Below are 57,671 nucleotides of genomic sequence, written 5' to 3' on the forward strand. Positions count from 1 at the left end.
CGTGTCAAGCCTTATTTTTCAAGGCCTTTCACTTTGTCATCCCGACAGGTTTGTATGTTTGTCGTGACAACGGATGCGCATTATAGGGACCCTTCTGATTTAGGCAAGACTTTTTTGTGATTTTTTATTTAAGCGCTTACAATTTAGCCAAAAAGGTTATTTTTGCCTATTTTTTATCACATTTGGTAGGTCTGACAAGCTATTAACTACTAAATCTGCAGCTTGTTCTGCTTCTTCTGTGACTGGTTTTCCTGTACGAACAAGAACCTTAGTACCAACTTTTGCTGCATTGGCGGCTAACATATCTTCTATTTTGTCTCCTACCATATAAGAAGAAGACATATCGATATGTAATTCTTGCTGTGCATCCAGCAACATACCTGGCTGTGGTTTGCGGCAGTTACAGCTCTTCTTATGTTCTTCACTCTCTGCTTCTGGATGATGGGGACAATAATAGATACCATCAAGATCAACACCTCTATCCGCCAATGACCAATCCATCCATTCAGTTAACTGCATAAACTGATCTTCAGTGAAAATCTTACGCGCAATGCCTGACTGATTTGTAACCAAAACCAGAGCATAGCCCATTTCTTTCAGTTCAAGCATGGCTTCAATCGCGCCATCAATAAATTGAAAATTATCTATCTCATGCACATAACCATGATCGATGTTAATCGTGCCGTCACGATCTAAAAATACAGCGGGAATACCTTGAGTCACCTGATAGCTCCAAGAATGTACCAAGCGGACAGTATCGCATGATTTATTACTGAATGAGAATGCAGCATTTAATTTATTCGTAGTTGACTTAGACGTCTAGACGCCTTAACATCCACTTTAATTCATGGCTTGTTGAAATGTTCTCAAGTCGTTCATCTCTACATCTAATAAGAAAAAAATGATAAGACTGACTCAGATAAATAAGATATTTCAACAAGGAACGCGTTCTATAAAAGCGCTTTCAGATATCAACCTGCATGTCCCACAGGGACAAATATATGGCGTCATTGGCTCTTCCGGTGCAGGCAAAAGCACCCTAATCCGCTGTGTGAATATGCTTGAGCGCCCGACTTCTGGTCAGGTATTAGTGGCTGGGCAAGATCTCACTTCTCTTTCAGAACGTGAACTTACTCATGCACGTCGTCATATTGGCATGATTTTCCAGCACTTTAATTTGCTGTCATCCAGAACAGTATTTGACAATGTTGCGTTACCTCTGGAACTTAACAACACGTCAAAAGCCGATATAAAGGTTAAAGTTAACGAATTGCTAGATTTAGTCGGCCTCACAGACAAACATGATGCTTATCCTGCCAATTTATCTGGTGGACAAAAGCAGCGTGTTGCTATTGCACGGGCACTGGCAAACTCTCCCAAAGTGCTTCTGTGTGACGAAGCCACCAGCGCTCTGGATCCAGCAACAACTCGTTCTATACTAGAATTATTAAAAGACATTAATCGTCGACTGGGATTAACTATTCTTCTAATTACCCATGAAATGGACGTTGTTAAACGTATTTGTGATCAAGTTGCCGTCATCAGTGGTGGTCAATTGATTGAACAAGATATTGTGAGCGCAATATTCTCACATCCCAAGACGCCGATTGCCCAAGAATTTATCAAGTCTACGTTGCATTTGGATATTCCTGAAGATTACTTAAAGAAGTTACAACCGGAATCCGCGCCTGATCGCAGTCCATTATTGAAATTGGAATTCACAGGTAAATCAGTTGATGCACCTTTAATTTCGATGGCTGTTCGCCACTTTAATATTGATATTGGCATATTAAGTTCTCAAATCGACTACGCCGGTGGTGTTAAATTCGGGGTTATGCTGGCTGAATTAGACGGGGAAAGCGATAGCATCAAATCAACAATTGAATTTTTAGAAAAGCATCATGTGAAAGTAGAGGTTCTCGGTTATGTCTGAAGGAATGATTTTATTATTAGCTAAAGGAGTCTGGGAAACTCTCGTAATGACTTTTGTTTCCGGTTTCTTTGGTTTTGTTATTGGCTTGCCGGCGGGTGTGCTTTTATATGTTACCCGTCCTGGGCAGATTATTGAAAATGGTGCTCTTTATCGCATACTTTCTGCATTGGTAAATATTACGCGTTCAATACCTTTCATTATTCTATTGGTATGGATGATTCCATTTACCCGTCTGATTGTAGGAACATCAATCGGATTGCAGGCAGCGATTGTTCCGCTGACCGTAGGGGCTGCACCGTTTATTGCCCGCATGGTGGAAAATGCATTATTGGAAATTCCGACTGGCTTAATTGAAGCAGCGCGTGCAATGGGCGCAACACCGTTTCAGATTGTTAAAAAGATCCTATTGCCGGAAGCATTACCAAGTTTGATTAATTCCGCCACCATAACCTTAATCACATTAGTTGGTTATTCTGCAATGGGCGGGGCTGTTGGCGCCGGGGGCTTGGGGCAGATTGGCTATCAGTATGGATATATCGGCTATGACGCGACAGTGATGAATACCGTATTAGCATTGTTGGTTGTTTTAGTATTCTTGATTCAATTAGGCGGTGATCATTTAGTGAAAGCGCTTAATCGTAAATAAGATTATTTCAACAAGGTTTTGGTAAGGACAGGGCTTGTACCTAAGAGCCTCATTATAGCGGTACACAGTAACTTGATAAGACAGGTTATAAATCAGTATTCAATAGGGGTGAAAATATGTCAGTAAAATTGAAATCCATTGCGGCAATCAGTGCATTATTAGGTACATTAATTCTTGCCGGTTGTGGGCAGGAACAACGTGACCCGAACCATATCAGGATTGGAGTTATTGCAGGACCTGAACTTAAAGTTGCTGAAGTGGCTAAACAAGTGGCTAAAGATAAATATGGCCTTGATGTTGAACTGACTACATTCAATGATTACGTTCTGCCAAATGAGTCATTGAGTAAGGGCGATATTGATGTGAATGTCTTCCAGCATAAGCCTTTTTTAGATCAGCAAGTGAAAGATCGTAATTACAAATTGGCAATTGTTGGTAACTCTTTCATTTTCCCAATGGCGGCCTATTCCAAAAAAATTAAGTCACTGGATGAATTGCAAGATGGTTCTCAAATTGCTATCCCCAACGATCCGACTAATCAGGGCCGCGCTCTACTGTTATTACAAAAACAAGGTCTTATCACTCTGAAAGAGGGTGTTGGTCTGCTGCCAACTATTTTGGACATTACCAGCAATCCTAAGCACTTAGATCTCGTACAGTTGGAAGCGCCACAACTGCCACGTTCATTGGATGACCAAAAGATTGCTTTTGCGATTATCAATAATACCTATGCAGGGCAGATTGGGTTAACACCAGAGCAAGATGGACTCTTTGTTGAAGATAAAAACTCACCTTACGTAAATATTATTGTCAGTCGTGAAAACAATAAAAATGCGGAAAATGTGCAGAAATTCGTGAAAGCGTACCAATCTCCAGAAGTAGAAAAAGAAGCTGATAAGGTCTTCAAGGGTGGAGCAATAAAAGGCTGGTAATCTTTCCTATTCAGTCAATCAAGATTAAAATCATTGGGTGGATATTTTTATATCCACCCATTTTCTTTCACTCAATCCCCACTTACTGACGCTATCAATATGAGGATTCAACTCAATGCGTATGTTAGCTATCTGTTTCATGGCGTTCTTTATTGCAGGGTGTAATTCACTGCCAACTCAGTCCGATAAATCTGATATGCGTGATTCGAAGTTGAAACACCAGTCAGTCAAGAAAAACAAGGCTCCCTCTTACGTCCGCCTATATACCAAACCGGATGAGCTTTTAGGTTTATCATTTAAAGAATTAGGTATTGTAGCCGGAGAATCCTGCCGCAATACACTGCAAGACTCTCCTGCCAGTATTGCAACCGCACGGCAAAAAATGTTAGCAAAAGCCTCTTATCTAAATGCAAACGCAGTTTTACTTCATCAATGTGCAATTTTAGCTGGTCAAGGTTGCTATCAAACTGCTATTTGTGAAGGGTCAGCATTACTGACAACCCATAAATAATTATGACTGGATCTTTATTATAAAAAACGCTCATGGCAGATTTTCATTTTACGCAAATAGGAACCATTCATTCTCCTTATAAAGAGAAATTTGCCATTCCCCGTCAACCGGGTTTGGTCGAAGATGGTACAGGGCAGCTAGAGTTACTTGCTCCCTACAATCAGGTTGATGCAGTACGCGGGCTGGAGCAGTTCAGTCATCTATGGATTATTTTTGTGTTTCATCAAACCATGGAGGGTGGCTGGAATCCATTGGTACGGCCTCCCCGTTTAGGCGGAAATGCGAAAATGGGCGTGTTTGCTACCCGTTCAACTTTCCGTCCCAATCCAATTGGCATGTCACTGGTAGAATTGAAAGGCATTCAATGCGAGAACAACCGTGTCATCCTAGAGCTTGGTAGTTTGGATTTGGTGGATGGTACACCTGTTATCGATATCAAACCTTACTTGCCTTTCGCTGAATCACGTCCCGAAGCCAAAGCGGGTTTTGCCCAAACAGCGCCAAATACAGACATGGTCGTCAATTTCTCACCAGAAGCAGAATGCCAACTTCTATCCCACCAAGCCAATTACCCTTATCTGAGACGATTTATCAGCCAAGTATTGGCTCAGGACCCGCGTCCTGCCTACCGTAAAAAAGCGCAGGAAAACCGAATATATGCAGCTCACATCTTAGATTTCAACGTTCGCTGGCTAGTTTTTGATGCCATAACAGAAGTGGTTTCTATCGAACGCCGCTAAAACTCCTTTTGACATCGCAAGCTCGCTGGTAGACTAGCGGTTTGTCTTTATTTTCTGGGTTGGGTGGTAATATCTTACTGCCCAAAAGCAATTTGCTATCCAATGGAAACTTACTATGCGTACTAGTCAATATCTGCTCTCTACTTTAAAAGAGACGCCTGCTGATGCAGAAGTAGTCAGTCATAAACTGATGCTTCGCGCCGGAATGATCCGTAAACTCGCTTCAGGTCTATACAACTGGATGCCGACAGGTGTCCGCGTGTTGAGAAAAGTTGAAAACATTGTTCGTGAAGAGATGAATAATGCAGGAGCGATTGAGGTTTCCATGCCGGTAGTTCAGCCAGCAGATTTGTGGCAGGAAAGTGGCCGTTGGGAACAATATGGTGCAGAATTACTACGTTTTGAAGATCGTGGTGCCCGTCCTTTTGTTTTGGGACCAACTCATGAAGAAGTCATCACTGACTTGATTCGTAACGAAGTAACTTCTTATAAACAGCTTCCGTTAAATCTGTTCCAGATCCAGACCAAATTCCGTGATGAAGTGCGTCCACGCTTTGGTGTCATGCGTTCACGTGAATTCATCATGAAAGATGCTTACTCTTTTCATACCAATCAAGAGTCTCTGCAAGAGACTTATGACAAGATGTACGATGCCTACAGCAAAATCTTTACCCGCATCGGGCTGGATTTCCGCGCAGTGATGGCAGATACCGGCTCCATCGGGGGTAGTGCCTCCCATGAGTTTCAGGTTCTGGCAGACAGTGGGGAAGATGATATCGTCTTCTCTACAGAATCCAGCTACGCAGCCAATATTGAATTAGCTGAAGCTGTCATGCCATCTCAGGAACGTGCGGCTCCGTCTGAAGAGATGCATCTGGTCGATACACCAAATGCTAAAACCATTGCTGAACTGGTCGAACAATTCAATCTACCCATTGAAAAAACCGTCAAAACTCTGATCGTTCATGCCGCAAAAGAAAGTGGACATCAATTAGTTGCTTTGCTGGTACGTGGTGACCATGAACTGAATGAAATAAAAGCAGAAAAATTGCCTTTGGTCGCCAGCCCCCTGAGTTTCGCTAGCGAAGAAGAAATTCGTGCCATCGTGAAAGCGGGTCCAGGCTCTTTAGGTCCGGTCAATCTGCCTATGCCTGTCATTATTGACCGCAGCGTATCCGTCATGAGTGATTTCGGTGCAGGTGCTAATATTGATGATAAACACCACTTTGGTATTAACTGGGAACGTGACTTACCACTACCAGACATCGCTGATATCCGTAATGTCGTTGAAGGTGATACCAGCCCTGATGGCAAAGGAACACTGTTAATCAAGCGTGGTATTGAAGTTGGTCATATCTTCCAATTAGGCACTAAGTATTCTGATGCCCTGAAAGCAACTGTACAAAACGAAGATGGACACAATCAAGTTGTCGCCATGGGATGTTACGGTATTGGTGTGACCCGTATCGTTGCAGCGGCCATTGAGCAGAATCACGATGATCGTGGAGTCATCTTGCCAGATGCGATTGCCCCATTCCAAGTGGCAATTCTGCCAATGAACATGCACAAATCTTACCGAGTGAAAGAAGTCGCTGAAAAATTATATGCGGACTTACGTGCCAACGGTATTGATGTCATTTTCGATGATCGTAAAGAGCGCCCTGGTGTCATGTTTGCTGACATGGAACTGATCGGTGTACCACATACTCTGGTTATCGGTGATCGCAACTTGGATAATGATGAGATCGAATACAAATATCGCCGCACAGGTGACAAGCAAATGCTGAAATTGGACAATATTGTTGATTACCTGAAAGGTCATATTCAACAAGCTTGATTTTGCTTAAAAGTACCTGCTTCAACTGAAAAACCTGCGTATTAATTGCGCAGGTTTTTCATATATGGCTTATATTCCGCTGTTATTCGTTATTTCTTGGTATAACAGGAAGAGGTTTTATCAAAACGAATTTTACCTGTTTGGATCACTGCATTATCAAACAACCCATCTTCCATTGAAGGGCGAAGCGTGTAGTAACCTTCTACTTCCACATAAACAGGAGTTCCACCTTCTACTCCCATAGCGCTGTAACCACGTTCTAAATCGATATTTTCAGAAGCATCATAACGTCTTCCGGTATCACATTCTGTAAAAAGCGCTGAATCAGCAAAATAGCTGTATTCTCCAGCCAGTTTTTTCGGTGCTACTTTCTCTAATTCATAATTGAAGCTTGATTGAATTGGCTCACCGTTAATATCCAGCATGTCCAAATTTTCACCTTTGATCAGGTAATAAGATTTTTTACCGTCTTGATTACTCAAGATAATCTTTTTGCCGTTTATCGCCCAGTGACCCGTTTCAAAGAAAGTATTTTCCTCACTTTTGGCTTTCAAATAAGTTTGCCCCAATATATAAGTCCCATCTTTAGCAAGCTGTAAGGTAGTCTCGATACCTGAGCAATCTGCACAAGGGATAATGCCACTAAACACTTTCTCGGTTGATTGAGACTGTCCCTGAGGTACAGAGTCATTCTGTGTGGCTGGAATGTTCTGACACCCAGCTACGGTGAAAACACCAGCAGCCAGCAATGCAAGTAATATTTTTTTATTCATCATTTAACCCAACAAATTCAAAAAGATAATCAATTAGTTTTAAGTTTCAGTCACAAAGCAACAACTTGAAAGGTAAAACGTATAACCCATTTTTTATAACGTCCTATAAAACATGAGCTTTACGTGACAAGATTAACGTTACTTCCCCATATTCCCAAATATACGGAGAGAAAAATCAAATAGTATGACTTAATTGAGTTGCGTAATGATAAGATACAAATTTAACCTGCTTCTTGTTTCAATAAAATTTGTTTCAATAAAATTCTTACAGATTCACCCAGTAATCACGGAAAGCTTACTGTGCTATAGTCGTAAGTAGCGTTTTGCGTTTGATTCTGGTCAATCACGGGCGGCACGATAACCGCCACTAACATAGTGGTGAGCAAATATGTCTATAGATAATGAAGAATATCAACCAATTAACTGTGATGATTACGATAACCTTGAGCTAGCTTGCCAACGCCAGCTACATTTGCATCTCCAATTACGAGGTGGTGAAATATTTGAAGGCAAAGCTAATAAGCTGATTTTAAGAAAAAAAATTGAATATCTTCTCATCGATTCAAATGAAGGAACCCGTGAATTCAGATTGGATTACATTATCAGTTTCAACAATCCAGAAATTGGAACGATTGTTATTGAGCATTCTTCATCATAACCGCGAATAACAATTGCCCCCTCCTCTAAAGTCCTTATATAAAATAAGGGCTTTTTTAAAAAGCAATTTTCTTCCACTGAACTGAAATCCTCTCGTCATCAGACAAACTCTGACCTTCTTTAGTGATGAAAACACCCAGTGCTGCAATCAGTTTTTCATTGTAATAGAGCAAAGGAGTTCTCTCTCTGAGCCAAGGTGCAACGCCTAATTCTTGCCACAATTTTTTACTGTGTCGAGAATGTTGCCGTCCTACAATACTAATTGTACCCTGAACACCAAAACGAATTGTTACTTGCTCATTACTGTTTGGCATTCTCACTTTAATACTATTTTTTTTAATACTATTTTTTTTAATACCATTTTCTTTGATATTATTTGCTTTAACATCATTTTCTTGCGAAAGGCGCAGTGTTCCCAACCCATCTGGCAACATCAATTCCTGGTGTATATCCCATTCAAGAATAGTCCCCGTCAAACTCTGGTATTGAGGTATCAACCAAAGTTGTTGCCGATAACGACGAATATCATATTGTCCTAATCTAAAGCGAGGTTCTGCGTCTTGCCTGGCAAGTGCCACTTCTGACCAAATTCGTTGGAGCTGCTCTCGTGCTGGCATTTTTACACCACACTGATTGAGCCATCGTCGCAACAACGCATTTCGTTTTGCTTCAGAACTGTTTTCCAAAGGAGGAATAAATATCGAACCCTCCAATGTAATCAATGCATTCAAAGATTCTTTCAGCAATTCATCCAGTAATTGTTCTTGCTCCCCACACAAGCTGGCACTACGGGAAACAGCTTGCGGAAAGTGAGGCCAACGCTGATTGAGTAACGGCATGATATTCAGGCGCAGGAAATTACGGTCATAACGATCATCTTGATTGCTATCGTCCTCTACCCATTGCAACCTTTGCGCCTGAGCATACTCTTCCAATTCTGCACGACTTATATTTAGCAAAGGGCGAATCAATGTCGTTCCCGCAAATGGCATTCTGGAAGGCATGGAAGATAACCCAGCCGGGCCACTTCCTCGTTTCAAGGCTAATAAAAACGTTTCTGCTTGATCATCAAGATGTTGCGCCGTTATTAAAACTTCGTCCTGCTGTAGCTCCTGTTGGAACGCGTGATAACGGGCATTTCGGGCCGCAGCTTCAATTCCATTCTGGCGAGTATCAAGCGTGACTTTTTCAATCCGAAAATCAACCTGCCAGTCAGCACAAATCTGGCGACAATGCTCAACCCATAAATCCGCCTTTGAGTTTAAACCATGATGAATATGGATTGCCCTTAACGCTATTCGCTTACTACTCAATGGGTGAGATTGAGTCCGCAAACTAACAAGCAAATGCAACAATACGGTGGAATCCAATCCACCGCTAAATCCAACTAAAATCTTTTTATGCTGACCAATTTGTTCTGCCAACGTCGTGAGCAGAAGATCATGAATACTTGCCATTATGGAACCAAACCCTTCTTCATTTTTGCCAGATCAATCCTCAATCAGATCATCCATCAATTTATTTTGTTCGGACGATTTTTTCTTAGCACTGATGCAAAGTAATCCAGAAATGATAACCAACGCCAGTCCGATCGCATAGGCAGGGACAAACGCATCATCAAAAAACAGGATAATCCACATCATCGACAAGACTGGTGATAAAAATAAGATGGAGGCAATTTTATGAGAATCAGGACTGTTCATCGCCTTGAACCAAATGATATAAGAAACCCCATTCAGTATGATGCCGTTAAGCAATGTTGGTATTAATGAATCACCGACAGGTAAATTAATGCTGCTGAAAGCAAACATAAATACCGCAGATACTAATGTAGAACACATGAATACCCATAACGTACTAATATAGGGATCAATAGCGAATTGTCTTGATAATACCGACATTAATGCAAAGCAAAACGCTCCGCTAAATACCAGCAACAAAGCCTGAGGATGTTCCACCGCAATCTCTGTGATATTTCCTTTCGTAAACGTAATCACAACAGCCATAAAACCCATTGCAATACCCATCATCTGCCTGATCGACAGTTTTTCTTTAAACAGGAAAAATGATAACCCAATAATCATTAACGGCCAGCTATATTGAATTACCAACACAGCAACACCATTCTCAATGGAGTAACCATAATAAAGCAGCAAATAGAAGAAACAATCTAAAGCACCTAAAATCAATACTTTAGGCATAATGGAAAGAGGAATGAGTAAAAGTTTCTTCCAATTTCGCCCCATCATGAGAGCGACAACAAATACCGCCAAAACAGACAAAATATTTGACCAGAATAAATATTGGAAATGATCCATCTCTTCCTGACCAAAACGCGATATAGAAGGAATAAAACTCCAGATAAACACACAAGAAAATGCATAAATAATATATTGGTATTTTGTCATAGAAAAACTCAACTTATTATTTTAAAGCCCAGCCCACGAGGCACCTATTTCCATCTATACCTTTCGTCTTCCAAGTTGCCTCTTTGTTGGCTGCGCTCACTTGCCGCGCGACGCATCTTGAAATCCATTGGGTATAATGTCATCAAAAATAATAATACGAGAATCATTCTATATCGTGATGATTTCCCCTTATAAACAGCAAAACAGGTGGAAAGACTAGGGATTTATCACTCCTCAGTACTTTCCACCTGCTATTAGCGATATTAAAAATAAAGAGATATTAAAAATAACGCCGTATTATGTAGAAGCCATTATCAATAATGGCTCCCAGAATTTGCGTGCTAATCTTAGCAGTAACCGTATTGCATCAAGCGCTCATAACGACGGTTAACTAATTCTTCACTGTCCAGTTCGGTCAACTCAGCAAGATCAGCCAACAATTGAGTCTTCAATGTTTCAGCTATTATTTCATAGTTACGGTGCGCGCCACCCAATGGTTCTGAAATAACCATATCAATCAGGTTTAATTCTTTCAGGCGTGGTGCTGTGTTCCCCATCGCTTCAGCCGCCAATGGCGCTTTTTCAGCACTTTTCCACAAAATGGATGCACAGCCTTCAGGAGAGATAGTAGAAAAAGTACTGTATTGCAGCATGTTTACTTTATCACCAACACACAGTGCCAATGCACCACCAGAGCCACCCTCACCAATAACTGTACAGACAATAGGTACGGAAAGACGAGACATTTCACGCAGGTTACGGGCAATGGCCTCTGACTGACCACGCTCTTCTGCACCTACCCCAGGATACGCGCCAGGAGTATCAATGAAAGTAATGATTGGCAATTTGAAGCGCTCTGCCATTTCCATCAATCTCAATGACTTGCGATAACCTTCAGGCGATGGCATACCAAAATTACGGCGGATCTTTTCTTTCGTTTCGCGCCCTTTCTGGTGACCAATCACCATGACCGGACGACCATCAATACGCGCCAAACCACCGACTATTGCCTTATCATCAGCATAGGCACGATCACCCGCCAACTCTTCAAAGTCAGTAAATATGTGCTTAATATAATCCAGTGTATAAGGGCGCAGTGGATGGCGTGATAGCTGGGAAATTTGCCATGCCCCTAAATCAGCGAAAATCTTGCGAGTCAGCTCTAGGCTTTTTTCCCGCAGACGCTGGACTTCTTCATCCAGATTGATATCTAGCTTTTCATCTTGACGGCTAACTGCGGTGAGCGAATCAATTTTCGCTTCCAACTCGGCAATCGGCTGTTCAAAATCCAGAAAATTCAGACTCATAACGTTCCTATTCTAGTCAAATTCTAATTCTACCTGCTCATTACCCAGCAGAGTTCGCAGATCTGTCAAAAGGGTGTCCGTTGGCGTTACCCGCCATGTTGCACCGAATCGTAAACGGGCGCGGGCATCTACCCGCTGGTAATAAAGATGAACCGGTATCGTACCTGAACGGTGTGGCTCCAATGCACCACGGAGGCGGTTCAATAATTGTTCATCAATTTGCCTGTCTGATAACGAGATAGCAAGCCCACGTGCAAATTTTTCACGGGCCTCACTGATATCCATTAATTCACGAACTGTCATTTTAAGCCCACCATTGAAGTCATCAAAGCTGACTTGTCCGGTAGCAATCAAAATCTTGTCCTGTTCCAATAAATGCTGATATCTTTCCAGCGCATCAGAAAACAGCATGATCTCCAGTCGTCCTGAGCGATCATCCAATGTACTGATACCAATCCGGTTTCCCCGTTTAGTTGTCAATATTTTGGATGCTAACACTAAACCTACTACAGTTGTTACTTGACCACGAGGTGTTGGATTCACATCTTTTAGACGCAACCCATTCGTATATCGTTCAATCTCTTTCAAATAACTTGTGATCGGGTGCCCAGTTAAATACAAACCCAGTGTTTCCCGCTCACCATCCAAGACGACCTGATCTGGCCATTTCGGCGTACTGGCATATGAACGCTCAACCTGTTCTGGCTCTTCCGCCAACACGCCAAACATATCTGTTTGACCTGTGGCTTCAGCTTTAGCGTGTTGATCCGCTGCTTTCAGCGCACCTTCCAGAGAAGACATCAGTGCCGCACGGTGTGGACCCAGCCGATCAAAAGCACCGGACATAATCAGTTTTTCCATCACACGGCGATTTATTTTTTTGATATCAACGCGGGCGCACAGGTCAAATAGTTCCTTAAAATGCCCTCCTTTCTGCCGGGCTTCGATAATCGCTTCGATCGGCCCTTCACCAACACCTTTAATCGCACCAATGCCGTAAACAATTTCTCCGTCATCATTGACGTGGAAATGATACAAGCCACTATTAATATCAGGAGGTAACACTTTAAGCCCCATGCGCCAGCACTCATCCACCAGCCCAACGACTTTTTCAGTATTATCCATATCAGCCGTCATCACGGCCGCCATAAATTCTGCCGGATAGTGAGCTTTCAGCCATAAAGTCTGATAAGAAACCAATGCATAAGCTGCGGAGTGAGATTTGTTGAAGCCATAACCTGCGAATTTTTCCACCAAATCGAAGATTTTCATGGAAAGTTCGCCATTAACGCCCTGTTTTATCGCTCCCTCTTCAAATACTGACCGCTGTTTAGCCATCTCCTCTGGCTTTTTCTTGCCCATTGCACGACGGAGCATATCTGCACCACCAAGCGTATAACCCGCCAAAACCTGAGCAATCTGCATCACCTGTTCCTGATACAGAATGATACCGTAAGTCGGTTCCAATACGGGTTTTAAGGATTCGTGCTGCCATTCAACATCAGGGTAGGAGAGCTCTTCCCGTCCATGTTTACGGTCGATAAAGTTATCTACCATGCCTGATTGCAACGGCCCTGGGCGGAATAATGCCACCAATGCGATCATGTCTTCAAAGCAGTCAGGACGCAGGCGTTTGATCAAATCCTTCATCCCGCGGGATTCAAGCTGGAACACTGCCGTAGTTTCAGAGCGTTGCAGCATATCGAAGCTTTTCTGATCATCCAGCGGAATAGCCGCGATATCAATCGGCTCCAACTCTTTCTTGGTACGGCGTGCATTCACCATCTCAAGTGCCCAGTTGATGATGGTGAGGGTTCTCAGGCCAAGGAAGTCAAACTTAACCAGCCCCGCATATTCCACATCGTTCTTGTCAAACTGGGTAACCGGGTTTTGCCCTTCTGGATCACAGTAAATCGGTGCAAAATCAGTAATCTTGGTTGGTGCAATAACCACACCACCGGCATGTTTACCTGCGTTACGGGTGACACCTTCCAGTTTGCGCGCCATGTCTATCAGCGCTTTAACCTCTTCATCCACTTCGTAAATTTCAGGTAGCTGTGGCTCAGCCGCAAAAGCTTTTTCCAGCGTCATGCCGGGATCAGGAGGCACCAGTTTTGATATTCGATCAACAAATCCATATGGATGCCCAAGCACACGCCCGACATCGCGGATAACCGCTTTCGCCGCCATCGTACCAAAAGTGATAATCTGCGATACTGCATCTCGTCCGTACATATCTGCAACGTGATCAATAACCTGATCGCGTTTTTCCATACAGAAATCGACGTCAAAGTCAGGCATGGAAACACGTTCAGGGTTAAGGAAACGTTCAAACAGCAGATCGAATTCCAACGGATCAAGATCGGTGATTTTTAACGCATAAGCCACAAGAGAGCCTGCACCAGAGCCACGCCCCGGGCCGACGGGAACACCATTGTCTTTCGACCACTGGATAAATTCCATCACGATCAGGAAGTAGCCAGGGAATCCCATCTGGTTAATAACTCTCAGCTCAATATCAAGACGCTCATCATATTCTGGGCGTTTTTGCGCCCTGCTCTCCGGATCGGGATAGAGAAACTCCAGACGTTCTTCTAATCCTTGCTTGGATTTTTCAATGAGGAAATCTTCGGTGCTCATTTCCCCCGTCGGAAATTGCGGCAGAAAATATTCACCAAGGCGGATCGTGATGTTACAGCGTTTAGCAATTTCTACGCTATTTTGTAATGCTTCAGGAATGTCTGAGAAAAGCTCGCACATCTCCTGTTCACTGCGTAGATATTGCTGAGGGCTGTAATTTTTAGGGCGTTTCGGATCTGCCAGCGTATAACCATCATGAATAGCAACCCGGATTTCATGGGCATCGAAATCTTCGCTTTCCAGAAAACAGACATCATTGGTTGCCACGACGGGGAGATTATTTTCGGCTGCCAGTGCCACAGCCGCATGAAGGTAGCTTTCTTCATCCTGACGCCCAGTACGGATCAGCTCAAGATAATAGCTATCAGGGAAATGCTCCTGATAAAAATCAAGGCATTGATCCACCATCACACGGTTGCCACGCAGCAGGAATTTACCCACATCGCCCATACGCCCGCCCGACAATAAGATCAGCCCAGCTTTGTATTTTACCAGCCATTCCCGTTTGATGGTCGGTCCTATCGCACCATAACCTTTTTGGTAAGCCTCTGAGATCAGCAGGGTCAGGTTCTGGTAACCTTCATTATTACGGGCAAGGATCGTCAGATGGGCATATTCGTCCCCCAACAAATCACTTTCCACATAAAAATCAGCACCAATAATTGGCTTAATACCGGCTTCGTGGGCATTGCCATAGAACTTCACCAATCCACACAAATTGGTGAAATCTGTAATCGCAAAAGCTGGCATTCCCAATTTGGCAATTTTTTTCACCAATGAGCCAGTCTTAGCCAAACCATCAATCATTGAATAATCACTGTGAACACGTAAGTGCACAAAACGTGGTTCTGTCATAGTCTGTCCAGATACTTATCCCAGATTTTTATCCAAGACCTAACGCCCGTTTAACTGGCGCAAAGCTTTTACGATGATGCTCCGTAGCACCTAAAGAAGCCAGTTTTTCTAGATGTAGGGCTGTAGGATAACCTTTATGTTTCGCAAAACCATAGTCAGGAAACTGTTTATCCAATTCTGCCATTTCTCTGTCACGCGTTACTTTGGCAAGAATGGAGGCGGCGCTTATTTCTGCAACCAGATTATCGCCCTTTACGACAGCTTGTGCTGGCATTGCTAACGCTGGGCAACGATTGCCATCAATCAGAACATAGTCAGGTATGAGTGACAAACCCTCTACTGCTCTTTGCATAGCAAGCATTGTGGCATGGAGGATGTTGAGCTGATCAATTTCTTCCCGCTCTGCACGACCGAGACTCCAACACAAGGCTTTTTCTTTTATTTCCAAATACAGCGCTTCACGACGTTTTTCCGTGAGTTTTTTCGAATCCATTAAACCCGCGATGGGTTTAGCTGGATCAAGAATAACCGCCGCAGTGACTACAGCCCCTACTAATGGGCCGCGCCCAACTTCATCAACACCGGCAATCAAATTCGCCTGAGGATAAACAAAATCCATTATCTTCTCGCTAATTCCAGAACGGCTTGTGCAGCCTGTTCATCGGCATCACAGCGAATGCTTTCGTGCAAATGCAAAAACGTTTGTTTCAACGCTTCCATATCAGCGCCACCGAGCAAAAGAGGCAACAATGCCTCTGACAACGCTTGTGGTTTGCATTCATCCTGTAGTAATTCTTTGACTAATTCTTTGCCTGCCAGCAGGTTAGGCAAGGAAACATACGGTGTTTTCACCAAGCGTTTTGCCAGCCAGAATGTAAAAGGTTTCATTCTATAGCCCACTACCATTGGGCATTTAGCCAGCATGCACTCCAGCGCTGCCGTACCGGATGCAAGTAACGTAGCATCACTGGCAATCATAGCTTCACGAGCCTTGCCATCCAATAAATGGATCTGCAAATCCGGTGCTATTTCATCTTTAATGCGCTGAAACTGTTCACGCCGTTTGGCATTAACCAAAGGAACCAAGACTTGCAGGTCGGGAAATTTCTCCCGTAATAGTTGTGCGGTTTTTAAGAAATCAGCACTCAACATCTCTACTTCAGCATGACGACTTCCGGGCAATATCGCCAGACAGTGAGCAGTCAATGGAATATCCAAAATTTTTCTGGCGGCTGCTTTATCCGTTTGCAAAGGCATCGCATCTGCCATCGTGTGCCCAATAAACTGGCATGGAACGTTAAACCGATCGTAAAAAGATTTTTCAAAGGGTAAAAATGCTAATACCAAATCCGTTGCCCGACCAATTTTAAACACACGTTTCTGACGCCATGCCCACACTGACGGGCTAACGTAATGGATCGTTCTAATGCCCTGCTGTTTAAGCCGGCCTTCTAACGTAATGTTGAAGTCAGGAGCATCGATTCCAATAAACACATCAGGCTTCAACGCGGTAAAACGCGCTGTTAAGTCTTTGCGTATTTTTAGCAAACGAGGCAAACGACCCAGAACTTCGACGATTCCCATTACTGCCAGCTCTTCCATCTCATACCAGGCTTCACAACCCTCTGCCTGCATAAGGGGGCCAGCAACACCCACAAAGCGGGCGTGCGGAATTTTTGCTTTCAATGCACGAATCAACCCAGCCCCAAGGATGTCACCGGATGTTTCTCCGGCGACCAAGCCAATTGTCAGCGGGCGCTGATTATCAATAATAGAAGAAAAGGTAGTCAAAGGAGTATCCTTCATCTACTTAACGAATGATGCCACGGCTGGATTTTGCGGAATTTTCCAGAAAATCACTGAATACTTTCACATGCGGATTGTTTTCTGCTTGAAGGCCAATATCTTCTTTGGCTTCTTCCAATGTTTTTCCACTGCGATAAAGCGTTTTATAGGAATTACGAATTGCATGCAGTGATTCTTTATCAAACCCACGGCGCTTCAGACCTTCAATATTCAATCCGAATGGTGTTGCATGGTTTCCCTGTGCGATGACGTAAGGAGGAATATCCTGAGCAACGCCAGAACAACCACCGACCATAACATGGGAACCAATCTGACAAAATTGATGCACCGCCGTCATTCCACCAATAATGACGTAATCACCCAAAATAACATGCCCACCCAATGTACCATTGTTCGCAATGATACAACGATCACCAATGATGCAGTCATGAGCGATATGTGAGTTAATCATCAGCAAGTTGTCACTGCCAACTTTAGTCACACCACCCCCCTGAACAGTGCCTCTATGGATAGAAACACTTTCACGAATGCGATTACGGTCACCAATTTCAACGCAAGTTGGTTCACCCTGATATTTGAGATCCTGATTCACCTCACCAATGGAGGCAAATTGATAAATCTGGTTATCACGACCTATCTTGGTGATCCCATTAATTACAATATGGGATTTCAACTCAGTCCCTTCACCAATCTCAACCTGAGCACCGATATAACAAAATGGGCCAATACGAACATTAGCACCAATGACAGCGCCCTCTTCAACAATGGAAGAGGGATGGATAACAGCGGTCTGATCAATCATGGGTTAAGCCTCTCGACGGCGAGCACACATCATTTCAGCTTCGCAAGCCACTTCTCCATCGACTTTCGCTACGCCCCTGAAACGCGCAACACCGCGACGTTCTTTAATAAATTCTACTTCCATTATCATTTGATCACCTGGCAGAACCGGACGCTTGAAGCGAGCGCCATCAATTGCTGCAAAGTAATACAATTCACCTGGCTCCAGCGATCCGACACTTTTGAATGCCAGAATACCAGTAGCTTGGGCCATTGCCTCAAGGATCAGAACACCAGGGAAAATTGGTTTACCAGGGAAATGCCCCTGAAAGAATGGTTCATTAAATGATACATTCTTGACTGCGCGCAGAAATTTACCTTCCTCAAAATCTAAAACACGATCTACCAGTAAAAATGGGTAGCGGTGAGGCAGTAAATTTAAAATCTCTTCAATTCGCAGAGTATGATTATCACTCATCTAAATACTCTTCCTGTCATATAAGAATCATAATATTAACGACACGGCCTGCGTTAACTCCAAATGAAGAGTTATCAGGCAGGCCGCAAAAATCAAAAGCACAACCAAAAATGCTAATTAAAAACGTTTAATCAAAGATGGCTATCCAAGGTGCTAGTATGATTACTCGTTTTCACCTTCCAGTTGGCGTTCAACTGACTTCAATCGCTTATTCATTTCGTTGATGCTCATGACTAAAGCGGCAGTCTTACGCCAGACTTTGTTCGGTTGTAACGGGATACCCGACGAATACATGCCAGGTTCTGTAATTGGACGTATCACCATGCCCATACCAGTTACAGTCACTTTATCACAGATTTCCATGTGCCCTTTAATGACACTGGCTCCACCAATCATACAGTAACGACCAATTTTCAAACTACCCGCCATAACGACACCACCAGCTATTGCTGTGTTGTCTCCGATCGTCACGTTGTGGGCAATCTGGCATTGGTTGTCTATGATAACACCATTACCGATAACTGTGTTATCCAACGCACCCCGATCGATTGTTGTGCAAGCACCGATTTCAACGCGATCTCCGATGATCACTGTGCCTAACTGTGGGATTTTAATCCAATCTCCACGTTCATTGGCATAACCAAAACCATCAGAACCTATAACAGTTCCTGATTGGATCAGGCATGATTTACCAATTTCAACATTATGGTATACCGATACATTGGCCCACAGGCGAGTTCCTGCGCCAATCCGCGCGTTTTTTCCAATAAAGCAACCCGCGCCAACAATGGCATGGTCACCAAGTACAACGCCGGACTCGATGACCGCATTAGCACCAATTGCCACATTTTTGCCCAGAACCACCTCAGAGGAGATAACCGCTGATGGGTGGATATCCTGTGCAGGTTTTGGTGTCGTATCCATAATTTGTGCCATGCGTGCATAGGCAAGGTAAGGATCATCGACAACCAACGCGGCAACCTTGCAGTGAAGAAGGTCTGCTTCACGCAGCACAACAGCCGCAGCCTGACATGCAGAAAGCTTGTCAGTATAACGACTGTCGGATAAAAATGTAATTTGCTCGTTATTTGCTGAATTCATTGGCGCAACACCGGTGATGACGATATCGCCATCACCCTGCAATTGCGCATTCAACTGCTGAGCGAGATCAGCCAATCGAATTGAAACCATCGACTTATTTAACCTGTTTCAGTACTTCTGCGGTGATATTTTTACCAGACGCAGAATACACAGCGGCACTTGCATCCAGAACAAGGTCGTAACCTTCTTTGCCTGCAACCAATTTAACTGCATCCTGAATACGGCTCATAAGTTTATTGCGTTCTTCCATATGGCGACGACGATTATCGTTTTCAAAACTCTGCCCTTTCTGAATAAATTCATCACGTTTCGCCATCACTTCTTTTTCCAGTTTTTCACGCTCACTGGCTTTCATTGTTGAGCCATCACGCTGTAATTTCTGGATTTTGGTTTGCAGATCAGATTCCATACGCTGTAATTCGGTTGCGCGGCCTTTAAACTCGCTGTCCAACTGTTTTGCCACAGCTTCACGAGCAGGTAATTGTTGGAAAACTTCAGCAACGTTCACTAAAGCAATTTTATCTGCCGCCTGAGCACCTACAGAAAATGCTAATGCCATACCCAAACTTGCTGCACACAATATTTTTTTCACTATAAACTCCTTTGACCTACGCTATTTTACAAATTGGAAAACTTAGAGCCTATCCCACTGAGCTATGTAGCTTGCCCTTTTCAATTTGGAATTCACTCACAATATTGCCTGATCTAATAGTAGAGCGATTTTTACCAAAAATGATTAATAATTACCAAACTCCGCCAATATTGAATTGGAACTGCTCCGATCTATCACCTTCGTATTCCTTAATTGGCTTCGCATACGAGAAGCTCAATGGCCCTAATGGTGATATCCATTGCAAAGCAATACCGGCCGAAACACGGATATTATTTGGCTTACTGTAGTCTGGCATAGCGTGAGTCTTCGCCCAATTAGTATCCCAATTGGTATCCCATACAGTTCCTGCGTCCACAAATAGAGAAGTCCGCAGGGAATTGGAATATTTAGCATCCAGGAATGGTGTAGGGGTAATCAGTTCGAAACTGGCAACTGCCGTCGCGTTACCTCCCACAGCATCACGGGATGGGCTATTGTTTGCAGGTACAGGGTTGCCTTTATCATCTTTCTCTAAATAAATAGCTTTCGGGCCAATATTATTCGAACGGAAGCCACGAACACTGCTAGTACCGCCGGCATAGAAGTTTTCATAGAATGGCATTTCTTTGCCACCAAAACCGCCGCCATACCCTAGACGTGTTCGTCCCATCAGCACCCATGAATGAGCATCATTCAATGGATAATAGCCTGCTGAGTTCCAAGTGACTTTATAGAACTGATTATCTGAGCCAGGGATTGTCACTTTCGCATCCAGAGAGGATTTCAGACCCGATGTTGGGAAGAAACCCCGGTTAAGATCGTTGTAAATCCATCCCACCGTTATCGCGAAGTCATTGGAATCAAATCTTGCCTTATCATCAAAATTTTCTTTTCTGCCCATCTTGTTCAAATAACGCCACATCGCAGCCTGTGGTCGCATGTTAGACAGGGAGTTATGTATATAACCCAGTCTCAATGATAAGCCGTTATTTTCATTTAATGGAAACCCGAGCGTTCCCTCAGTACCGTATGCTTTATTAGTATAATTCGAAAGATCAGCATCATTGGCGCGGAAGTCATTATAGAACACACGTCCACCCAAACTTACACCATCAACAGTGAAGTAAGGGTTAGTTATGGATAAGTCAGCCGATGTTGAATAGTCATTTTTACTGGCGTTGATACCTACAGAGTTTCCGGTTCCCAGCCAGTTAGCCTGCTGGACACCAACTTGGAAACTCATGCCACTTTCTGTACCGAAACCAACACCAAAGTTCATAGAACCCGTATTACGCTCTTTGACTTTGTAAACTACATCAACCTGATCCGGGCTGCTTGGCAAACGTTCAGTCTCTACATCAACAGAGTCAAAATATCCCAATCGATTTAGACGTTCTTTGCCCTGTTCAACCAAATCACTCCCCAGCCATGCGCCTTCCATCTGACGCATTTCACGACGCAGTACCGAATCTTTACTAACATCATTGCCTGAAAAGCGGATTTTACGCACGTAGAAACGATTGCCGGCATCGATATTTACATGCAGCTTAACCGTTTTATCCGCATCATTGATTTCAGGTTGTGTCATCACACGGGGGTAAGCATAACCATGGCGGCCAAGCAGGTTTTTGATGGCTTTTTCCATCTTGGTCACTTCTGCACCGTTATACAGTGAACCCGGCTTAATTTTAGTCAATTCGCCGATTTGAGACTGGTAACCAGCCAAATTACCATTCAAATCAACACCTGCGATTTTGTATTGATCGCCTTCGGTGATATTGACAGTAATATAAATATCTTTCTTCTCTGGCGTCAGGTTAACTTGAGTCGAGTTGATGTTGAAACGAGCATAGCCTCGATCAAGATAGAAACTGCGCAGGGTTTCAAGGTCGCCTGCTAATTTTTGTTTCTGATATTTCTGATCAGCCATCATGTTCCACCAAGGAACATCGTCCCTAAGTTGGAAATGGTTAAGCAGCTCATTAGTTGAAAAGGCTTTATTGCCAACAATATTAATTTGTTGGATCTTGGCAGAAACCCCTTCAGAGAAAATGAGTTTCAAATCAACACGGTTGCGGGGCAGTGGCGTGACTACAGCTTTTACTGTCGCGCTGTATTTACCAACACTGTAATAGAAATCTTCCAGCCCTTTCTCAATATTGGACAGCATGGTGCGATCAAGGGCTTCACCAACACGAACACGCGAAGCCTCAAGATTTTGCTTGAGCATATCATCTTTCACCGATTTGTTACCGGAGAAAGTAATACTGGCGATAGTTGGCCGTTCTTTTACTTGAACAACAAGTGAATTGCCATCACGTAAGACACGAACATCTTCAAAGTTTCCAGTTGAGAACAATGAGTGAATCATGCGGCTAATATCTTCATCACTAACCGTATCACCTACTCGAACTGGCATGTTCAGTAATGCTGCACCAACGGTGACACGTTGAAGACCCTCAAAGTGAATGTCCCGAACTACGAATCCGTCTGAACCGTATGCAGTGGCGCTGCCGAACAGCAGCGACGCTATGAGCAACTTTTTCATCGCCATCGTTGTTATGCGTTTTCCTAACCGGTCCCCCACCTTAAAAGCGGGAGAAATCATTGAAAAGTGCAAGCCCCATTAATAACACCAGTAATATAGCACCAATGCGATAACTGAAGTCTTGTACACGCTCGGAGACTGGCCCCCCCTTGATCTTTTCGATAGCAAGGAAAAGCAAGTGTCCACCATCTAGTACAGGTAATGGGAACAAATTAATGATCCCAAGGTTGACGCTAATCAGCGCCAAAAACATTAAATAATACACCAAGCCAGAATCAGCCGATACTCCAGCACCTTTGGCAATGGATATCGGGCCGCTCAGGTTATTAAGTTTTAAGTCACCCACAATCAACTTGCCGATCATCTTGACTGTCAGCTTCATCAATTGCCAAGTTTTATCTCCTGCCTCATAAATGGCAGAAAGAGGACCATATTGCTGAATAACTTTGTATTCATCCGCCAATGGAATGATTTTCAATTCGGCGCCAGCAAAACCCTCCTCACGATCATTGGACAGTTTTCTGACTTCAGGAGTCAGAGACAGAGAAATCATTCCACCTGCCCTTGCAACGTCCAATTTTAGAGGAATATTCGGATTCTTCCTGACAAAAGAAGAAAAAGTGTGCCAGACATCGACATCTTGACCATTGACTTTAACGATCCTATCCCCACTTTGTAAACCTGCTTTTTCAGCAGCAGAAGCAGGATGAACTTTTTCCACTTGCGAACTAATCTGTGGAACAACAGGCATAATTCCCAAAGACAGCAAAACATCCTGTCTGGACGGATCAAAAGTCCATTCACGCAAATCCAGAGTTTTTTGAACACTATCAAGCGACGCCATGGGTAAGACATCCACAGCTACCGATGTCGCCCCTACTTTACCTATCATGGCAAGGCGTACCGAATTCCAATCAGGAGTTTCGATACCATTAACGGCTTTTAGTTCCATTCCTGGCAAAATATTTGCCTGTGCAGCAATCGAATTTTGCTTCACATCCAACACTACAGAACGCACGGATGGCACGCCAATCACAAAAACCAGCCAATAAGCGAATACCGCCAGAATGAAGTTTGCGATTGGCCCTGCGCTGATAACCGCCGCGCGCTGACCAATAGTTTTGTTATTGAATGCCATATGACGACGTTCGGGAGAAACTTCCCCTACCCGCTCGTCGAGCATTTTGACATATCCACCAAGGGGGATAAGGGCGATAGCGTATTCAGTTCCCTGTTTATCTGTCCGACGCCAAAGCACTTTACCAAACCCGATGGAAAAGCGTTCAACGTAGATACCACATCGTCTGGCAACCCAAAAATGACCAAACTCATGCACTGTGATGAGAACACCTAAAGCAACAATAAATGCAGCCAGATTCCAGAGAATATCCATTATGTACCTTCAGAGAATAAATCCAGAAGAAATCAACATAACCAGCCCAGCGAATACTGGAACCGCCGCTGTTAGACTATCAACCCTATCCATGACACCACCGTGCCCCGGAATCAATTGACTGCTGTCTTTGATCCCAGATTCCCGCTTGAACATACTTTCAGTCAAATCCCCAAAGACCGAGGCAATAACCACCACCGCAGAAATCAGCAACAAATGTTCTGGCATCGCGGGAACAGGGGCAAATTTTCCAAACAACCACGAAATCAGCCCAGCAGTTAATAACCCACCGACAAGCCCCTCAAGTGTTTTGCCTGGTGATACTTTGGGGGCCATTTTATGCTTACCCATTGTGCGGCCAAAAATATAAGCGCCTGAATCGGCAGCCCATACCAACAGCATGACGTACAGCAACCACCAGGCACCATCATAGCTATTATTTTCATAGCCCTGAGTACGCAGCACCATCATTCCACAATAAAATGGCACGATAGTCAGCACCCCAAATAGCAGACGCAAAACAACCGATGATTTCCAGATGGAGGCAGAAGCCGGATAAGTTACCACCAATAAAATAGCGGCCACCCACCAAAGCATGCCAGCCCATAATAGATATACAATTTGTGGCTTTTCAATAAGATGAGAAAAATCCGACAAAGAGAACTGCAAGGCTAGTAACCCTACAGCAAATAACGCGGCCAGCATGATACGTTTAAATTGAGTGAAGAGACCTGCAAATTGTCCCCATTCCCATGCAGCAAGTGTTGATACAGCAATGACAACCAACCCAAACCCTGATGGTGGGAGGACAAACAACGCTACAATAACAAGTGGAATCAATATCAACGTAGTTAAAAGACGGTACTTCAGCAAGTTCTCCTCCTATGATCCCACTTCGGCATCGTCTGGTATTGCTCCGCCAAATCGGCGTTCTCGTTTAACAAAGGCATTAATAGCACCTTCAAAAGAAGTTTCATCAAAATCAGGCCAAAGTATATCGGTAAAATACAATTCTGCATAAGCGATCTGCCATAACAGGAAATTACTGATACGATGTTCGCCTCCGGTTCTAATAACCAGATCAACTTCGGGCTGCTGTCTTAAACTGATAAAGCGACCAACTGTAGCTTCGGTGATCTCTTCTGGAACCAACTCATTTGCTTTAATTTTTTCAGCAATTTGTTTAACACTCTGAATCAGATCCCAACGACCACCATAGTTAGCAGCAATATTAAGTTGCAATCCGGTATTACCCGCTGTCAATTCAACTGAACGGCAGATACGCTCCTGTAATCGTGAGCTAAAACGACTGATATCACCAATAACAGACAATTTCACATTGTGTTTGTGCAGGTTTTTTACTTCATTATCGAGGGCGAAAACAAACAACTCCATCAATGAATTGACTTCCTGCTGTGGGCGATTCCAGTTTTCGCTGCTAAAAGCATATAACGTCAGCGATTCAATATTATGTTTAACTGAAAAACTCACGGCACTCCGTACTGCTTTAATTCCTGCACGGTGACCAAAAATTCTTAATTTGCCACGCTTTTTTGCCCAGCGACCATTACCATCCATAATGATGGCAACATGTCTGGGTAATGTTGGCAATGAGTCACTATCACTGGGAGATATCACTCAAAATAATCCTTAAATAACTAAGCTGACTTTTCGATAAATCCAATCACTTCCAAACATGAAAAAGCCGTGTTACGTGTCAATAATTACCACGGATACCACGGCTATTTCTGGCATGACCTGAATGAAAGCCTTTATCTCTGGTAAGCCCTAACATGCTTATCCATGATTAGAATGCAGGAACCAGATAATTGAATTGGCTATTATAGCAACTATAATTCACTCGCGAACTATACCATTTGCCAAAACGCAAACATATATTTATTAACAAAACTTGCTATTTGGCAAAAGTTCTTATGGTTTCCCTCGCCAAGGCTCTTGCTATGCTATCGATTTCTAGAACTTCTTCGATGCTTTGAGGTTCAGGTAAATTTACTTTTTCCACTACCAATCGATTGATTGTCGCAATATCGGTGAAACGGATCCCGTCGTTCAAAAAAACATTAACTGTTTCTTCGTTTGCGGCATTCAAAGCCGTTGTTGCCGCCTGTCCTTGGTGACAAGCCTCAATAGCCAATTTTAAACAAGGGTAACGCTGATAATCCAGAGACTCAAAAGTGAGCATGCTCAATTCAGTAAAATCCAATGGCTTTGCACCGGATGAAATGCGATTAGGATAGGCCATCGCATAAGCAATTGGGGTACACATATCCTGCGTTCCCAGCTGTGCAATGATGCTGCCATCCTGATAACGAACCATTGAGTGGATGATTGATTGGGGATGCAATAATATTTCCATTTCATCTGAAGATGCATTGAACAGGTAACACGCTTCGATATATTCCAATCCCTTGTTCATCATGGTGGCAGAGTCAACAGAAATTTTACGTCCCATTGACCAGATAGGATGAGCACACGCTTCATCTGGAGTAACATCAGGTAATTTATCTAAAAGTGTCTTGCGGAACGGTCCGCCCGATCCCGTCAGAATAATGCTGGAGATACCGTGTTCTTTTAAATTTATATTGCCGAGGTTGTGCTGAACCACCTCTGGCAGACTTTGGAAAATGGCATTATGTTCACTATCAATTGGCAGCAGTTGTGCTTTATATTGAACAACCGCATCCATAAACAGACGACCACTGGTAATCAGAGATTCTTTGTTAGCCAGCAGTACTTGTTTGCCCTTACGGATAGCCGCCAAAGTTGGCAATAAACCTGCAACACCAACAATAGCTGACATGACCTGATCGACTTCGTCCAATGCAGCTAAATCACAAATGGCATCTTTACCGAACAGAACTTCAGTTTGGCTTCCCTGCTCCTGCAATAACTGGCGCAGAACCTTTGCCGACTGCTCATCTGCCATTGCGGCATATTGTGGATGGAATTCCAAACATTGCTGTGCCATGACTTCAATATTTTTCCCGGCAACCAGTGCGACGACACTGAATTTATCCGGGTTATTTCGGACAACAGAAAGCGTACTTTTCCCAATCGAACCCGTTGAGCCAAGAATAGTTAACCGTTTCATTTTAATACTCTAAGTATACTACTGATATAAAATCACAATGGAAAATCACAACAGAAAATCGTAATAGTTTGAGCGGAATAGAGCGCTATGTCCATCGCTTGAGAAAGAAATGTGATACGAAGTGTAATATCAAAGATAAGAACAACGCCGCAGGAATTGCGGCGTTGTATGTATGAAATGGCAATTAGAAATCCATCAGCTCAGTTTCTTTATTTGCCAGCGCTTCATCAATTTTCTTAATGAAGCTGTCGGTCAGTTTCTGAACGTCATCTTGTGAACGGCGTTCTTCATCTTCACTGATTTCTTTGTCTTTCAGCAGAGACTTGACCTTCTCGTTCGCATCACGACGAATGTTACGGATGGATACACGACCCTGCTCCGCTTCGCCACGAACAACTTTAATCAGATCCTTACGACGCTCTTCTGTCAGTGGTGGCAGTGGAACACGGATAGTGGTTCCGGCAGAAGATGGGTTCAGGCCCAGATCAGAAGCCATAATTGCTTTTTCGATAGCCGCAGTCATAGAACGATCAAATACTGTGATCGCCAAAGTGCGAGCATCTTCTGCAACAACGTTTGCAATCTGACGCAGAGGAGTCGCTGAGCCATAATATTCAACGCTGATGCCATCCAGCAGACTAGGAGAAGCACGGCCAGTACGAACCTTGCTGATTTGGTTTTTCAGTGCTTCGACGCTTTTTTCCATGCGGTCTTGTGCGTCTTTTTTGATTTCATTAATCACGTTACAAACCCTTGGGAGATGGTTATTTTTTAGGCCACCTATACGTAAATCACCCATATGTAAATCACCCATATGTAAATCACAGATAAGGTGAATCAAATACGCTAAGGAATATATGGCCCTGTGTCATTAAGTTTGGCGCATCAGGACGCTGATCATACCGTCAAATTTCACCGATGTCTCTGAGCACGAATTATGAAAAATCAGTTGTGAGAGATCAACGTACCTTCATTTTCTCCCATCACAACACGACGAAGTGCGCCTGGTTTGTTCATATTAAAGACACGAATTGGCAGGTTATGGTCACGGGCCAGCGTAAAGGCCGCCAGATCCATCACTTTCAATTCACGCTCCAATACTTCCTGATAAGTGAGCTTATTGTAGAGAACGGCTTCAGGATTTTTTGCAGGATCAGCAGAATAAACGCCATCAACCTTGGTCGCTTTTAACACAACATCCGCTTCAATTTCAATGCCACGCAGACATGCAGCGGAATCTGTTGTAAAGAACGGGTTACCAGTACCCGCAGAGAAAATAACAACACGACCGTGACGCAGCAAGCTGATCGCCTCAGCCCAGCTATAATTGTCACATACGCCATTCAATGGGATGGCAGACATCAAGCGAACATTCACATAGGCGCGGTGCAAAGCATCGCGCATTGCCAGGCCATTCATCACAGTCGCCAACATGCCCATGTGATCGCCTACTACACGGTTCATTCCTGCTTCTGCCAAGCCCGCGCCACGAAACAGGTTGCCTCCTCCAATAACGACACCGACCTGAATACCCAGCTCAACCAGTTCTTTGATTTCCTGAGCCATACGGTCTAAGACGCTGGCGTCGATACCAAAACCTTCTGCGCCTTGTAGGGCTTCTCCACTGAGCTTAAGCAGGATTCTCTGATATACGGGTTTTGCATTGGTTGCCATGGTGTTCAGTCCTAAGCAGATAAGGAATATTGGGGATTTATTACGACTTACTCAACTACTACACATCCACGCTATACAGCCCAGATGTAAAAATTCATCATCAGATAAAACAGAACCGCCAATCGGCGGCTCCGTTTAAGAAAATTAAGACTGTTTGCTCATTGCAGCAACTTCTGCCGCGAAATCAGCTTCAACTTTCTCAATACCTTCACCCACTTCGAAGCGGATGAAGTTGATTACGTTAGCATTGTTTTCTTTCAGCAGATCGCCAACAGATTTGCTTGGGTCCATCACGAAGCTTTGACCAGTCAGAGAGATTTCGCCGGTGAATTTGTTCATGCGGCCAGAAACCATTTTCTCTGCGATTTCGCGAGGCTTACCAGATTGCATTGCGATGTCCAGCTGGATCTGGTGTTCACGCTCAACTACATCAGCAGGAACGTCAGTTGGGTTCACGTATTCTGGCTTGCTTGCAGCAACGTGCATTGCGATGTGCTTGATCAGTTCTTCGCTAGCGCCTTCAGCAGCAACCAGAACACCGATACGAGCGCCGTGCAGATAAGAACCAACTGCTTCACCTTCCAGGATAGCAACGCGACGAATGTTGATGTTTTCACCAATTTTCGCTACCAGAGCAGTACGCTGTTCTTCGAACTGAGCTTTCAGTGCGTCGATGTCAGAGTTTTTGTCTGCCATAACAGAAGCAATAACTTCTTTACCGAATGCCAGGAAGCCTGCATCTTTAGCAACGAAGTCAGTTTCACAGTTCAGTTCAACGATAGCTGCAAATTTAGCATCAGCCGCAACTTCAACCAGAATAACACCTTCAGCAGCAACACGGCCCGCTTTCTTAGCCGCTTTTGCCTGACCTGATTTACGCATGTTATCGATAGCCAGCTCGATATCACCATTTGCTTCAACCAGTGCTTTCTTACATTCCATCATGCCTGCGCCAGTACGCTCACGCAGTTCTTTTACCAGAGCAGCGGTAATGTCAGCCATTTGTTTTATTCCTCGATGTGTCTCGCGGGAAGATAATATTCCGCGTGGAAAGTTCTATATCAGATAATAGTTCTATATCAGATATGTAAAGGGGGCCGTGACAGGCCCCCTAACCAATATATTTCAATACCTGGTCAATAAGGGCTCAAGAATGAGCATGCCTTATTATTCAGCGTCTGCAAGACCTTCTTCAGCCTGAACAGCCAGATCTTGAGAACGACCTTCACGAACAGCGGTAGCTGCAGCGGTCAGGTACAGCTTAACTGCACGAATTGCATCGTCGTTACCAGGGATGATGAAATCAACACCGTCTGGATCAGAGTTGGTATCAACGATAGCGAATACTGGGATACCCAGGTTATTTGCTTCTTTGATAGCAATGTGTTCGTGTTCAGCATCGATAACAAACAGAGCATCAGGCAGGCCGCCCATGTCTTTGATACCGCCCAGGCTGTTTTCCAGTTTGCCAAGCTCACGAGTACGCATCAGAGCTTCTTTTTTGGTCAGCTTGTCAAAAGTACCGTCCTGAGACTGAACTTCCAGATCTTTCAAGCGCTTGATTGACTGACGAACAGTTTTCCAGTTAGTCAGCATACCACCTAACCAACGATGGTTAACGAAGTATTGGTCACAGCTCAGTGCTGACTCTTTTATTGCTTCGCTAGCAGCACGCTTGGTGCCAACAAACAGGATTTTACCTTTACGGGAAGCGATTTTGTTCAGCTCTGCCAGTGCACCGTTGAACATTGGAACAGTTTTTTCCAGGTTGATGATATGAACTTTGTTACGAGCGCCAAAGATGAAAGGTTTCATTTTTGGGTTCCAGTAACGAGTCTGGTGACCGAAGTGAACGCCCGCTTGTAGCATATCGCGCATGGAAACAGTTGCCATTTTAGACCTCTATAAAGTTAATTGGGGTTATGCCTCCACAGATCCCATGACACCGACTCTTTGACTGCAGACCATTCATATAAAGATTACTCATATAAATGGGTTAACCGCATGAGAGCACCCCGGTGTATGTGCCGATCCGTGTGTGTTATTTACACATAATGAGTTTTATTTAGCATCTCTGCACATTGCATCATATCAGCAACAATTACACAGAATACCGGCGCGCTTTATACCACAAACCGCCGTCAGACTCCAACATTTGTTACAGCTATATATGCTATCGCTATATATGTTACAGCTACATTTGCTACCATCTCTGCTTGAAAAATGAGGGTTATATTGGCATACATTCGGTGGGCTGATACCATTACCGACAACACTTTTCTTAGTTAATATCAAGTAGTCGGTGATTTCCCGACTTAAATGGACCCATTTCATGGCTATTTCTATCAAAACAGATGAAGACATTCAGAAAATGCGCATTGCCGGACGTCTGGCAGCAGAAGTTCTGGAAATGATTGAGCCTTACGTTAAGGCTGGTGTCACAACGGGTGAACTTGATCGTATTTGCCACGAGCATATCACCGAAAAACAGCAGGCCATCTCAGCTTGTCTGGGCTACCACGGCTTCCCCAAATCCGTGTGCATTTCCGTCAATGACGTGATTTGCCACGGCATTCCAAGCGATGACAAAATCCTGAAAGAAGGTGATATCGTCAATATTGACGTTACAGTCATCAAAGATGAATTCCACGGTGATACGTCTAAAATGTTCATTGTCGGCAAGCCAACCATTCAAGGTGAGCGTCTGTGCCGTATAACACAGGAAAGCCTGTATCTTGCCCTGAAAATGGTCAAGCCTGGCATCCGCCTGCGTACCATTGGCAAAGCAATTCAGCAATTTGTGGAAGGTCACGACTACTCTGTTGTTCGCGAATACTGCGGCCACGGCATCGGTAGAGTCTTCCACGAAGAGCCGCACGTTCTGCATTATGATGCTGATGATGGTGGCGTTGTATTGCAAAAAGGCATGGCGTTCACCATTGAACCGATGGTCAATTCTGGGGATTTCCGTATCCGCACCATGAAAGATGGCTGGACAGTTAAAACCAAAGATCGCGGTTGGTCTGCACAATACGAGCACACCATTGTCGTTACCGACAATGGCTGTGAAATTATGACTTGGCGCAAAGAAGAAGAGGCGCATATCTCTGCTGTATTAGTGAACGCATAATTGCCAGCGAGTGCTTATCACCTTTAACCGGGAAGCCGCCAAGAAGTAATCAAAAAGCTCCCTGACAACTCACGGGGAGCTTTAATCTTTGTCACGAATACCTGTTCATCCCGCGATTTTCTCAGTAATCTGGTCATCATGGTCTGTTTCCTCATGAGCTTTCTCATAATAGGTCTCTACATATGCCAGTCGATATCTCCCTAGCGCAAGCACCTGTTCCTCCCCTGTCTCCTGTGGAGTTTTCCCATGATGATCTGCAATTTCCTGCCCTTAAACAGCATATTGATGAATTCCAGCTATGGCTTGAGCAAGCATTCAAGGCAGGGATTTCACCAGATGCGCTGATTTACACCCGCAGTGACTATATTGATCAACTGTTAAAGCAATTATGGCAGGAACAAGGATTTGAGCTGATAGATTCTCTTTCTCTGATTGCGGTAGGTGGCTACGGTCGCCGGGAATTGCATCCTCTTTCTGACATTGACCTGTTGATTTTAAGTGAATCGCCATTGACTGAGGAGCAATCAACTCATATCGGGCAGCTTATTGCCCTGCTTTGGGATATCCACCTTGAAGTAGGGCACAGTGTCAGGACATTTGAAGAATGTCAGCAAAAAGGGCTTTCCGATCTCACTATCGCGACTAACCTCATTGAATCCCGCTTAATTTGTGGGGACTTACCTCTATTTTTACGATTGCAGAAATATATTTTCAGTGATGATTTCTGGCCATCAGCTCAATTTTTCGCAGCCAAAATCACTGAACAACAAGAACGCCATCAACGCTATCACAGCACCAGTTACAATCTGGAACCCGATATCAAAAGCAGTCCGGGTGGACTCCGCGATATTCACACGTTACTTTGGGTCGCTCACCGCCATTTTGGCGCCACATCTTTAGATGAAATGGTCAATTTTGGTTTCCTGACCCAAGAAGAACGTAATGAATTGAATGAATGCCAGAGTTTTCTCTGGCGCATCCGTTTTGCGCTTCATTTGGTTGTGACCCGTTATGATAATCGACTACTGTTTGAACGCCAGTTCAGTATCGCCCAACTGCTTGGTTATGAAGGGGAAAGAAATCAGCCAATCGAGCGAATGATGAAAGATTTCTATCGCATGACTCGTCGTGTCAGAGAACTGAATAACATGCTGCTGCAATTATTCGATGAAGCAATTTTGGCTTTGCAGCCCAATGAGAAACCTCGCTCTCTGAACGCCGAGTTTCAATTACGGGGAAATCTCATCGATCTAACCGATGAAACGCTGTTTAGCCGTGATCCTACCTCAATATTGAAAATGTTTTATTACATGGCTGAACATCGTGAAATTAAGGGGATCTATTCCACAACATTGCGTCAACTTCGCTATGCCCGTAGAAACCTGAAGAACCCTTTATGTGAACTTCCCGAAGCACGAAAAATTTTCATGGATATTCTGCGCCATCCCCATGCAGTTGCTGGAGCATTACTTCCAATGCACCTTCATGGTGTATTAGGGGCTTATATGCCATTTTGGAGCAATATCGTCGGCCAAATGCAATTTGACCTTTTTCATGCTTATACCGTTGATGAGCACACTATCCGTGTACTGCAAAAATTGGAAAGTTTTGCTGATGAAAATAACCGGCTGATCCACCCTCTGTGTGTTGAGCTTTATCCACGCCTTCCTCAACCAGAATTATTGCGGCTGGCCGCTTTTTTCCATGATATTGCCAAGGGACGCAATGGCGATCATTCTGAGCTTGGAGCCAAAGATGCCTTCGCATTTGCACAGCAACATGGTCTGACAAACCACGAAGCAGAATTAGTCGAATGGCTGGTTCGCGACCATCTATTGATGTCAGTGACTGCACAGCGTCGGGATATTCAAGATCCGGAGGTCATTCAACAATTTGCAAGCCGGGTCAAAAACCAAAACCGTCTTAATTACTTAGCTTGCCTAACCGTCGCAGATATTTGTGCCACCAACGCCAAACTCTGGAATAGCTGGAAACAGAGCCTGATACGAGAACTCTATTTCACCACTGAAATCCAATTACGTCAGGGTATTCAAAATACCCCTGATTTACGGGAACGCATCCGCAATAATCGCTTACAGGCACTGGCTCTTCTGCGTCAAGAAAATATTGACGAACAGCGCCTGCACAACATCTGGAGCCGTTGCCATGCAGATTATTTCCTGCGTCATACCCCCGATCAGTTAGCATGGCACGCCAGCTACTTAATCCACCACAACTTCCCGGAGCCAATGGTTCTGATCAGCACCGCATTTTCTCACGGTGGCACAGAAATTTTTATTTGGTGCCAAGATCGTCCTTCGCTTTTTGCTGCCGTTGTTGGCGAATTGGACAAACGTAATTTAAGTGTCCACGATGCCCAAATCTTTACTAACCGTGATGAAATGGCAATGGATACATTTGTTGTTTTGGAACCTAACGGCCATCCGCTGTCGCTTGATCGTCACGAACCTATCCGTCAGACCTTGCTGCAAGTTGTGAATGATCCTCATCCTAAGATACCAAAAGCACGCAATTTACCGACCAAGTTGCGTCACTTTAATGTCCCGACCAAAGTAAACTTTTTACCAACAAAAAATACTCGCCGTACTTATATGGAGTTAATTGCGTTGGATCAACCCGGATTATTGGCACGGGTAGGCAATATTTTTGCTGAATTGGGGGTTTCTCTGCATGGAGCCCGCATTACGACCATCGGTGAAAGTGTCGAAGACTTTTTTGTATTAGCAGATAAAGATCAAAACGCATTACATAAAAAAATAAGGGATGAATTATCAGAAAGGTTGACAGAAGCCCTCAACACACGGGATAAACTATAGCAAGATTCTCTTAACAGAAATTAGGAACCGCATAATTATGCAGCAATTACAAACGACTATCGAAAATGCATTTGAGAACCGTGTAAACATCACTCCCACTACTGTTGATGGCGAAACCCGTGATGCTATTAATCAGGTTATTCAAATGCTGGACAGCGGCAAACTGCGTGTCGCCGAAAAGATCGACGGACAGTGGGTAACTCATCAATGGTTGAAAAAAGCGGTATTGCTTTCCTTCCGCATTAATGACAATCAGGTGATGGAAGGTGCTGAAAGCCGCTATTTCGACAAAGTACCGATGAAATTTGCTGATTATGATCAGGCACGTTTCGAAAAAGAAGGATTCCGTGTTGTACCTCCGGCTGCTGTCCGCCAAGGAGCATATATCGCCCGTAATACCGTGTTGATGCCATCTTATGTCAACCTCGGTGCTTATGTGGATGAAGGCACGATGGTAGATACTTGGGCAACAGTCGGTTCCTGTGCACAGATTGGTAAAAATGTTCACTTATCTGGTGGTGTTGGCATTGGTGGTGTTCTGGAGCCATTGCAGGCCAACCCTACCATCATTGAAGATAACTGCTTTATCGGCGCACGTTCTGAAATAGTAGAAGGCGTTATCGTAGAAGAAGGCTCCGTGATCTCAATGGGTGTTTACATCGGCCAAAGCACCAAAATCTATGATCGTGAAACTGGCGAAATCCATTATGGTCGTGTACCAGCAGGTTCTGTCGTGGTATCCGGTAATCTTCCATCTAAAGATGGCAGCTACAGCCTATACTGTGCTGTTATTGTGAAAAAAGTTGATGCCAAGACCCGCGGCAAAGTTGGTATTAATGAACTGCTGAGAAATATTGACTAACAGCATGAATTATTATGCGGCTATGCATTTGTATTGCCGCATAATTGTGGATTCAGAAAGAACTATTTTTCGCATATTGAAGTTAACTTATTGAAATAATTCTATTGAAGAGGTAGCTCTTTTTTAGAAAACATTGCCAATCTATTCTGATGATGCTCAGGATCTCTCCATAACCAAATTTCTTGTTTGGCACATTAGAACAGCTCGATGTTGAGGTGTTCTAATGCGCCAAACAAGAATTTGCGTTATAGGACGGCAATTTAATACAACATCCGGCTGTATAACTACCCTGTTTCAGGTAGTATACCCTCAAGCACCATTAACCAATTGACTTTTAACGATTACGAAATGGATAATAAATCCACTATTTTTTGCCTTTCCATTTCATTTAGGTGACTAGGTGGCGCGCTATGTACGATAACTTGAAAAGTTTGGGGATCACGTATCCTGAAGATATTGATCGCTATAGCCTCCGTCAGGAAGCGAATAACGACATTCTGAAGATTTATTTTCGCAAGGATAAGGGCGAATTCTTCGCCAAGAGCGTTAAATTTAAGTATCCACGCCAGTTAAAAACCATCTCTGACGATCACTCAAGCCAAGGTTACAAAGAAATCAAAGAGATAAACACCAACCTGCGTTATGTGATTGAAGAGCTGGATCAGATTTGCAAGCATGACCAGATCGAAGTGGATTTGAAACATAAGATCCTCGACGACTTACGTCATCTCGAGCATGTCGTTGCGAATAAGATTGCAGAAATTGAAGCAGATTTGGAAAAACTGACTCGTAAGTAATATGTCAGTTGTGTCATACACCGCTTATCCTTCTGAGGCCTTGAGTCAACTAAAGGAATAAGCGGTGTAATAACTACCCTGTATACATCACTAAAACCGTGTTACATGCACTACAGTAGCGTTCCCCACTTCTCAATCCAGTCTTGGGCAAAAACTTCAGGCTCAACCACTTCAATAGCATCAATCAGCAGTATCTCACCGATTCGTTTGGCTCCCTGTTCCTGTAACAACTCATCAAAAGTGTGACCACCACCGCAGAAGGTGTCGTAACTACTGTCGCCCAGCGCAATTACGCCATAGCGCAAATCAGGCTGGTAACCCAGCTTATCATTCAGTTCTGTATAGAGCGGCTGGATATTGTCAGGCAGATCGCCTTGCCCCGTTGTCGAAGTGACCACTAAAACAACTTGCTGTAAATACGCTTGCCATTGCGCTAAGGTTGCATCCTCAAAAATTTCGATCTCATGCCCTTGCTGTTCAAGGATCTGCTGTGCTTCTTCCGCAACCGCCAACGCATTGCCATAAACTGTACCAACGAAAACACCAATCTTTGCCATAACTATTGATCTCTTTAACTGGTTTGATACTACGTTGATTGATACTACGTTCATTCATGAATAATCAGACATTCCAGATCAGGCACAATACCCTGCCAGCCAAATTGTTCAAGCAAATGCTGCCATGATGGCTCCCATCGCGCAGTCAGAAGAAGGTTCTCTCCTGTCACGGGATGCTTGAGTTGAAGATAGCTGGCATGCAGCATTAACCTGCCAGTCTGATAATACTTAGCAACACCGCGATTTTGTCGTAAATCGCCGTGCGTGGTATCCCCAATAATCGGGTGTCGAATATGCGCCATATGCCGCCGTAATTGATGCTTACGGCCGGTTTTTGGCGTCAACTCCAAGAGACTAAAACGTGATGTTGGATAACGTCCTATCTCAATCGGACACTCTACTTGCGCCAGTGAACGATAATAAGTAACGGCTGGTTGTGCTTCTCTGTCTGTATCAGCAAATTTATCCGCAATTTTATCCAACTGCTCCATTAGGGCGTAGTCGATAATATCATCACCTTCAACATAACCTCTTACAACGGCATGATATGTTTTTTGTATATCGTGGAATTCAAATTGTTGTGAAAGTGTTCTGGCGACTTCACTTGAAAGCGCCATCAACAAGACACCGGATGTTGGTCTGTCCAAACGATGAACAGGGAAAACATGCTGCCCAATTTGGTCACGCAGTGTTTGCATCACAAAAACAGTTTCATGGCGAGCCAGCCAACTACGATGAACTAACCATCCGGCTGGCTTATTGACTGCAACAATATGTTCATCCTGATAAATAATATCCAACATCTCAAATATCCTGCGTAAACAGATTGCCCGTAGACAAATTGCCCGTAAACAAATTATCCAATGCACGTAATTGTTCAAGCAAAGGTAAATAACGTTCTACTTCTTCTTTATAAACTTCTTCAAAATATGGGGCGATGGCAAACGCTGTCGGCAAACTGGCTTTTTGATCTATCAAAGCGCGCATTCTTGGGATTAATACCCACTGGAGCCACTCTTCTGCCGACATTGTATCAATAGAAAAAGGCTCAGTGCTTTCAAAGGATTCTGGTTTAGGTGGATAATTTTGCCATAGACCTGCCGTTTTCATGGCAGCTTCAATTAACTGTAATTTATGTAGAATTTGTTTCTCGATACTCATGATGTTTCGTCTGATGCTTGTCTGTTGCTCAGATGACAGAAACTGCCACCACGTCATAGGGACATAAGAGTATCATTGATACGATTTCAGCGGAAAAGTTGCGGTAGGAAAATTACGGCTATACCCAATGGATTTCAAGGTGCGTCGCGGCGGCAAGGGAGCGAATCCCCGGGAGCATAGATAACTCTATGTTCATAACAACGGTGACCGGGGTGAGTGAACGCAGCCAACAAAGAGGCAACTTGAAAGATGAAGGGAATACATATGAAATAAGGGAGGAGATAAAATCTCCTCCCTCAGAGTGGCTGTCATAGCAATCCTGCTAAATAGGGCAATCCCTGCTTTTTTCCCTGACAAAAAAATATCCCTATTAGTAATCCTTTACTTAATCATTATATTGATAGTTTTCGGCATTCTTGCCTATACCTAGTCATCCTTGAACCATCTTCCTGATGGATTTATTCCCTGGCAATTGTCTTGCTGTGGCTCCTTGCGGAACAGTGAAAGGATCTACGATTTAGCTTCTTGAAACAAGCAACTGAATCAACACCTCAGGAGACAGAACAAAATTAACGCCAAGATAAAATCACGCATATCATTGATACAAAATAAAAATAATACACCTGAATAATATTCACACCATGATTCAAAGAAATATCTCACGCGTTATGTGAGATATCTCTTACAAGAAATTAAATTAATATCTGCAATTAACTCATCACAGGATTGATGATCGAAAGGAAACTTGCCAAATCTGGGGATAAAGTTTTCCGTTTATCGCTGCCAAATTGTTCGATAATCACTTGGCCTGTCAAATTACACACAGAAATCAGTCCCATATCGGAATCAGTGGTTCCAATAAATACAGTAGGCGAGAGTTTTAAGCGCTTCTGTGTGATAAGGTGCCCAATCAGGTTTTCCTGCAACCTAATAAAATCATCTTCACTCCATACCTGAATCAGGCTGAAATTTTGCCCCTCAAAGCTGGCGGCCATATCACCCGCAAACTGCATCACATAATAATCATGGATAGAGTCCTGCAAACGGATCTCCAGTGCAGCTTCTACTTTATTGAGTTTTTCTTGAACAGAAAAAGGCCGGGGAAGCCAATGCACCACACCATCTCCCGTACGCTCAACACATAGTGAAGGAATGCCATACAACTCACTGCTGGCTGGAGGGAAGCCCGTTTTCTCTTGCCATAATTCAACATAACGTCGGGTAAAATCAGAGAGTGCTTCTGTCACATTAAAGGTCATACGATTATATCATCCACATTTTCAGGCTCAGGCTTATAATGTTATCTAGCAAAACAACAATGAAGAGTAATATTATCACCTTAATGAAAAAATGTTGATATAACCTATCCTTTTTTAAATATTTAGACCCTTTTCAATAAATTAAAAATAAATAATTATTTTCCATTTCTATTTATAACATCATCGATTATGTGCATAGTTAACAAAGTTATTTATCTGAACTACAACAAAATAACTAACACCTCTCAAATTAAATAGCTTCAACAACCACGTCCAATCAGAAAAACAATATATAAAAAACACATAAAAATAGATTTATTCTTGAATTTATATTAAAAAATAAAATCCTACCAATTAACAAATAAGGAAATAGAACATGTCTTCATCAGAACTCTTTGAACAAGAAAACAATCAGTTACAAAAAGAGACAATTACGGAAATAGAATATAACCCACCTTATTTTCCAAAAGAAATCATCTGGGAAATAATAAACTTTAAAAATTGGTCAGGAGAAATTCAAGCTTATAATATACCGTGCTGCACACCTAAATCTATCGAGGAAGTTATTACCGTTGTCAATTGGGCATGGAAAGAGAATTATAAATTAAGGCCCATCGGACAATCACATAATTGGTCACCATTGATATTGGAATCAGGGCAAAGTTTCACAAACCGCATTATGCTGATGGATCTTTCCCCTCATTTTAGTCAGGTCAGTATCGAACACCGCTCTCAATTTTCCATAGTGACAGCACAAACTGGCATATTGATGGAAAAGTTAATGACCCAAATGGAAGAGCAAGGCTTGGGCTTCACTGCAACACCTGCTCCCGGAGATTTAACACTCGGCGCTGTTCTCGCAATAGGAGGGCACGGAACTGCCATTAATGCTCTTGACGAAACGCTACTTCCGGGACATACATTTGGTTCTCTCAGTAATACGATATTATCCCTGTCAGCTATCGTGTGGGATGAAGAAAATCAGCAATATGCCATTAAACAGTTTGAACGCAGTGATCCAAATTGTGCTCCTTTATTAACCCATATAGGCAGCGCCCTTATTTTGGAAGTCCAATTACAGGCGGGTAAAAATCAACGTTTACGGTGTCAAAGCTTTACCGATATTCCTGCGGCGGAATTGTTTGCCTCCTCAGAAAATGCAAAAGGAAATCGAACTTTTAGCCAATTCTTAGATCAAAGTGGCCGGGCTGAGATAATTTTGTTTCCCTTTACATATAATCCATGGCTAAAGGTCTGGAGTGTAGCACCAACTCAACCCCCTTCCAGCATTGAAGTTAACGCCCCCTATAACTACCCATTTTCCGACAATATTCCACTTATCATATCGGATCTTGTGAAGGAAGCCCTTAGCATTAACCCTTCAGTCACTCCGTTTATAGGTGAAATGCAATATCTACTTACAAACATCGCCTTACAAGGCCGTGAAAAAGATATCTGGGGCTGGAGTAAAAACCTGCTGTTATATGTAAAACCGACAACATTACGCGTTACAGCAAATGGTTATGCCGTATTAACACGCCGTGCTGATATTCAACGTGTACTCAGCGTATTTTATAGCCAATGGAAAAATTTGATTGAAGAATTTGAAATTGAAGGAAAATACCCGATCAACGGCCCCCTTGAGGTTAGAGTCACTGGGTTAGATAAACCTGCCGAAGTCATGCATGAAAAAGCGGTTGCTCCTGGCTTATCAGCCATTCGTCCCCGTTTGGATCACCCTGAATGGGATGTCGCAGTTTGGCTAGATATACTGACCTTTCCGAACACACCATATTCCATTGAATTTCTGCGTAAATTCGAGCAATGGTTATTTCAAGAATTTAATGGGACTTACGCATCAGCCCGTGTCGAATGGAGTAAAGGTTGGGCATATGGAAAAACGACTGCATGGGAGGATACCGATGTATTAACAAAAAAAATCCCTGCTTCATTTACTGATAGTTTATCTGCTGATAACAATTGGGCTTTGACAATTTCTGCATTGCAGAAGTATGATCCACATCATGTATTTAGATCGCCATTATTGAATAAATTACTTTCTGATTAAGAACTCTCTAATAATCAGCAGATATATTTATATATCTGCTGTTTTACTAAAATGTGGAGAAATTGAATAAATAGAGAAAACATAAATAAATACGTAATAAAAATTGAATCAAAAACTCAAAACAACGAACAATTCAATAATACCTATCTGGATCAAATAGACGCTGAATATATTTAAATATAAAATAGCCCTGAAAACTGCTTATCAAAATACATCAAAAACTTTTTAATCATGAAATAAAGTTCACGAACATAGGTAATGGAATTTTGCCCCTGCCCGCACTTCAGGTAAACCAATAACTAACTTAATGGCGAACTCTGGGTTTATAGCGCATCCATCAAAGCAAAAAGACTTAGCCTTGTATACCCAATGGATTTCAAGATGCATCGCGGCGGCCAGGGAGCGAATCCCCGGGAGCATAGATAACTATGTGACCGGGGTGAGTGCAGCCAACAAAGAGGCAACTTGAAAGACGAAGAGTATAGAAGCTGCGCTAAGCTGGCTTGATGAACATGAGGAATAATGAACAATAAAAATACGAACCGTTAGGATTCCTTGATACACTAAAGGCTGCCACAGTCGCAAAAACTATCTTAACCGTAAGATTTTTCAGCTTTTAAGGAACCCTAATGTCTTTGTATCAGGATAATCAGGCCCTCTCCCAACTCACGCTAGGTAAACCAACGCCTTACCGTGATAACTACGATCCTACTTTATTGCAGGCAGTTCCCCGCAGTATGAATCGTGAACCGCTTGAACTATTTCCGGATAACCTCCCTTTTCATGGGGCTGATATCTGGACAATGTACGAACTCTCCTGGCTCAACACACGCGGCGTCCCCCAAGTTGCCATCGGTCATGTCAGCTTAGATGCGAACAGCGAAAACCTTATCGAATCAAAAAGTTTCAAGCTTTATCTGAACAGTTTTAATCAGACCCGCTTTGCTGATTGGGAAACGGTACAAAAAACCCTGCAACAAGATTTATCTGCTTGTGCCAACGGCAATATTGAAGTTGTGTTACATCCTCTCCACGATTTCAGCCAGCAACCCATTGCTGAATTTGCAGGAAAATGCATCGATAATCAGGATATTGAAATCGATGATTATCAATTCAAGCGCAGTTATCTTAACAATGCGGCAACTGGCCCTGTCGTTGAAGAAACTTTAGTTAGCCATTTGCTAAAATCGAACTGCCTGATCACTCATCAGCCCGATTGGGGATCTGTCATGATCCGTTATAAAGGTGCCAAAATTGATCAGGAAAAGCTATTGCGCTACTTAGTTTCTTTTCGGCATCACAATGAATTCCATGAACAATGTGTCGAACGCATTTTCAATGATTTAATGACGTTATGCGCTCCTGAAAAACTCACTGTTTATGCACGTTATACCCGTCGGGGAGGATTGGATATCAATCCATGGCGCAGTAACGAAGCATTTGTTCCAGCAATAGGAAGATTAGCCCGCCAGTAATCAAAGTGAACTGATTAGTGACAGCTAAACAAATTGCTGAATGAAATCAGTTATACCCAATAGATTTCGAGTTGCTGTGACGGTAAATGAGTAAAAGCAATAAAAAAGCAGCAACTTGAAAGATGAGGGTATAAATCATTATTGAGGAACCCCTGCAAAGGGTAAAAGGAGACATTCTTGATTACACATGTCAATCCATTAGGATCGATGGATTTACTCTCTCAGCTTGAAGTAGATATGCTTAAGCGTACCGCAAGCAGTGATTTATACCGCCTTTTCCGTAACTGTTCACTGGCCGTTCTCAACTCCGGTAGCCAGACAGATAACAGTAAAGAATTATTATCAAAATATGAAAATTTTGATATCAACGTACTGCGTAGAGAGCGCGGCGTAAAACTAGAACTCGTTAATCCCCCAGAAGAAGCATTCGTTGATGGCAAAATCATCCGTTCTCTGCAAGCAAATCTTTTCGCAGTACTGCGAGATATTTTGTTCGTTCACGCGCAAATTGTCAGTGCACAGAAAGCGAACAATTTAAATATGGAAAATGGTATGCACATTACCAATACCATTTTCTCAATCCTGCGCAACGCCAAAGCACTGCACATCTCGGAAGAACCCAATATGATTGTTTGTTGGGGTGGTCATTCCATTAATGAGAAAGAATACCTGTACGGGCGCAAAGTAGGGAATGAGCTTGGATTACGTGAACTGAATATCTGTACGGGCTGTGGGCCTGGTGCAATGGAAGCGCCGATGAAAGGAGCCGCAGTAGGGCATGCCCAGCAGAATTACAAGAAAAGTCGTTTCATTGGCATTACAGAACCTTCAATTATCGCAGCAGAGCCACCCAATCCGCTGGTGAATGAACTGATCATTATGCCTGATATTGAAAAGCGTCTGGAAGCCTTTGTCCGTATAGCCCATGGCATCATTATCTTCCCTGGCGGGGTAGGAACGGCAGAAGAATTGCTGTATTTGCTGTCTATTTTGATGAGTCACGAAAATAAAGAGCAAGTTCTACCGCTGATTTTGACTGGTCCCAAAGAAAGCGCCAATTACTTTCAAGTGTTGGATGAATTTATCGTTAATACTCTGGGGAAACAGGCTCGCCATTACTATCGCGTTATTGTGGATGCCCCGTCAGAAGTCGCTCGTATCATGAAAAAAGCCATGCTGAGCGTCAAAGAAAACCGCCTCTCTACCGGAGACGCCTATAGCTTCAACTGGTCACTGAAAATCAACCCTGATTTGCAGTCTCCATTCAGTCCATCCCACGACAACATGGCTGACCTGAATTTATTCCCAAATCAGTCACCAGAAAAACTGGCCTCAGCGCTACGACGCGCATTTTCTGGTATTGTGGCAGGCAATGTAAAAGAAGTGGGTATTCATGCCATAGAAAAACATGGGGCATTCAAGATCCATGGAGATGTGGATATCATGCATAGCATGGACAACCTTCTGAAAGATTTTGTAGAGCAGGATCGCATGAAACTTCCCGGAGGCACTGCTTATGAGCCATGTTATGAGATAATCAAATAAATCGCAGATGCCTTTTCTCATCAATTCAATGAGGCTGGTGCCAAGGAATCAATCCACGGATGGAATATGACGACCATGATACACCTTTTGATTGTAGACGCTTTAAATCTGATTCGACGCATCCATGCAGTACAGGGAAGCCCTTGTATTCCCGCCTGTGAACATGCGTTAAAGCAGTTAATCATCCACGCATCCCCAACCCATGCCGTGGCGGTATTTGATGAAGATGATCGCAGCCAGAGCTGGCGCCATCATCTTCTCCCCGATTACAAAGCGGGACGCTCTGCCATGCCGGACAATTTGCAGCAAGAAATGCCATTAATTAAGCAGTCATTCAATGCACTGGGAGTCGCCTGCTGGCACGCGGAAGGGCATGAAGCGGATGATTTAGCCGCAACACTGGCAACAAAAGTCGCTGATAGCGGGCATAGTGTCACGATCGTTTCAACCGATAAAGGCTATTGCCAGCTTATTTCTCCCAATATCCAAATTCGTGATTACTTCCAAAAACGCTGGCTGGATTTACCTTTTATCCAGCAAGAGTTTGGCGTTGCCCCTAACCAGCTTCCCGATTATTGGGGGCTTGCAGGCATCAGTAGCAGTAAAATCCCCGGTGTTCAGGGCATTGGCCCCAAAACTGCGGCCATTCTGTTACAACAAGCAGGTTCACTGGATAATTTATTCCAGAATCTGGAAACCTTGCCGGATAAATGGCGCAATAAATTGGAATCTCATAAAGAAATGGCTTATATCAGCCGCGAAATTGCAGCGCTAAAAACCGACTTATCACTACAGGGAAATTTGCAGCAATTGAGACTTATCAATAGATAAAAAATTAATGCTGTTATACGAATATATTGTTGCAGAAATATATTGTTACAGAAACATATTGTTACAGGAATATGATGTGTGATACCCGTTGCTATGCAAATTTTACAAGCCAGCAAAACGTGGTATCACATTTCAGTCATCTCAACTAATCATCTTAACCAATCATCCTAACCAAAATAATCAGAAATTAACTTAATATGTTCACCCTTTAATTGACCGGATTCATTCAATAACCCAATCCATGCTTTCATATAGTCATATTTTGCCTGAGATAATTCACGACGAGCGGTATAAAGCTGTTGCTCGGCATTCAATATATCGACATTCACTCTCTGCCCCAGCGCTACACTTTTCTGGGTCGCCTTCACTTGTAATGCCGCCGCTTCCACCGCCATTTCATAGGCCCGTATCCGCTTTTCACCATTCACACAGGCGTTATAATTGCGCCTCAGCGCATTCAGGATTTCTCCTGTCTGAGCATCCATCTCATATTTAGTCTTGCCATAGTTTGCTGCTGATTGACGCACCGCCGCCGAAGTACCTCCGCCATTATAGAGGTTCATGGACACGCGCAATCCAATAGAATCAGTCCGGTATTTTTGGTCGATACTGTTATCGCTGCTGGATTTATTTTCGCTATGGGAAGCATACAACTCCAGTTTCGGCAGATACCCCGCGCGATTGCGCGCAATATCTTGATACGCTACCTCAACTTTCTGTCGGGTCGCCGCCAGTTGTGGATTCTGACGTAATGCCAGCTGTTCCCAATCGGCATAGTGTTCTAAGTCTAGTTTGATTGTTTTGAACCGCGGAGAATTAGATAAAGAGTTGGATAAAGAGTTGGATAAAGAGTTAAATAAAGAGTCAGATAAACGATTAACAGGCAAATCTGCCGGCAACGGTATGCCAACTAATAACTGCAAGTCACGAATGGCTGCATCCAACTCATCTTGTACCACTAACTCATCAGCCAGTACCTGACTGTAACGCGTCTGAGTTTCCGCTACATCAGTACGAGTGCCTTCACCGGAAGAAAACAATTTCTGATTGTGCTCGAGTTGCTCCTCATAAGCTGCCCGCTGCTGGGCTACTTGTGCCAAACGATCCTGCGCATAAGCCACAGCCATATAATTGTTCACTACTCTGACCGCCAATTGCTGGCTATCCGCCCGAAATCGGCTATCACTCATCAAGGTATAAGCCTGGCGGGTTCGATAACGCGCCCACGCTTCGAAATCGATCAACGGCTGAGTCAAGACAATCGCACCGTTATAGCTGTTATATTGCCGATCACGGCTCTCCCTGATGGCCCTTCCCCGATTGTTTAAAGATTGCGATTCCATCTTCTGCCAGTTTTGCGGCGAATTCTGGTAACTGATTAATATTTTGGGCAGTAACTCTGCCATCCCAATATTTTTTTCTTCCTGCCCGGCTTCCTGTTCTTTGATCGCAGCCTGAAACGTCGGATCGTGCTGCAATGCCAGCGCATAAACCTCCGTTAAGGAAAGCGCACTGGCAGAACGAGAAAACAACACCAGCGATAATAATGACACGGACAATAACGACACAGAAAATAACTTGTTGAAAAATAAATAAAATATCGAGGTGTATCTATTGGCAAAAAAACGGTAATACATCAACATCCCCGTTACTCCTCAATCAGCGATGTAGACGCCCTGTCCATCAATGGCTTGAACAGATAGCTCAGCAATGAACGCGAACCTGTTTTGACGAATACTTCAACAGACATGCCCGGTTTGATATTCAATCCTGCCAGTTTCTCCATGCCTTCCGGGCTTACTCTCAACCGCATTTGGTAATAAGGTTCTCTTGTCACCCCATCCACCAAACGGTCGGCAGAAACTACCATCACCTTGCCCGCGACTTTTGGCGTCCGGTTTTGATTGAATGCCGTAAACATCAAATCAACATCCTGCCCTATAGCCACTTTATCAATCAGGTTCACCATCAAACGCGCCTCCACTTCCAGCGCACTCCGGGTTGGCAGAATCTCCATTAATTTCTCACCGGAAGCTACCACCCCACCCTGAGTAAACACGGTTAATCCAACCACCGAGCCATCTACCGGCGCAATGATGGAGGTATGTGACAGATCAAATTGTGCCGTCTCCAGCTTATTTCCCAGCTCATTAGCCAATACTTGTATATCTGCCAGTTGGCTCCGTACTTCACGTTGGTAATCCGCCTGACGCTGGATAACTCGCTGTTGCGTTTCCTGTCGCTGCTTTTCAAGCTGGCCGATACGCCCACTCATCTCAGCCATGCTGCCACTCAATTCACTTTGGCTACGCAGTAATTCCAGATAGCGGTTACGGGGAAAATACCCCTCTTCAGTCAGAGGTTGCAGATTCGTAACCTGCTCCTTGAGTGAAACTTGCTGTTGCTGTTTGCTCATCAGGGCTTCCCGCAGTCCCTTGATTTGAAAATTCAGTCCCTCTTCAGTCTGCTGCATTCCTGCCAAATCACTGCGCAGCATTTCACGACGTGATAAAAAGAGCTGTTTCTGCAAGGCAATAATCTCATCAATGCGTGGTTCCGATTGCTGATTCAAGAGCGTGGGAGGGAAAACAACAGCATCCCGCCCTTGCTGCTCAGCCAGAAGCCGGGCTTCCGTTGCCAATGTGGTATAAAACTGTTGTTTCAGAGAATCAATTTGGGCATTAACCTGTACCTGACTGAGCTGAACCAAAACCTGCCCGGCCTTCACTTGCTCGCCCTCTTTCACCTGAATTTGCCTGATAATGCCATTAACAGGGGACTGTACCGTTTTACGGTTTCCATCAACCACGACAGTACCAGAAGAAGCAACCCCTTTATCAAGGGGGGCAAATGCTGCCCAGATGAGAAACCCCAGAATGCCAATCCCAATCACCAACCAGCCTATTCGCAGGTAACGATTTGCATCCAGCGGCAATAATTCCGACACCTCGTTTTGGGCATCCTTTGCGTTAGTCTGATAGGACATCTTTACTCCCAAATAGAAATATCCCAAGAATTGAAATATGGCTGAATCATGTTATGAGGCACGTTCGACCGCTTTTAACTGCGATTGTGATTGTGACGGAGACGAAGATTGAGATAGCGCCTCCATAACTTGCTGGGAAGGGCCAAACATTTTCATTTTCCCCTGCACCAACAGCAAAATTTTGGTTGTTTGCGAGAGCAATGAAGGCCTGTGGGTGATAACGACCACCGTTTTACCTTGTTCCCGTAATTGAGCAATCGCATGGCTCAGGGCTTTTTCACCAATATCATCCAGATTCGAGTTAGGTTCATCCAATACCAAGAGCGATGGATTGCCATATAGAGCACGAGCCAAACCAATTCGTTGTTTTTGTCCGCCAGACAGCCCCATGCCACCAGCGCCAATCACAGTGTCATAACCCTGCTCAAGATTGAGTACTAATTCATGAACACCGGCTTTCTTCGCCGCCTCAATGACTTTTTCAGGTTCAACATCATTAAAACGAGCGATATTTTCCGCGATCGTGCCACCAAACAGCTCAATATCCTGTGGCAGATAACCTATGGATGCCCCCAACTCATCTTTGTTCCACTGGTAGATATCAGCATCATCAAGCCGTACCACGCCCTCTTGCGCTGGCCATATCCCCACCAGCAAACGAGCCAGTGTGGATTTTCCCGATGCACTGGGGCCAATCACTCCCAACACATCACCAGAATTCAAGGCAAAGTTGATATCCTGCAAGACATATTGATTATTTGGTGATGATCCGTTTTGTGAAGCCTCGACTGTCCGCATTTTACTCGGTGGCATTGCTGATACTTTTTCCAGTCGTAACTTCCCCTCAGGAGGGGGTAATGACATGCCACTTCTGCGTTCTGGTTGGGCTTTCAGCAGCTTGTCCAATCGTTGCCATGACAGGCGGGCAGCACTCCAACTCTTCCATGCCTGTATCAATTGCTCAATCGGCGACAACGCCCTTCCCATCAAAATAGAACCCGCAATCATCATCCCGGGAGTGATATTCCCTTCAATCGCCAACCAACCGCCCAAGCCAAGAATCAACGATTGCAAAGCCAAGCGCACCGTTTTGGTCAATGCGGTGATAGATGCGGATCGTTCACTGGCAATGCGCTGAAAATTGAGAAAACGCTTATGCAGGCCAAACCAACGATGGCGCAATGTCGGCAACATCCCGAGCGCTTCAATGACTTCGGCATTACGCAAGTTAGTACTGGCTAAATTGGCTGATCGTAAAGAAAGATTGTTTGCTTCTGTTAGAGGCGCTTGAGATAACCACTGATTCAGCACCGCCAGCGCGATCAAAATGATCGCCCCAACCAGCGCCAACAATCCCAAATACGGGCTGAACAGAAAAATGACGCAAAGGTAGACAGGAAACCAAGGCGCATCAAAAAAAGCAAACAGTGCATTACCTGTCAGAAATTGGCGGATGGTCGCCAAATCATTGAGCATCTGTCCTGCGTCAGTGGAACCATTTCTCAGGTTGGATTCATATGAGGCGGTATAAACCCGCTGGTTCAGGTGCATATCAAACTGGCTGCCAATGCGGATCACCACCATGCTTCGGATATATTCCAACCCGCCCATAATGGCGAACATACCCAGTGTGATCAACGTCAGCATCAGCAAAGTCATTTCATTACTGGATGGCAGTACTCGATCATATACTTGAAGCATATAAATAGTGGGAACCAGCATCAGCAAATTGATGAATGCCGTAAATAAGCCAATAGTCCAGAAAACCTTGCTGCGTGCACGGATAACATCCGTGATTTCATCCTTTGGAAAGCGTAATTTCACTGCAATCCCTTTATCATTAACTGAAGCAAAACGAATTAGTTATCTATACCTTTATATTTTTCAATCCACAGCTTTCGATCCACAGCTTTGCTGAAATTTATCGGATAAATAACCATGCATGATTTTTATTTTGTTGCCGCATTCGCTGTGCCACTAAATGTCATGACCAGTTCCCGGCCATCAACAAAATAGGCAATCCACTGTTCCGACTCATGACTAAAAAATGCCAAACTATTGCCATCACCATCGGTCAATGTGATGCCATCAGGAGACGGATACCATCCTTCAACCGACGGGCCAATCAACTCAGTTACACAAGCATCACCTTTCAAAGCCCAAATTGAACCTTCGGGTAAATGGGTATCAGTCAATTCAATACTGCACAACTTATTCCCATCGGAGAGTTGCCATAATCCTTTCAACTCACCAGCAGATGGAAGTCTCAAACTGCTTGCCATACATCCTCCTACAAAAAAGAGAGAAAAAATTATCAATAAGATCGATTTTGATAAAAGCGGTTTTAATAAAAACAGTTTCGATATAAAAAACGGGCGACTACAAAGAAAGGGGTCAAAAAAAACAGGTACTAAACTGCGATATCGATATGACATGGCTACCTCCTTTCCATCACTTCATAATACTGCCGTATCCTGAGAGGCATACGGCAATATTCCATTAATGTGATGACATCAATTAGACGATGAAATCTGCCTCAGTCAACGGTTGACCGATAACTTTCACCAGAAAATCATTGCCAGACAGATCACCACCAAGGCTGATTTCCAGATCAGTAACATCATTCGCTTTATCATAAGTGATCAGTACTTCGCCAGCCTTACCTGAGAACGAGTCCACAAATTTGATATCGCCAGTACCGCCGAAGTTGAAATCAGACAGATCGATCTTGTCTTCACCAGAGATGAAATCATGAATCCAGTCTGGGTTGTCTTTCAGTGACTCTTTGCCGTCCAGATAAACAAAGGTATCGTTGCCTTCGCCACCCCACAGATGATCACCGCCCAGGCCGCCATAAATGACATCATTACCTGCACCACCTTTCAGGATGTTATCTGCGCTGTTACCTACCAGAATATCGTCACCGCTGCCGCCAATCGCGTTTTCAATAACGACGCCACGAGCGATGGAAACGTTACCTTTCAGGCCGCCAACATCAGAAAAAGCACCTTCATTCAAATTAATGCGCTGATTTTGGGTAAAGCCAGAGAAATCAAAGGTATCTTCACCGCCAGCATCCCAGACACTGAATACGAGTTTGCTGTTAGCATCAGTTGCGGTCATGAAATCACGATCAGTATTGGAGTTGAAACCATATACGGTATCTCCCTTGCGAGTTTCCATATTCGCACCATACAATTCCTGAATGGCAGAAATATCATTCAACAAAGGTGCCGATGAATATTGATATTTGAAATCTTGACCAGTGAATTTTTCACCAAAGTAACTCATGACGGTATAAGCACGAGAATCTTCGAAATATTTCGCTGATTTGATATAGCTTGGACGTATTTTATCAGAAGCATCATAATCGGCAGGATGTTCCAGCCCTAATGCATGCCCAATTTCATGAGTGAAAGTCTGACGGGCATAACCATTCACATCAATGTCATTGTCTACAAAAGTATGGTTTTTCGCATTATACCAAGTATAAGCCGTTTTCTGTCCCTGTGGCAGAGTGGCAAATGCATAATCGCCTACGTCACTATGATCAAAGAAACCAAAAGTTATATTCGCTTTATTAGCGTTACTCACCTCGGTAAATTTAATCTTGGCAACATCAGACCAGGATTGTAAAGAAAGTTTCGCGGCTTCTTGTTGTTCTTCATTAAAAGAACTGAAGTCAGAAATCTTAAACCACGGCATTATAGAAGGTTCTGATTCCAGAAAATGATACGATAATTCCAATGTGCCAGAATTAATGTATTTCTTGGACCACTGATAATCGCCACGTACCAGCCTATCAGGCGCTTCATCTGCTAATACCTTATGCGCAACACGAACATCAGGATCAGAGTTTGGAACGTAGGCGGTGAGAAGTGAATGAACATCGTGAACGGAATTGGAATCAGATAACCCCACATAGGTATATTTTTTCTTTGAGGTCATGTAAATCTCCTGTGAAAACAAGACAAGTATCCTAAAACCCGAAATTTTAATAATAACGGAAGTAAGAGTTTTAAATTCTTCCTGAGACCCTCTTGGAAATAAAACTCCAGAATAAAATAGCGTTAGTTATTGTCTATGTAAAAATAATTCCTATAACTTTTTAGAATACATATTAAACAAATTTAATTTATGTAATTAATTATTAATTTCTCAATGTAATTTTTTTGATAATAAAGAAACAACATTATTTATTATTAAATAATGTTGTTTTTATCTACTGAAAATTGATCCTAAGAGAGAATTATCTCCCTGACTGATTTTTAAAAAAATAGATGATTTTTTATTCAACTTGAAATTTATTCCACATCTTTAGATACCATTACCATAAGAGCCCTCAAATAAAATCGGATCAGCGCTGAGTAATACGAGCTTTTCTTTCGCCGTTTCGACTTTGATAAAAGAGGCCGGAACACCTGATGCATTCTGTTTATCCCGCGAGTGGGAGTGGCGTTGACGATGGTGATAAAACTGAGTCATGGAGCCCCGATCTTTTGGCAAAATTGTCGGATAGTGGGGGCGGGGATTTTTACGCTGCTCAAAAATGTCCAGCCATTTGGTTCACGTATCCGGACTTTCAGTCCGTTAATCATTAACCCGCCTTGTATCTTGAAATTCAATTACTATAAACATGATTAGATTTGGCACAGTGTATGCCGCTACTTTAGTAGGTGGCTGTTTAGTTATAAGTATTAATCATCATAGCAAACTAGCATCTTGAAGTAGAACTAGTATAAATGGTAATAAGGTGACGATTTACAATATAATTGTTGAAACTTTAGAATTAGCACCGAGATAATTATAATATTCTTCGGTGCTGTTTTTCTTGGGATAAAAATATAACTCACTATATTAATATTTTTTCCAATTATTTTTAAAACTATTATTTTGGATCAGTAGCCCCTTTCGGTATCCCAAGTTTATCCAATTCAGCTAAAATTGCTGAAATTTGAGCTTCCCAGTCTGCTGGTTTTGAATTTTTACGTGAAGGAAATATTGATGATTGGCGTTTAAAGTCCACTGAGCTGACAGATTCTTTCCCTTGTATCAGATATTTTGCCATAAAAGCCAATAAATACTTTTTGCTTATTATGTCGTCTATTAGGTCAGGAATATGGGGTTCAAAAGCATAAATCATCAGTTTGTTATTTTTGTCAAACCCATAAACTCTCAAATACAGAACATCATAGAGATTAACAACATCGACTTGAGAGTAACGCGCAACATACATTCTTCCCTTACGCCATGTATAAAACAGTTGCTTTTCCCGATCAATAACAAGGGGGGATATTTTACGAATTAAAGACAATACCCATAAATGAAGTAAAATCATGGTAATAGAAAACAGGAAGAAGCCACCATCTAGTAACAAACCTTTTCGAGCTCTTGATTTTCCGTAAAAACCACTGTCTATATAAAGAATATGAAAATATTGAGGAAAAGAAATACTCTCTGTATCAGCAAGATACTCATATATTTTATAATTATCTGGCAATTTAGGGTTTAGATAAAAATCTTCGCCATATTTATTTTTAATAATACTAACCATTTCCAAATGAAAATTCTCATTCGCTTTCCATGATGTTATGTAATCGTCAATAAAAAAACAAAGCCCTAATAAAAAACCGGCTAAAGAAGCCAGTAAAATTTTTTCACGGTAATTACTCCTGCCGAACCGTATTTCACATTTTTTATCATTAATTAAATCAATAAAGCCTTCTGTTTTTATTTGCTCTTTATCCAGCATGCCAATTTCTTCATCCAAGAATGGATCACACACGGTTGACATTCGTTCTAATTTAATTCCGTTATCCTTAGCCATATAAAATAATCCCATCTAGTTATTTAAAACAAATGATAATAAAGCAATCACTGATAATATAACTTTTTAAAAAAGCACCGGAATAATAATATTCTTCGGTGCTACTTTTCTTGGAAGAAGAATATAATTTACTATATTAATTTTTCCAATAATTATTTCGGATCAGTAGCTCCTTTCGGTGGCCCAAGTCTATCTAATTCAGCTAGAATTGCTGAAATCTGTTGTTCCCAATCGGCGGGTTTTGGCTCTTGACGCAAAACAAATAGCGATGAAAATAATGTTCTTTGACGTTGAAAATCAACTGAACTGACGGCTTCTTTTCCTTGAATTAAGTATTTCGCCATAAAGATCAATAAATAAGCTTTACCTATCCTTGAACTATGGATATTAGGAATACTAGGTCTGAAAGTATGAATAAACAAATTATTATTTTCATCAAAGCCATAAGTTCTTAAAAGCAACATATTTTTATAATGTACAACCTCTAATTGTGTATAACGTGCAACATACATTTTCCTTTTTCCCCACGTGTAAAAAATGCGCTTTTCTCTATCAATAACAAATGGAGCTAATTTACGAGAGAAAAACAGCAAATACAAAAGAAAAGAATTCGCAGCAAGGAAAAGAAGAAAAAAACCTCCGTCCAGTAATAAATCACCTCGTACTGTGGATTTATCATAAAACCCACTATCCGTATAACGAATATGAAAATATTGCAATAAAGATATATTTTTGGAATTGCTAATATATTCATATTTCTTAAAATGCTCAGGCAGTTTAGGGTTTAAATAAAATTCATCCCCATATCTTTGCTTAGCAATAGTAACCATCCCAAGGTAAAATTTCTCATTTCCTTTCCAATCCTTAACATAATCATTAATAAAAAAACAAAATCCTAATAAAAACCCTATAAGAGCAGGAACAATAATATTTATCCGATGACTATTAATCTCATTAATTATCACGCAATTTTCATCATTAATTAATTCAACAGCTCCTTCATTTTCTAATCGCTCCTTATCTAATATTCCAATATCTTCCTTCAAAAGAGGATCACACACTGTTGATAGTTGGCTTACTCTTATTTCATTAGCTTTTTTATCGATCATTTCTTAAACTCTTTTATTATTAATAGTTCTAAAATTACCATTTTGGTATCTAGATTACAATTTAGAATGATTTTTCATCATTATATCCATAAATTGCATTTTCCCATATTGGTTCTTCTCCCCATTTATAACGTAAAGGAGAAATAGTATCTTCAGTAGGCATATAGTACCAAGAAAGATTTAAATACTTAACATGGTCTTCTTCAATTTCTAATGACAAAGTAAGAGTACCATTTTCATCAATTGGATTTTCACTGCCTGATTTTTTGTTTTTATCAAATATATTTGATAGTACATCTTCCATTAAACTTTCAAATCTTTCTTTAGCCTTCTTATAACCCATCAACGTAAAATAATAACCAGGGTGGTTCTTTCCTTCTTCACCATAAGAAGATTTCGAAATATTATAAACCAACTCTGATTCTCCCAATCTAAAATTAGGTAATAGAAAACTATAAGTTATCTTTCCTTTTTTAGTTTTTTCTTTTTTTAAAACTGGTCTATTAAATAAATTTAAGAATTCTTGACGTTCAACTAAAAATGCTTTTTTTGTGTCATTATCCATTTTGTTGGTCTTAGAAAACTGTTCAGCTATATCATTCGGCCTTCTGGTATCCCAAAAAGCATACTTATTTCCCCTTCCCCAAAAGCAATTATTTAATAAATTTTCAAATTCATCTTTACTAAACAATAGTACCCCAAGATAGCCTATTGCCGCTAATGCAAGTGCTCCCCAAAATATAGGCCCCGCTGCAACTCCTGTACCTCCAGCCGCCGCGCCAGCTCCTGCTGTCGCTGTTATTGCTCCTCCAGTTGCTGCCGTTGATTGCCAAAATGCAGCAGTCATTATTAATGTGCCTGTACCGATAGCGGCGTGCGAATAACTTTCCATCTGATTACCTATAGAATACGCATGATAAGCGTCATAATATGAAAGCCCTCCACTCAAAAGCCCCGTTGCCACTACAGCTCTTTTTGCTATTATTTTCACATAATCGCTGTTTAACGTAAGATTGCGTGATGCAGTTCCCAGCAAAACTCCAATTGCAGGACGATTTATTTTCTGTGCCAGTAATTCCGCTATTGCTGCTGCCTTTCCTAAATGCTCAGAAAAACTTCTTGCTGCAATCATTCCACCAATAACTGTATTCAAATATGTAAGACGAATATAAAGAGTTTTTTTACTCGCTTTCAACGGGTCATTTTGGTCAAAATTAGATTGTGACGTTAATGAGTAAAATGTATACATTTTCATGTATAAATCTAACCCACTCAAACCACAATCAAACCACAATCAAAAAATATACTAGTTTGTTGTTGTAAATGTCGCATAGCCACAACATTGAATTTTGGTTTATTAAATTTAATTGTAGGTATTTTTACGTATAATCTATAAGTATAACTGTCAATTTTTTTGAACCAATTGAATACTTTCTTCCCACCCCATTTTTTCATCTCCGCATTAACTTTAGACATACCCCCTTTAACTTTACCTGGAATTCCTTGGTTGCTATATTTTTCTAGTTTTTTTAATAATTTATTCCATTCATTTTCATTTAATACAACCTGATTTCCTTTCTGTATTTCAACACCTAAAAAAGACAAACACTTAATACAGGCATCGCACACTATCCATCTGACGCATTACCAGATCGACATCCATTTTATAAGTATCTTCTGTAGTTAAATCACCAAGATTGATAGGAGGCGCGTTTGGATCTTGTAGGTCTTGTAAATGTTCATGATAACGCTCAAATTGTTCTCCAACTTCTTTAAATTCTTCTATTAGAGTCTCTAAATGCGCTTCTGTGGCATCAATAGCATATAAAGATTTTTCATCATCCAGATCAACAAACTGCATTGCATTTCTGCGAAAAGATTCATCTTTATCTATCTTGTCTAATATTCGTTCAGAAAAAGGAACTTCACTATAAACAATACTAATTTTGGATACGCCTTTATTGAGAGCCAGAAAAGGATAGCCTAATCCCACTGAATCATTAGCAGGTTGTATTTTTTCCCAAGATGCATTATCTACTTTTCTTTCATATTGGGTATATTTTACAATTAACCCTCTTATACCGTCCTGCGCCGTCTGGCTATCGAAATAACCGCTTAATATATATGCTGCCGGGTGCATATCAAAACAAAAAATAGCGCACATATTGTTCCTTTATTCCCCCTTTATTCATCGCAAGAACATTAGAACCTCTTAATATTATTATTTAAAATTAAAAGAGCATTGGCTTTGGGTAGGTGTGGTTCCGCGGACGGTTACATATAATCGAATAATGCAATAAAAAAGAAATTGCTCCCCAAAAACATAGCCAACTATGTGGTCAGGATTATGTAGCAGGATAAGAATGACTGGAGTAACTGGGGTTTGATGGTACTGCCGAAGGTTATTAGATGCTGCCAACAAGGGCAGCACATTAAAAAATGACGGAACGATCAAAAATCCCGTTGGGCTGCATACACAGACCAGATACGGCGAATGTGTACTG

General features: G+C 42.6%; 52 protein-coding genes and 1 pseudogene (1 of these 53 running past the window's edge). 15 read left to right on the forward strand and 38 right to left on the reverse strand.

Annotation, left to right across the window (positions count from 1 at the left end; all coding sequences use genetic code 11):
* Positions 1-156 precede the first annotated feature (156 nt).
* Positions 157-723: a D-glycero-beta-D-manno-heptose 1,7-bisphosphate 7-phosphatase gene (gmhB, locus tag PSI14_RS01650; RefSeq protein WP_273574108.1), complete on the reverse strand. Its 567-nt coding sequence runs from the start codon at positions 721-723 to the stop codon at positions 157-159.
* A 178-nt stretch (positions 724-901) separates the two neighbouring features.
* On the opposite strand from gmhB, the gene metN reads away from it, so the two are divergent.
* The 6 genes from metN to proS all read left to right on the forward strand — a co-directional run bounded on the left by metN (position 902) and on the right by proS (position 6,599).
* The gene (gene metN / locus PSI14_RS01655) at positions 902-1,933 is read left to right on the forward strand and encodes a methionine ABC transporter ATP-binding protein MetN (RefSeq protein WP_273574109.1); all 1,032 of its coding nucleotides are present in this window, start codon (positions 902-904) and stop codon (positions 1,931-1,933) included.
* Entirely contained in the window at positions 1,926-2,579 is a 654-nt protein-coding gene (locus tag PSI14_RS01660) for a methionine ABC transporter permease MetI (RefSeq protein WP_273574110.1), read from the forward strand. The genes metN and PSI14_RS01660 overlap by 8 nt, the downstream gene beginning before the upstream one ends.
* Before the next feature lie 116 nt (positions 2,580-2,695).
* On the forward strand, positions 2,696-3,511 hold the full coding sequence (locus tag PSI14_RS01665; protein WP_273574111.1) for a MetQ/NlpA family lipoprotein: 816 nt from the start codon (positions 2,696-2,698) through the stop codon (positions 3,509-3,511).
* A gap of 115 nt (positions 3,512-3,626) precedes the next feature.
* On the forward strand, positions 3,627-4,022 hold the full coding sequence (rcsF, locus tag PSI14_RS01670; protein WP_273574112.1) for an envelope stress sensor lipoprotein RcsF: 396 nt from the start codon (positions 3,627-3,629) through the stop codon (positions 4,020-4,022).
* A 32-nt stretch (positions 4,023-4,054) separates the two neighbouring features.
* Positions 4,055-4,762 (forward strand): tRNA (N6-threonylcarbamoyladenosine(37)-N6)-methyltransferase TrmO, encoded by a 708-nt coding sequence (gene tsaA, locus PSI14_RS01675; RefSeq protein WP_273574113.1) that lies wholly within the window; start codon positions 4,055-4,057, stop codon positions 4,760-4,762.
* Positions 4,763-4,877: 115 nt separating this feature from the next.
* Positions 4,878-6,599 carry a proline--tRNA ligase gene (proS, locus tag PSI14_RS01680; protein ID WP_273574114.1) on the forward strand — a complete coding sequence of 574 codons (1,722 nt, stop codon included), beginning with the start codon at positions 4,878-4,880 and terminating at the stop codon, positions 6,597-6,599.
* Positions 6,600-6,688: 89 nt separating this feature from the next.
* On the opposite strand, the gene nlpE is transcribed toward proS, so the two are convergent.
* On the reverse strand, positions 6,689-7,372 hold the full coding sequence (nlpE, locus tag PSI14_RS01685; RefSeq protein WP_273574115.1) for an envelope stress response activation lipoprotein NlpE: 684 nt from the start codon (positions 7,370-7,372) through the stop codon (positions 6,689-6,691).
* A gap of 388 nt (positions 7,373-7,760) precedes the next feature.
* Between nlpE and rof the strand changes: the two genes are divergently transcribed.
* Entirely contained in the window at positions 7,761-8,030 is a 270-nt protein-coding gene (rof, locus tag PSI14_RS01690; protein ID WP_273556049.1) for a Rho-binding antiterminator, read from the forward strand.
* A gap of 55 nt (positions 8,031-8,085) precedes the next feature.
* Here the strand turns inward: rof and tilS are convergent, their stop codons facing one another.
* The 19 genes from tilS to rpsB all read right to left on the reverse strand — a co-directional run bounded on the left by tilS (position 8,086) and on the right by rpsB (position 30,616).
* On the reverse strand, positions 8,086-9,486 hold the full coding sequence (tilS, locus tag PSI14_RS01695) for a tRNA lysidine(34) synthetase TilS (RefSeq protein WP_273574116.1): 1,401 nt from the start codon (positions 9,484-9,486) through the stop codon (positions 8,086-8,088).
* A 33-nt stretch (positions 9,487-9,519) separates the two neighbouring features.
* Positions 9,520-10,437, reverse strand: a complete 918-nt coding sequence (locus tag PSI14_RS01700) for a DMT family transporter (protein ID WP_273574117.1) — start codon at positions 10,435-10,437, stop codon at positions 9,520-9,522.
* 347 nt (positions 10,438-10,784) lie between these two features.
* Positions 10,785-11,744 (reverse strand): acetyl-CoA carboxylase carboxyl transferase subunit alpha, encoded by a 960-nt coding sequence (gene accA, locus PSI14_RS01705; protein WP_273574118.1) that lies wholly within the window; start codon positions 11,742-11,744, stop codon positions 10,785-10,787.
* Positions 11,745-11,756: 12 nt separating this feature from the next.
* Positions 11,757-15,239 carry a DNA polymerase III subunit alpha gene (gene dnaE, locus PSI14_RS01710; protein WP_273574119.1) on the reverse strand — a complete coding sequence of 1,161 codons (3,483 nt, stop codon included), beginning with the start codon at positions 15,237-15,239 and terminating at the stop codon, positions 11,757-11,759.
* 28 nt (positions 15,240-15,267) lie between these two features.
* Positions 15,268-15,858, reverse strand: coding sequence for a ribonuclease HII (gene rnhB / locus PSI14_RS01715; protein ID WP_273574120.1), 591 nt, complete (start codon positions 15,856-15,858; stop codon positions 15,268-15,270).
* A complete protein-coding gene (gene lpxB / locus PSI14_RS01720) occupies positions 15,858-17,045 on the reverse strand; it encodes a lipid-A-disaccharide synthase (protein ID WP_273574121.1) in 1,188 nt (395 codons plus the stop codon). The genes rnhB and lpxB overlap by 1 nt, the downstream gene beginning before the upstream one ends.
* Before the next feature lie 4 nt (positions 17,046-17,049).
* Positions 17,050-17,847 (reverse strand): acyl-ACP--UDP-N-acetylglucosamine O-acyltransferase, encoded by a 798-nt coding sequence (gene lpxA, locus PSI14_RS01725; protein WP_273574122.1) that lies wholly within the window; start codon positions 17,845-17,847, stop codon positions 17,050-17,052.
* A gap of 3 nt (positions 17,848-17,850) precedes the next feature.
* On the reverse strand, positions 17,851-18,303 hold the full coding sequence (gene fabZ, locus PSI14_RS01730) for a 3-hydroxyacyl-ACP dehydratase FabZ (protein ID WP_273574123.1): 453 nt from the start codon (positions 18,301-18,303) through the stop codon (positions 17,851-17,853).
* Positions 18,304-18,465: 162 nt separating this feature from the next.
* A complete protein-coding gene (gene lpxD / locus PSI14_RS01735) occupies positions 18,466-19,494 on the reverse strand; it encodes a UDP-3-O-(3-hydroxymyristoyl)glucosamine N-acyltransferase (protein ID WP_273574124.1) in 1,029 nt (342 codons plus the stop codon).
* Between the two features lie 4 nt (positions 19,495-19,498).
* Entirely contained in the window at positions 19,499-19,996 is a 498-nt protein-coding gene (gene skp, locus PSI14_RS01740) for a molecular chaperone Skp (protein ID WP_273574125.1), read from the reverse strand.
* A gap of 151 nt (positions 19,997-20,147) precedes the next feature.
* Positions 20,148-22,550, reverse strand: a complete 2,403-nt coding sequence (bamA, locus tag PSI14_RS01745; RefSeq protein WP_273574126.1) for an outer membrane protein assembly factor BamA — start codon at positions 22,548-22,550, stop codon at positions 20,148-20,150.
* A 34-nt stretch (positions 22,551-22,584) separates the two neighbouring features.
* Positions 22,585-23,940, reverse strand: a complete 1,356-nt coding sequence (gene rseP, locus PSI14_RS01750) for a sigma E protease regulator RseP (RefSeq protein ID WP_273574347.1) — start codon at positions 23,938-23,940, stop codon at positions 22,585-22,587.
* A gap of 6 nt (positions 23,941-23,946) precedes the next feature.
* Complete coding sequence (gene cdsA / locus PSI14_RS01755; protein ID WP_273574127.1) at positions 23,947-24,810, reverse strand: phosphatidate cytidylyltransferase; 864 nt, start codon at positions 24,808-24,810, stop codon at positions 23,947-23,949.
* 9 nt (positions 24,811-24,819) lie between these two features.
* Entirely contained in the window at positions 24,820-25,575 is a 756-nt protein-coding gene (ispU, locus tag PSI14_RS01760) for a (2E,6E)-farnesyl-diphosphate-specific ditrans,polycis-undecaprenyl-diphosphate synthase (RefSeq protein ID WP_370688803.1), read from the reverse strand.
* Between the two features lie 277 nt (positions 25,576-25,852).
* Positions 25,853-27,049, reverse strand: coding sequence for a 1-deoxy-D-xylulose-5-phosphate reductoisomerase (gene ispC, locus PSI14_RS01765; protein ID WP_273574128.1), 1,197 nt, complete (start codon positions 27,047-27,049; stop codon positions 25,853-25,855).
* Between the two features lie 184 nt (positions 27,050-27,233).
* Positions 27,234-27,791, reverse strand: coding sequence for a ribosome recycling factor (gene frr, locus PSI14_RS01770; protein WP_273574129.1), 558 nt, complete (start codon positions 27,789-27,791; stop codon positions 27,234-27,236).
* Between the two features lie 203 nt (positions 27,792-27,994).
* Positions 27,995-28,723, reverse strand: a complete 729-nt coding sequence (gene pyrH, locus PSI14_RS01775; RefSeq protein ID WP_273574130.1) for a UMP kinase — start codon at positions 28,721-28,723, stop codon at positions 27,995-27,997.
* Positions 28,724-28,867: 144 nt separating this feature from the next.
* Positions 28,868-29,725 carry a translation elongation factor Ts gene (gene tsf / locus PSI14_RS01780; protein ID WP_273574131.1) on the reverse strand — a complete coding sequence of 286 codons (858 nt, stop codon included), beginning with the start codon at positions 29,723-29,725 and terminating at the stop codon, positions 28,868-28,870.
* A gap of 165 nt (positions 29,726-29,890) precedes the next feature.
* Positions 29,891-30,616: a 30S ribosomal protein S2 gene (gene rpsB, locus PSI14_RS01785; protein ID WP_092517717.1), complete on the reverse strand. Its 726-nt coding sequence runs from the start codon at positions 30,614-30,616 to the stop codon at positions 29,891-29,893.
* Positions 30,617-31,055: 439 nt separating this feature from the next.
* On the opposite strand from rpsB, the gene map reads away from it, so the two are divergent.
* The 3 genes from map to dapD all read left to right on the forward strand — a co-directional run bounded on the left by map (position 31,056) and on the right by dapD (position 35,552).
* Positions 31,056-31,853 (forward strand): type I methionyl aminopeptidase, encoded by a 798-nt coding sequence (map, locus tag PSI14_RS01790; RefSeq protein ID WP_273574132.1) that lies wholly within the window; start codon positions 31,056-31,058, stop codon positions 31,851-31,853.
* A 182-nt stretch (positions 31,854-32,035) separates the two neighbouring features.
* Complete coding sequence (gene glnD / locus PSI14_RS01795) at positions 32,036-34,690, forward strand: bifunctional uridylyltransferase/uridylyl-removing protein GlnD (protein WP_273574133.1); 2,655 nt, start codon at positions 32,036-32,038, stop codon at positions 34,688-34,690.
* A gap of 37 nt (positions 34,691-34,727) precedes the next feature.
* Positions 34,728-35,552 carry a 2,3,4,5-tetrahydropyridine-2,6-dicarboxylate N-succinyltransferase gene (gene dapD, locus PSI14_RS01800; protein WP_273574134.1) on the forward strand — a complete coding sequence of 275 codons (825 nt, stop codon included), beginning with the start codon at positions 34,728-34,730 and terminating at the stop codon, positions 35,550-35,552.
* A gap of 101 nt (positions 35,553-35,653) precedes the next feature.
* Here dapD and PSI14_RS20025 read toward each other — a convergent pair.
* Positions 35,654-35,846: pseudogene (locus tag PSI14_RS20025) on the reverse strand (hypothetical protein); the annotation flags it as partial.
* 116 nt (positions 35,847-35,962) lie between these two features.
* Between PSI14_RS20025 and PSI14_RS01805 the strand changes: the two are divergent.
* A complete protein-coding gene (locus PSI14_RS01805) occupies positions 35,963-36,349 on the forward strand; it encodes a DUF3461 family protein (RefSeq protein WP_273574135.1) in 387 nt (128 codons plus the stop codon).
* 110 nt (positions 36,350-36,459) lie between these two features.
* On the opposite strand, the gene PSI14_RS01810 is transcribed toward PSI14_RS01805, so the two are convergent.
* The 4 genes from PSI14_RS01810 to syd all read right to left on the reverse strand — a co-directional run bounded on the left by PSI14_RS01810 (position 36,460) and on the right by syd (position 39,326).
* The gene (locus PSI14_RS01810; RefSeq protein WP_273574136.1) at positions 36,460-36,906 is read right to left on the reverse strand and encodes a flavodoxin; all 447 of its coding nucleotides are present in this window, start codon (positions 36,904-36,906) and stop codon (positions 36,460-36,462) included.
* Positions 36,907-36,956: 50 nt separating this feature from the next.
* Positions 36,957-37,709 (reverse strand): tRNA pseudouridine(65) synthase TruC, encoded by a 753-nt coding sequence (gene truC / locus PSI14_RS01815; RefSeq protein ID WP_273574137.1) that lies wholly within the window; start codon positions 37,707-37,709, stop codon positions 36,957-36,959.
* Between the two features lies 1 nt (position 37,710).
* Entirely contained in the window at positions 37,711-38,067 is a 357-nt protein-coding gene (locus tag PSI14_RS01820; protein ID WP_273574138.1) for a YqcC family protein, read from the reverse strand.
* 710 nt (positions 38,068-38,777) lie between these two features.
* Positions 38,778-39,326, reverse strand: a complete 549-nt coding sequence (syd, locus tag PSI14_RS01825; RefSeq protein WP_273574139.1) for a SecY-interacting protein — start codon at positions 39,324-39,326, stop codon at positions 38,778-38,780.
* Positions 39,327-39,702: 376 nt separating this feature from the next.
* Here syd and PSI14_RS01830 point away from each other — a divergent pair, with 376 nt between their 5' ends.
* From PSI14_RS01830 to xni, 4 genes are all read left to right on the forward strand, one after another.
* Positions 39,703-41,394: a cholesterol oxidase substrate-binding domain-containing protein gene (locus PSI14_RS01830; RefSeq protein ID WP_273574140.1), complete on the forward strand. Its 1,692-nt coding sequence runs from the start codon at positions 39,703-39,705 to the stop codon at positions 41,392-41,394.
* A 629-nt stretch (positions 41,395-42,023) separates the two neighbouring features.
* Complete coding sequence (gene queF / locus PSI14_RS01835) at positions 42,024-42,869, forward strand: NADPH-dependent 7-cyano-7-deazaguanine reductase QueF (protein ID WP_273574141.1); 846 nt, start codon at positions 42,024-42,026, stop codon at positions 42,867-42,869.
* A 177-nt stretch (positions 42,870-43,046) separates the two neighbouring features.
* Complete coding sequence (ppnN, locus tag PSI14_RS01840; protein ID WP_273574142.1) at positions 43,047-44,414, forward strand: nucleotide 5'-monophosphate nucleosidase PpnN; 1,368 nt, start codon at positions 43,047-43,049, stop codon at positions 44,412-44,414.
* A gap of 75 nt (positions 44,415-44,489) precedes the next feature.
* Entirely contained in the window at positions 44,490-45,245 is a 756-nt protein-coding gene (xni, locus tag PSI14_RS01845) for a flap endonuclease Xni (RefSeq protein WP_273574349.1), read from the forward strand.
* 167 nt (positions 45,246-45,412) lie between these two features.
* On the opposite strand, the gene PSI14_RS01850 is transcribed toward xni, so the two are convergent.
* From PSI14_RS01850 to rlmM, 12 genes are all read right to left on the reverse strand, one after another.
* On the reverse strand, positions 45,413-46,882 hold the full coding sequence (locus tag PSI14_RS01850) for a TolC family protein (protein WP_273574143.1): 1,470 nt from the start codon (positions 46,880-46,882) through the stop codon (positions 45,413-45,415).
* A gap of 11 nt (positions 46,883-46,893) precedes the next feature.
* Positions 46,894-48,231, reverse strand: a complete 1,338-nt coding sequence (locus tag PSI14_RS01855) for an HlyD family type I secretion periplasmic adaptor subunit (RefSeq protein WP_273574144.1) — start codon at positions 48,229-48,231, stop codon at positions 46,894-46,896.
* A gap of 51 nt (positions 48,232-48,282) precedes the next feature.
* Positions 48,283-50,055 (reverse strand): type I secretion system permease/ATPase, encoded by a 1,773-nt coding sequence (locus PSI14_RS01860; protein ID WP_273574145.1) that lies wholly within the window; start codon positions 50,053-50,055, stop codon positions 48,283-48,285.
* 125 nt (positions 50,056-50,180) lie between these two features.
* A complete protein-coding gene (locus PSI14_RS01865; protein ID WP_273574146.1) occupies positions 50,181-50,513 on the reverse strand; it encodes an AprI/Inh family metalloprotease inhibitor in 333 nt (110 codons plus the stop codon).
* 235 nt (positions 50,514-50,748) lie between these two features.
* Positions 50,749-52,179, reverse strand: coding sequence for a serralysin family metalloprotease (locus PSI14_RS01870; protein ID WP_273574147.1), 1,431 nt, complete (start codon positions 52,177-52,179; stop codon positions 50,749-50,751).
* Between the two features lie 369 nt (positions 52,180-52,548).
* On the reverse strand, positions 52,549-52,716 hold the full coding sequence (locus PSI14_RS01875) for a hypothetical protein (protein ID WP_273574148.1): 168 nt from the start codon (positions 52,714-52,716) through the stop codon (positions 52,549-52,551).
* Between the two features lie 403 nt (positions 52,717-53,119).
* A complete protein-coding gene (locus PSI14_RS01880; RefSeq protein WP_273574149.1) occupies positions 53,120-54,058 on the reverse strand; it encodes a hypothetical protein in 939 nt (312 codons plus the stop codon).
* A gap of 152 nt (positions 54,059-54,210) precedes the next feature.
* A complete protein-coding gene (locus tag PSI14_RS01885) occupies positions 54,211-55,167 on the reverse strand; it encodes a hypothetical protein (RefSeq protein ID WP_273574150.1) in 957 nt (318 codons plus the stop codon).
* Positions 55,168-55,228: 61 nt separating this feature from the next.
* Positions 55,229-56,422 (reverse strand): hypothetical protein, encoded by a 1,194-nt coding sequence (locus tag PSI14_RS01890; RefSeq protein WP_273574151.1) that lies wholly within the window; start codon positions 56,420-56,422, stop codon positions 55,229-55,231.
* A 17-nt stretch (positions 56,423-56,439) separates the two neighbouring features.
* Positions 56,440-56,772, reverse strand: a complete 333-nt coding sequence (locus PSI14_RS01895; protein WP_273574152.1) for a hypothetical protein — start codon at positions 56,770-56,772, stop codon at positions 56,440-56,442.
* Between the two features lie 4 nt (positions 56,773-56,776).
* Complete coding sequence (locus PSI14_RS01900; protein ID WP_273574153.1) at positions 56,777-57,331, reverse strand: toxin VasX; 555 nt, start codon at positions 57,329-57,331, stop codon at positions 56,777-56,779.
* A 287-nt stretch (positions 57,332-57,618) separates the two neighbouring features.
* On the reverse strand, positions 57,619-57,671 hold the 3' end of the coding sequence (rlmM, locus tag PSI14_RS01905; RefSeq protein ID WP_273574154.1) for a 23S rRNA (cytidine(2498)-2'-O)-methyltransferase RlmM. Its footprint extends 1,045 nt past the window's final position; the window shows 53 of its 1,098 coding nt (coding positions 1,046-1,098); its start codon lies off the right edge, out of view; it ends in the stop codon at positions 57,619-57,621.

This window comes from Xenorhabdus anantnagensis (assembly GCF_028598555.1).
GTDB lineage: Bacteria > Pseudomonadota > Gammaproteobacteria > Enterobacterales > Enterobacteriaceae > Xenorhabdus > Xenorhabdus anantnagensis.

Bases quoted from the DNA above. Each gene is read 5' to 3' on its own strand.
- PSI14_RS01855 (WP_273574144.1), bottom strand. From the start codon at position 48,231: ATGTCCTATCAGACTAACGCAAAGGATGCCCAAAACGAGGTGTCGGAA.
- PSI14_RS01850 (WP_273574143.1), bottom strand. From the start codon at position 46,882: ATGTATTACCGTTTTTTTGCCAATAGATACACCTCGATATTTTATTTA.
- pyrH (WP_273574130.1), bottom strand. From the start codon at position 28,723: ATGGCAACCAATGCAAAACCCGTATATCAGAGAATCCTGCTTAAGCTC.
- rnhB (WP_273574120.1), bottom strand. From the start codon at position 15,858: ATGGATTTTGTTTATCCTCAGGCGAATTTGATTGCCGGTGTTGATGAA.
- truC (WP_273574137.1), bottom strand. From the start codon at position 37,709: ATGTTGGATATTATTTATCAGGATGAACATATTGTTGCAGTCAATAAG.
- PSI14_RS01880 (WP_273574149.1), bottom strand. From the start codon at position 54,058: ATGGCTAAGGATAACGGAATTAAATTAGAACGAATGTCAACCGTGTGT.
- tsaA (WP_273574113.1), top strand. From the start codon at position 4,055: ATGGCAGATTTTCATTTTACGCAAATAGGAACCATTCATTCTCCTTAT.
- proS (WP_273574114.1), top strand. From the start codon at position 4,878: ATGCGTACTAGTCAATATCTGCTCTCTACTTTAAAAGAGACGCCTGCT.
- nlpE (WP_273574115.1), bottom strand. From the start codon at position 7,372: ATGAATAAAAAAATATTACTTGCATTGCTGGCTGCTGGTGTTTTCACC.
- PSI14_RS01830 (WP_273574140.1), top strand. From the start codon at position 39,703: ATGTCTTCATCAGAACTCTTTGAACAAGAAAACAATCAGTTACAAAAA.
- glnD (WP_273574133.1), top strand. From the start codon at position 32,036: ATGCCAGTCGATATCTCCCTAGCGCAAGCACCTGTTCCTCCCCTGTCT.
- map (WP_273574132.1), top strand. From the start codon at position 31,056: ATGGCTATTTCTATCAAAACAGATGAAGACATTCAGAAAATGCGCATT.
- lpxB (WP_273574121.1), bottom strand. From the start codon at position 17,045: ATGAAGGATACTCCTTTGACTACCTTTTCTTCTATTATTGATAATCAG.
- ispC (WP_273574128.1), bottom strand. From the start codon at position 27,049: ATGAAACGGTTAACTATTCTTGGCTCAACGGGTTCGATTGGGAAAAGT.
- PSI14_RS01665 (WP_273574111.1), top strand. From the start codon at position 2,696: ATGTCAGTAAAATTGAAATCCATTGCGGCAATCAGTGCATTATTAGGT.
- PSI14_RS01810 (WP_273574136.1), bottom strand. From the start codon at position 36,906: ATGGCAAAGATTGGTGTTTTCGTTGGTACAGTTTATGGCAATGCGTTG.
- PSI14_RS01885 (WP_273574150.1), bottom strand. From the start codon at position 55,167: ATGATCGATAAAAAAGCTAATGAAATAAGAGTAAGCCAACTATCAACA.
- PSI14_RS01875 (WP_273574148.1), bottom strand. From the start codon at position 52,716: ATGACTCAGTTTTATCACCATCGTCAACGCCACTCCCACTCGCGGGAT.
- syd (WP_273574139.1), bottom strand. From the start codon at position 39,326: ATGACCTTTAATGTGACAGAAGCACTCTCTGATTTTACCCGACGTTAT.
- PSI14_RS01900 (WP_273574153.1), bottom strand. From the start codon at position 57,331: ATGTGCGCTATTTTTTGTTTTGATATGCACCCGGCAGCATATATATTA.
- rcsF (WP_273574112.1), top strand. From the start codon at position 3,627: ATGCGTATGTTAGCTATCTGTTTCATGGCGTTCTTTATTGCAGGGTGT.
- PSI14_RS01890 (WP_273574151.1), bottom strand. From the start codon at position 56,422: ATGAAAATGTATACATTTTACTCATTAACGTCACAATCTAATTTTGAC.
- rpsB (WP_092517717.1), bottom strand. From the start codon at position 30,616: ATGGCAACTGTTTCCATGCGCGATATGCTACAAGCGGGCGTTCACTTC.
- bamA (WP_273574126.1), bottom strand. From the start codon at position 22,550: ATGGCGATGAAAAAGTTGCTCATAGCGTCGCTGCTGTTCGGCAGCGCC.
- PSI14_RS01865 (WP_273574146.1), bottom strand. From the start codon at position 50,513: ATGGCAAGCAGTTTGAGACTTCCATCTGCTGGTGAGTTGAAAGGATTA.
- PSI14_RS01870 (WP_273574147.1), bottom strand. From the start codon at position 52,179: ATGACCTCAAAGAAAAAATATACCTATGTGGGGTTATCTGATTCCAAT.
- metN (WP_273574109.1), top strand. From the start codon at position 902: ATGATAAGACTGACTCAGATAAATAAGATATTTCAACAAGGAACGCGT.
- PSI14_RS01805 (WP_273574135.1), top strand. From the start codon at position 35,963: ATGTACGATAACTTGAAAAGTTTGGGGATCACGTATCCTGAAGATATT.
- tsf (WP_273574131.1), bottom strand. From the start codon at position 29,725: ATGGCTGACATTACCGCTGCTCTGGTAAAAGAACTGCGTGAGCGTACT.
- dnaE (WP_273574119.1), bottom strand. From the start codon at position 15,239: ATGACAGAACCACGTTTTGTGCACTTACGTGTTCACAGTGATTATTCA.
- accA (WP_273574118.1), bottom strand. From the start codon at position 11,744: ATGAGTCTGAATTTTCTGGATTTTGAACAGCCGATTGCCGAGTTGGAA.
- xni (WP_273574349.1), top strand. From the start codon at position 44,490: ATGATACACCTTTTGATTGTAGACGCTTTAAATCTGATTCGACGCATC.
- lpxA (WP_273574122.1), bottom strand. From the start codon at position 17,847: ATGATTGATCAGACCGCTGTTATCCATCCCTCTTCCATTGTTGAAGAG.
- queF (WP_273574141.1), top strand. From the start codon at position 42,024: ATGTCTTTGTATCAGGATAATCAGGCCCTCTCCCAACTCACGCTAGGT.
- PSI14_RS01700 (WP_273574117.1), bottom strand. From the start codon at position 10,437: ATGACAAAATACCAATATATTATTTATGCATTTTCTTGTGTGTTTATC.
- PSI14_RS01820 (WP_273574138.1), bottom strand. From the start codon at position 38,067: ATGAGTATCGAGAAACAAATTCTACATAAATTACAGTTAATTGAAGCT.
- tilS (WP_273574116.1), bottom strand. From the start codon at position 9,486: ATGGCAAGTATTCATGATCTTCTGCTCACGACGTTGGCAGAACAAATT.
- dapD (WP_273574134.1), top strand. From the start codon at position 34,728: ATGCAGCAATTACAAACGACTATCGAAAATGCATTTGAGAACCGTGTA.
- PSI14_RS01660 (WP_273574110.1), top strand. From the start codon at position 1,926: ATGTCTGAAGGAATGATTTTATTATTAGCTAAAGGAGTCTGGGAAACT.
- lpxD (WP_273574124.1), bottom strand. From the start codon at position 19,494: ATGGTTTCAATTCGATTGGCTGATCTCGCTCAGCAGTTGAATGCGCAA.
- fabZ (WP_273574123.1), bottom strand. From the start codon at position 18,303: ATGAGTGATAATCATACTCTGCGAATTGAAGAGATTTTAAATTTACTG.
- rof (WP_273556049.1), top strand. From the start codon at position 7,761: ATGTCTATAGATAATGAAGAATATCAACCAATTAACTGTGATGATTAC.